General features: G+C 37.9%; 36 protein-coding genes and 2 pseudogenes (1 of these 38 running past the window's edge). 15 read left to right on the plus strand and 23 right to left on the minus strand.

The window, feature by feature from the left end; all coding sequences use genetic code 11:
• Positions 1 to 408: 408 nt before the first annotated feature.
• From AAEU30_RS16035 to AAEU30_RS16055, 5 genes and pseudogenes are all read right to left on the minus strand, one after another.
• Positions 409 to 1,821: a BNR-4 repeat-containing protein gene (locus tag AAEU30_RS16035; RefSeq protein ID WP_421961359.1), complete on the minus strand. Its 1,413-nt coding sequence runs from the start codon at positions 1,819 to 1,821 to the stop codon at positions 409 to 411.
• 181 nt (positions 1,822 to 2,002) lie between these two features.
• A complete protein-coding gene (locus tag AAEU30_RS16040; protein ID WP_421961360.1) occupies positions 2,003 to 3,391 on the minus strand; it encodes a BNR repeat-containing protein in 1,389 nt (462 codons plus the stop codon).
• 160 nt (positions 3,392 to 3,551) lie between these two features.
• A complete protein-coding gene (locus AAEU30_RS16045; protein ID WP_421961361.1) occupies positions 3,552 to 5,027 on the minus strand; it encodes a sulfatase in 1,476 nt (491 codons plus the stop codon).
• A 98-nt stretch (positions 5,028 to 5,125) separates the two neighbouring features.
• Positions 5,126 to 6,538: pseudogene (locus AAEU30_RS16050) on the minus strand (sugar porter family MFS transporter); the annotation flags it as partial.
• A gap of 62 nt (positions 6,539 to 6,600) precedes the next feature.
• Entirely contained in the window at positions 6,601 to 7,641 is a 1,041-nt protein-coding gene (locus tag AAEU30_RS16055) for a LacI family DNA-binding transcriptional regulator (RefSeq protein ID WP_421961362.1), read from the minus strand.
• A 299-nt stretch (positions 7,642 to 7,940) separates the two neighbouring features.
• Here AAEU30_RS16055 and xylB point away from each other — a divergent pair, with 299 nt between their 5' ends.
• The 4 genes from xylB to AAEU30_RS16075 all read left to right on the plus strand — a co-directional run bounded on the left by xylB (position 7,941) and on the right by AAEU30_RS16075 (position 12,844).
• The gene (xylB, locus tag AAEU30_RS16060; protein WP_421961363.1) at positions 7,941 to 9,398 is read left to right on the plus strand and encodes a xylulokinase; all 1,458 of its coding nucleotides are present in this window, start codon (positions 7,941 to 7,943) and stop codon (positions 9,396 to 9,398) included.
• A 24-nt stretch (positions 9,399 to 9,422) separates the two neighbouring features.
• Entirely contained in the window at positions 9,423 to 10,742 is a 1,320-nt protein-coding gene (gene xylA, locus AAEU30_RS16065) for a xylose isomerase (RefSeq protein ID WP_421961364.1), read from the plus strand.
• A gap of 36 nt (positions 10,743 to 10,778) precedes the next feature.
• Positions 10,779 to 11,720 (plus strand): transaldolase, encoded by a 942-nt coding sequence (gene tal, locus AAEU30_RS16070; RefSeq protein WP_421961457.1) that lies wholly within the window; start codon positions 10,779 to 10,781, stop codon positions 11,718 to 11,720.
• A 155-nt stretch (positions 11,721 to 11,875) separates the two neighbouring features.
• Positions 11,876 to 12,844 (plus strand): aldose epimerase family protein, encoded by a 969-nt coding sequence (locus AAEU30_RS16075; protein ID WP_421961365.1) that lies wholly within the window; start codon positions 11,876 to 11,878, stop codon positions 12,842 to 12,844.
• Between the two features lie 132 nt (positions 12,845 to 12,976).
• Here AAEU30_RS16075 and AAEU30_RS16080 read toward each other — a convergent pair whose 3' ends face one another.
• Together AAEU30_RS16080 and AAEU30_RS16085 are read right to left on the minus strand one after the other, a co-directional pair.
• Positions 12,977 to 14,704: a glycoside hydrolase family 9 protein gene (locus AAEU30_RS16080; RefSeq protein ID WP_421961366.1), complete on the minus strand. Its 1,728-nt coding sequence runs from the start codon at positions 14,702 to 14,704 to the stop codon at positions 12,977 to 12,979.
• A gap of 75 nt (positions 14,705 to 14,779) precedes the next feature.
• Positions 14,780 to 17,293 (minus strand): glycoside hydrolase family 3 protein, encoded by a 2,514-nt coding sequence (locus AAEU30_RS16085; protein ID WP_421961367.1) that lies wholly within the window; start codon positions 17,291 to 17,293, stop codon positions 14,780 to 14,782.
• A 216-nt stretch (positions 17,294 to 17,509) separates the two neighbouring features.
• On the opposite strand from AAEU30_RS16085, the gene AAEU30_RS16090 reads away from it, so the two are divergent.
• Entirely contained in the window at positions 17,510 to 18,679 is a 1,170-nt protein-coding gene (locus AAEU30_RS16090; RefSeq protein WP_421961368.1) for an AraC family transcriptional regulator, read from the plus strand.
• Between the two features lie 32 nt (positions 18,680 to 18,711).
• On the opposite strand, the gene AAEU30_RS16095 is transcribed toward AAEU30_RS16090, so the two are convergent.
• Complete coding sequence (locus tag AAEU30_RS16095; RefSeq protein WP_421961369.1) at positions 18,712 to 20,229, minus strand: tryptophan halogenase family protein; 1,518 nt, start codon at positions 20,227 to 20,229, stop codon at positions 18,712 to 18,714.
• A gap of 80 nt (positions 20,230 to 20,309) precedes the next feature.
• Positions 20,310 to 23,315, minus strand: a complete 3,006-nt coding sequence (locus AAEU30_RS16100; protein WP_421961370.1) for a TonB-dependent receptor — start codon at positions 23,313 to 23,315, stop codon at positions 20,310 to 20,312.
• 416 nt (positions 23,316 to 23,731) lie between these two features.
• On the opposite strand from AAEU30_RS16100, the gene AAEU30_RS16105 reads away from it, so the two are divergent.
• Together AAEU30_RS16105 and AAEU30_RS16110 are read left to right on the plus strand one after the other, a co-directional pair.
• Positions 23,732 to 26,344, plus strand: coding sequence for a glycoside hydrolase family 3 C-terminal domain-containing protein (locus AAEU30_RS16105; RefSeq protein WP_421961371.1), 2,613 nt, complete (start codon positions 23,732 to 23,734; stop codon positions 26,342 to 26,344).
• A 28-nt stretch (positions 26,345 to 26,372) separates the two neighbouring features.
• Positions 26,373 to 27,815 carry a sugar porter family MFS transporter gene (locus AAEU30_RS16110; protein ID WP_421961372.1) on the plus strand — a complete coding sequence of 481 codons (1,443 nt, stop codon included), beginning with the start codon at positions 26,373 to 26,375 and terminating at the stop codon, positions 27,813 to 27,815.
• A 243-nt stretch (positions 27,816 to 28,058) separates the two neighbouring features.
• On the opposite strand, the gene AAEU30_RS16115 is transcribed toward AAEU30_RS16110, so the two are convergent.
• On the minus strand, positions 28,059 to 29,522 hold the full coding sequence (locus AAEU30_RS16115; RefSeq protein WP_421961373.1) for a sulfatase: 1,464 nt from the start codon (positions 29,520 to 29,522) through the stop codon (positions 28,059 to 28,061).
• Positions 29,523 to 30,009: 487 nt separating this feature from the next.
• Here AAEU30_RS16115 and AAEU30_RS16120 point away from each other — a divergent pair, with 487 nt between their 5' ends.
• From AAEU30_RS16120 to AAEU30_RS16135, 4 genes are all read left to right on the plus strand, one after another.
• Entirely contained in the window at positions 30,010 to 30,864 is an 855-nt protein-coding gene (locus AAEU30_RS16120; protein WP_421961374.1) for a DUF4861 family protein, read from the plus strand.
• A gap of 10 nt (positions 30,865 to 30,874) precedes the next feature.
• Positions 30,875 to 31,189, plus strand: coding sequence for an L-rhamnose mutarotase (gene rhaM / locus AAEU30_RS16125; RefSeq protein ID WP_421961375.1), 315 nt, complete (start codon positions 30,875 to 30,877; stop codon positions 31,187 to 31,189).
• A 105-nt stretch (positions 31,190 to 31,294) separates the two neighbouring features.
• Positions 31,295 to 32,746: a tetratricopeptide repeat protein gene (locus tag AAEU30_RS16130; protein ID WP_421961376.1), complete on the plus strand. Its 1,452-nt coding sequence runs from the start codon at positions 31,295 to 31,297 to the stop codon at positions 32,744 to 32,746.
• A gap of 146 nt (positions 32,747 to 32,892) precedes the next feature.
• Positions 32,893 to 33,396, plus strand: a complete 504-nt coding sequence (locus AAEU30_RS16135) for a YgjV family protein (RefSeq protein ID WP_421961377.1) — start codon at positions 32,893 to 32,895, stop codon at positions 33,394 to 33,396.
• A 587-nt stretch (positions 33,397 to 33,983) separates the two neighbouring features.
• Here the strand turns inward: AAEU30_RS16135 and AAEU30_RS16140 are convergent.
• The 10 genes from AAEU30_RS16140 to AAEU30_RS16185 all read right to left on the minus strand — a co-directional run bounded on the left by AAEU30_RS16140 (position 33,984) and on the right by AAEU30_RS16185 (position 49,676).
• Positions 33,984 to 37,094 carry a TonB-dependent receptor gene (locus AAEU30_RS16140; RefSeq protein WP_421961378.1) on the minus strand — a complete coding sequence of 1,037 codons (3,111 nt, stop codon included), beginning with the start codon at positions 37,092 to 37,094 and terminating at the stop codon, positions 33,984 to 33,986.
• Between the two features lie 398 nt (positions 37,095 to 37,492).
• Positions 37,493 to 38,065: a gluconate 2-dehydrogenase subunit 3 family protein gene (locus AAEU30_RS16145; RefSeq protein WP_421961379.1), complete on the minus strand. Its 573-nt coding sequence runs from the start codon at positions 38,063 to 38,065 to the stop codon at positions 37,493 to 37,495.
• Positions 38,066 to 38,075: 10 nt separating this feature from the next.
• A complete protein-coding gene (locus AAEU30_RS16150; protein WP_421961380.1) occupies positions 38,076 to 39,782 on the minus strand; it encodes a GMC oxidoreductase in 1,707 nt (568 codons plus the stop codon).
• A gap of 31 nt (positions 39,783 to 39,813) precedes the next feature.
• Entirely contained in the window at positions 39,814 to 40,506 is a 693-nt protein-coding gene (locus tag AAEU30_RS16155; protein ID WP_421961381.1) for a 3-keto-disaccharide hydrolase, read from the minus strand.
• Positions 40,507 to 40,734: 228 nt separating this feature from the next.
• Positions 40,735 to 43,875 (minus strand): BNR-4 repeat-containing protein, encoded by a 3,141-nt coding sequence (locus tag AAEU30_RS16160; RefSeq protein ID WP_421961458.1) that lies wholly within the window; start codon positions 43,873 to 43,875, stop codon positions 40,735 to 40,737.
• A 283-nt stretch (positions 43,876 to 44,158) separates the two neighbouring features.
• The gene (locus AAEU30_RS16165; protein ID WP_421961382.1) at positions 44,159 to 45,892 is read right to left on the minus strand and encodes a sulfatase-like hydrolase/transferase; all 1,734 of its coding nucleotides are present in this window, start codon (positions 45,890 to 45,892) and stop codon (positions 44,159 to 44,161) included.
• Between the two features lie 94 nt (positions 45,893 to 45,986).
• Positions 45,987 to 47,165 carry a hypothetical protein gene (locus AAEU30_RS16170; protein ID WP_421961383.1) on the minus strand — a complete coding sequence of 393 codons (1,179 nt, stop codon included), beginning with the start codon at positions 47,163 to 47,165 and terminating at the stop codon, positions 45,987 to 45,989.
• An 18-nt stretch (positions 47,166 to 47,183) separates the two neighbouring features.
• Positions 47,184 to 48,113, minus strand: a complete 930-nt coding sequence (locus AAEU30_RS16175) for a hypothetical protein (RefSeq protein WP_421961384.1) — start codon at positions 48,111 to 48,113, stop codon at positions 47,184 to 47,186.
• 437 nt (positions 48,114 to 48,550) lie between these two features.
• Positions 48,551 to 49,189 (minus strand): RpiB/LacA/LacB family sugar-phosphate isomerase, encoded by a 639-nt coding sequence (locus AAEU30_RS16180; RefSeq protein ID WP_421961385.1) that lies wholly within the window; start codon positions 49,187 to 49,189, stop codon positions 48,551 to 48,553.
• A 130-nt stretch (positions 49,190 to 49,319) separates the two neighbouring features.
• A complete protein-coding gene (locus AAEU30_RS16185; RefSeq protein ID WP_421961386.1) occupies positions 49,320 to 49,676 on the minus strand; it encodes a hypothetical protein in 357 nt (118 codons plus the stop codon).
• Between the two features lie 384 nt (positions 49,677 to 50,060).
• On the opposite strand from AAEU30_RS16185, the gene AAEU30_RS16190 reads away from it, so the two are divergent.
• Positions 50,061 to 50,261: a hypothetical protein gene (locus AAEU30_RS16190; protein WP_421961387.1), complete on the plus strand. Its 201-nt coding sequence runs from the start codon at positions 50,061 to 50,063 to the stop codon at positions 50,259 to 50,261.
• Positions 50,262 to 50,886: 625 nt separating this feature from the next.
• Here the strand turns inward: AAEU30_RS16190 and AAEU30_RS16195 are convergent.
• On the minus strand, positions 50,887 to 52,293 hold the full coding sequence (locus tag AAEU30_RS16195; RefSeq protein ID WP_421961388.1) for a sensor histidine kinase: 1,407 nt from the start codon (positions 52,291 to 52,293) through the stop codon (positions 50,887 to 50,889).
• Positions 52,293 to 52,967, minus strand: a complete 675-nt coding sequence (locus tag AAEU30_RS16200) for a response regulator transcription factor (RefSeq protein WP_058429029.1) — start codon at positions 52,965 to 52,967, stop codon at positions 52,293 to 52,295. The genes AAEU30_RS16195 and AAEU30_RS16200 overlap by 1 nt, the downstream gene beginning before the upstream one ends.
• Before the next feature lie 172 nt (positions 52,968 to 53,139).
• Here AAEU30_RS16200 and AAEU30_RS16205 point away from each other — a divergent pair, with 172 nt between their 5' ends.
• Genes AAEU30_RS16205 through AAEU30_RS16215 form a run of 3 tightly spaced genes read left to right on the plus strand, consistent with a single transcriptional unit; the run spans position 53,140 to position 57,125 of the window.
• Positions 53,140 to 55,095, plus strand: a complete 1,956-nt coding sequence (locus AAEU30_RS16205) for an LTA synthase family protein (RefSeq protein WP_421961389.1) — start codon at positions 53,140 to 53,142, stop codon at positions 55,093 to 55,095.
• A 2-nt stretch (positions 55,096 to 55,097) separates the two neighbouring features.
• The gene (locus AAEU30_RS16210; protein ID WP_421961390.1) at positions 55,098 to 56,726 is read left to right on the plus strand and encodes a phosphoethanolamine transferase; all 1,629 of its coding nucleotides are present in this window, start codon (positions 55,098 to 55,100) and stop codon (positions 56,724 to 56,726) included.
• Between the two features lie 12 nt (positions 56,727 to 56,738).
• Positions 56,739 to 57,125: a diacylglycerol kinase gene (locus AAEU30_RS16215; protein ID WP_421961391.1), complete on the plus strand. Its 387-nt coding sequence runs from the start codon at positions 56,739 to 56,741 to the stop codon at positions 57,123 to 57,125.
• Positions 57,126 to 57,223: 98 nt separating this feature from the next.
• Here the strand turns inward: AAEU30_RS16215 and AAEU30_RS16220 are convergent.
• Positions 57,224 to 57,671: pseudogene (locus AAEU30_RS16220) on the minus strand (tyrosine-type recombinase/integrase); it runs 148 nt beyond the window's last position.

Here is a 57,671-nt window from a genome sequence, read left to right on the forward strand (position 1 = left end):
TTGAGAATTATTTAAGCTGGTTTAGGTTTATGGAAGATAACACTGAGTATTCAGATCAAACATGGATAAAAGAGGCATTATGATATGTATTTTCAATACCCACACTCAACTACAACACAGCCTTATTTATACAGTATAACTAAGCAAGCAAAATTATGCCAAGTTACTTTTTGTTTTTTAGCACTTGCGCAGTTCATAAGCTATGAAAGTGTAGTTATGTCAGAGCAGGAGGGAATACTGTCTAATAAGTTGAGGGTTTCTCTACCAGGAGAGTATGTAGCACTACAAGGGGATGCAGGAAGCATAGCTCAAGTCTTAAGTAAAACTGTCGAGCTAGCTTTTCCGTAATCCCCTGAATCAGGATTGTATTATCTATTACCCTTAGCGTATCCAGATAATGGATCTCGCTTAATTACCTATTTCAGATTTTAAACGTTGAATAGGACCTTCATCACCTAGTAAGTAAACTTTTCTATTGGCTTCCCCTTTTTGCTTTTCTGCAACAACCATTCTTGCATCTGGGTGTCCATTTTGGATTATTGACGTTAATGCCCAGTTAGCTCCTTTACGGCGAATTAGTTCATCACCTTGCTCGAAGGTTTTACCTGCATCATTGCTATTCCAGTATGAAATAACGCCATCATCACCATCTTTAAATTCAAGAATAAAACTAACTTCATCTGGTGATTTGACTATTAAATCACCGCGTGTATCTTGGTTTTTAATAACAGCATTTGAATCAACTGCACTATGTGAGAGCCATTTTGAACCATTCCAACGAATATGTGTCGTTTGTTTGGGCCCGCCTGTTTTCATGCCTATATCTTTGCCGATATTAGTTGCTAAATGCGGATAGCCATTCGAGTCTAAGTGAACTGTCCCATTAAAAGTCCATTTATCACCAGTATCTAAAGCCAATGTTTTTTGATCAGCAATTTCTCGAGTGATTGGCAAAGGTAATTGCTCACCTTTTACGTTTTTCCATACATCATTTTTAGTATCAAATGTCATGTAGTATGCATTATGTCTTTCTGTTGTGTGCCCTCGACCATTAATACCTGCCTTACCGTCCCAACAAACATGGTAGTCATAGCCTATTATGATTTCACCATCATCACCTTTATCAACCCAAGCGTACCAGCTATCAACAGCTTCAATATCATCTCGTCTTTTATGCTTCAAAAATGAAACTGGTGCTTCGAATGTGCGACCATGATCTGTAGATTTTTGATACACCCAATCGCTACGATGTGCGCCATGTCGATAAAATAGATAAATATCACCATTATCCATTTTTACTGCTTGATTATAAGTACCAAACACAGGAATTGTATCTAGCTCCTCCCAGCTACTAATATCATAAGGCTTTTTAGTAACAGCATGAATATTTCTACCATAATGAGTATTACCTAGTGGGTTTTTTCCATGTTTAGGCATCCCCCCATGGCCACCAAAAAATACATGAATATAGCCCAAATCGTCCATCAAAATAGTTGGTTTACCATGATTATCTATTTTACTTCTTGATGGATCTTTGCCCATGTCACTTATACCTGCTTTATAAGGCCCTTCCCACTCCTTAGTTTCATGATTATATGAAGCGACATAGGGGTCTTCTAGAGGTCCCTGATATGAAACATATGTTACGCCATCATGGTAAATACCTGCAGGATGTTGAACGATAGCCAAAGGATTACCGATTGCATCATTAGCAAAGTAATCTACATATTCAGCATTACTTGATTTTTTATCGCTACATCCAGCAAGAAGAAGTGCTAAACATGTAGAAATAACACTGAGTGGTTTTATTATTTTTTTCATTGTTGTCACCTATGATCTATCGGTTATGAGTCAAAACCATTTAATGGTATCGCTCTAATTGATAGATATTGATTTAACATGACTGAAAATGCAAGTTAATAAGATGGGCAGAGCAAAAATAAATCAGCCATCATATAAGCTTATGATGGCTGTATCGTAGAGGTTATAAATATAGAATTAGTTAATCGATAACTCCACTCAGAGTTAGTACACTAGGTTGAGATATATAACTATGAGCACTATCTCTATTACCAGGCTGTGTAAGCCAAGATAAATAAAACTTTCTACCAAAAGCTGATGAGTCTCCTTTTCCTTCGAAAATATGCTTTTCTAATTGAATCAGACCCTTATTTTGCGACAGTTGGGGGTTAGCAGCTTCAGTCGCAGCGTTAATAACGGGGGGATAAATATCTGCTTCTTCAACTTTAATCGTTTTTAGGCTATCTCCATCTAAAATAAAACGCATGACATCATCATTTCGTCGAACTAATACTGTTAGTTTTTTATTTCCCAGTAGCTCAGGTGAGTAAGGTTTAACCTGAAACCGCCCTAACGATCCATGCCCATCAAAATCCCATCGAAACCCTTTCCAATCACTAATTTTCACGACTTCCCACCCCTTGCCTTGTTTACGTGCAACATATATCTGGGTATCGCCTTTTTCATCATATTTATGATATGAAATGATAGGTGCCTTATTGTGGTCAAACCCGATCTTTACATTCCCATTAATCATTCCACCAAAAGGTGGAACAGGGTCAACAATTTCAGCACTTTTTGCAGTAATAGGTAACGAGATATCTTCACCGTTTGAGTTTTTCCAATTAACTAAATCTTCGCTTTTTGCATAGGATAGGCTGTGGTTTGTTGCAGCATTTGGTGTATTGCGCCAGACCCAAATTAAATGAAACATACCATCAGGGCCTAATGTGGGTCCTTCAAAATAACCACTCATTTTACCTTCGCCATCTAGGAAAGTTTTGGCGTGTAACCGGCTCCATGATTTCGATTGGGTATTATAAATGTTGTAAATTTCACTACCATTACCACTACCACCATCGCGATATTTTACGATAAGCTGATCTTGCTTGTTACGCAGAAAAACAGGGTAAGTCATTCTTTGTTCGAGTGACTTTTCAGCCATAACTGTCACACGTTTTAACGAACGTATATTAAGTGGCTCCGACATACGAAAATACTCAAGTGGATCTGCATGCATATTACCCATTACATGTAAGTAACCTTCAGAGTCAAGTTCCATAGTCACATAATTATGGCTGTCCCAACCTAACCAGCTATCTACTTTGTAATACCTCCACTTACCACCTAACTGCCTATGTGCTAACGTCATTTGACGATTTGCATCATAATAAGCAACAAATTGCTGTTCGCCTCGCGTTAATAAATAAGGTTTAATTCTGTGCCCAGACCATACACGGTCAATCGCTATTGAAGTAACTGTTTGCTCATGTTGACGTGATTGCGATGCAAAACTAACTAGGACAGATAAAAAGGCTAAGCTACATAGAAATATATACTTAGTTTTAAGATTAGTACGCCTTAAGTGCATAATAAGTTTCTCTAAAATTTAAATAGTTCTGTTAAATATCATTATCTATTTAAGCTACAAGATATAAATGTGGTAACAAAACCCTAATATCACCGTGAGATAAGCATCATCGGTTTTTAGTAGTGTGCTACCACATACTGTAAATTAATGTTTTGTCGGTTTACTGCGCTTTAATTTGCAATAACTTCTCAGCAATTAGTTGCTCATTCAATTGGGCATCGTACTTAGGGTTTAATTGCGTAGGTATATCAGCACCAATTTTTTGCTGCCAATTTAGTAGCTTTGCTTTAAGCTCTTTAAGCTTTTCTGGCGCGCTGTTGACTAAATTCACCGTTTCACCTTGGTCTGTATCAAGATCGTACAATTCAAATTCATTATTTTCGTAATATTGAATTAGTTTCCAATTACCGCTTCTAATAGCACTGCCCGGGCGAGTTCTAAATAAGGGATCTTGTCCTTGGTCAGTTAAAGCGTGATGTGCTTGAAGATAAATAGGAAAATGCCAAAACAAATCACGAGATGTAATTGTGTCATTTCCTAGTAGTAGTGAGCCCAGATCCATTCCATCCAATTCTTGTTCTGGTTGCTCAGCATTAGCAAAGCTCAGAAGTGTTGGATAAAAATCAGCATTAATAACTGGCGTCTGATCTATATTAGGAGTTATCACATCAGGCCAACGAACTAATAAAGGAACACGTAATCCCCCATCATAATAAGAGCCCTTACCTGCTCTTAATGGTGATGGAAATGATGACATGCGATAACCACCATTATCAGAAGTGAAAATAACTAGGGTATCATCAGCTAAATTTTCAGCCTCGAGCATCGACAATATACGACCAACATTAGTATCCATCGACTCTACCATCGCCGCATAAGTTGCCTGTTTTATATCTTTAATACCTTTATCCTGATATTTTTTTACAGTATCAGAAACCGCTTGAAATGGGGTATGTACGGTATAATAAGGTAGGTATGCAAAAAATGGTTCATTCTTTTTAGATTTCACCCAATCAATTACCTCTGTAGTCAAACGGTCTGTTAAATACTCTCCTTTTGGACCATCTTCAATATTAGGTAACTTATAAGGGCTAAAATAATGAAAAGTCATGCCTTGGTGACTACCAGCAATATTTGTGTCAAAGCCCTGTTTATCCGGATCTGCTCCCAAATGCCATTTTCCAAAATGACCCGTCGCATAACCCGCTGCTTTTAAAGCTTCAGCCAATGTAATTACTTCTAGGTTTAGCCCACGTTTATTCTTAATTGGGATTAATTTACGTGTCTTCTCATTTCCTCTCGTCGATGGTGAGACCGTATAAACACCATGACGTGGACCATATTGGCCAGACATTAAAACCGCACGACTAGGTGCACAATTTGCTGCTCCCGCATAAGCTTGATCAAAACGTAAGCTTTGCTTTGAGAGTTCATCAATATTGGGGGTTTCAAATAAGTCAGTGGTTTGATTGTAACCTACGTCAGACCAACCTAAATCATCAACTACAATCATTATAATGTTTGGCTTTTTCAACGTAGACATTTGTGGTAAATCAACAGCAGAAGTATTGGCTTTACCACCACAGGCACTCAATAGCATAGCGCATAAAGAAAAGAGTATTGTATGTAATTTCATATTTTTCCTAGCTTATAATTTGCCGGCTATAAGTTTCATTGGGGTCATACGTGGGGCCTAAACTTCAGTCGCCCCACGTCGTTAAATCAAATACAGATTTAACCCTTCATCTCTTCGAGTTCGATGCCTTTTGTTTCATTTAAGTACTTAAAGACAAATACCACAGAAATAAGAGCGCAGATTGCGTAAAAACCATATGCTCCAGCTAAACCAACACCTGTTAGCATAATAGGGAATGACCATGTAATTAAGAAATTGGCAATCCATTGTGCAAAACCTGTGACAGCAAGACCTGAACCACGAATTTGGTTAGGGAACATTTCACCTAACATAACCCACATAACAGGTCCCCAAGACAAATTAAAGAAGAACACATAAGCATTTGCAGCGACTAAAGCGACAATGCCTTGATCGCCTAATTCTAAGTTACCCGATACACCGGTTTCTGCATTTAAAAAAGCGTAGACCATTGTAAAAAGTGTCACCGTCATACCAATAGAACCTACTAATAAGAAAGGTTTCCTGCCAATTTTGTCAATGAAGTACATAGTAATAAATACAGCGATAATACTCACAAGCCCGCTGATAATATTAATGAGCAATGCATCAGATTCATTAAAGCCTGCAGCTTGCCAAAGTACTGCACCGTAATAAAAAACGACGTTTATGCCGACTAATTGTTGAAAAGTAGCCAAGCCAATACCGACCCAAACAATAGGACGCAATCTATTTTTAGATTTATCAATCAAATCTGACAATTTTGGCTGGTGTTTATCTAAGGCCAATGAGGCATCTATTTCATCTCTTTTGACTAAAGCAGATTCTTGACCATATAAATTTGACAAAACACGTTCAGCTAACTCTTTCTTCCCTACCAACATTAAATAACGTGGGCTTTCCGGAATAAACAATAAAGCAATAAGGAATAAACTTGCAGGAAGTAACTCTATCCAAAACATCCAACGCCATGTTTCAAAACCAAGCCAAAATATTTTAGTTGACCCACCAGCACTATCGGCTAAAAAGTAGTTACTAACAAAGGCGCTGAATAAACCGAAAATAATAGCAACTTGCTGTAGTGAGGAGAGTGTCCCACGGTATCTAGCAGGGGCTATTTCACTAATATAAGCTGGGGTCATTACAGACGCAGCCCCTACAGCCAAGCCACCTAATATTCGATAGATAACAAATTCAATGGATGAACCTGCAATCCCAGAGCCCCAGGCACTAATAATAAAAAATATAGCCGCAAAAAGTAAGATACGACGACGACCAAATTTATCCGCCAATCTCCCCGCAGTGAAGGCACCAATAGCACAACCAATAAGCATACTCGATACATTGAAACCTGTACCAGCACTACTAGAGCCAAACGCTGTTTGTAAGCCATCTACAGTGCCATTTATGACACCACTGTCAAAACCAAACAAAAACCCGCCAATCGTTGCAGCAAAGCAAACCATGACAATTAAAAGTACATTCTCTTTATTGTTCATAAGTATCCAAATTGTGTGTGTTGTTGTTCTCTTTACAGATTTTTAATTTAAGAACAGAAGGAGCTGTAGAGTCTCTATTACTTAATTTGTGTTATAGAACTAGACTCTCTCTCAATCAATTCAAAATCTAAAATATGTCTCAAGTCCAAACTTTTCAGATTGCTTAAATCGTTATATTGTCCAGAAGCGAGTAACGAAACTGACAATTCAGCCATTTCATTTATCGGTTGTTTAACCGTTGAAATATGTGGCCATACAACCTTAGCTAGTTGAGTATCATCAAACCCAACTACTGAAAGTTCGTCCGGTATATTAATACCTTGTTGTTGTGCAATTGAGATAACAGCAGCCGCCATATCATCATTTGCAGCAAATATCGCTGTCGGCTTTTCATCTAACGCAAGTAGCTTGACCGCAGCCTCCATTCCCGATTGATAAGTAAAACTCCCCTGCTCTATATATTCTGGAGGAGTTATAATTTTATTTGAGCGCAATGCATCTAAATAACCTTGATACCGTAGCCGACTAACCCCCTGCTTATTATTACCAATAATATGTGCTATTTTTTTGTGGCCTTGGTTTATTAGTCTTTCTGTTACTTCAAATGCTGCTTGATAGTCATCCATGCAAATATATGGAGAGCTATTTAGTTTGGTATCGGGTGTTATTCTCACATACGGTACATTCGCTTTTGTAAGCACCTCGAGTACTTCCTCGTTATCACACATCGGTGGTAATAAGATCATGCCATCTACTTGTGTAACATCTATCAACTGCTTAACTGATTCGATGGTTTTATTAATATCTAAATGCGCTTCATCTACTACTAGGTGGTAGCCTAAAGCACGACATTTTTTTAATGCTGCTAATAAAAACTGGCTAATATATGAGTCACTTGGATTATCGTATAACAAGCCTAGGAAAAATGATTTACTACTAGCTAATCGTCTCGCAGACACGTTTGGTCGGTAATTTAGCTCCTTAACGACAGCCATTACTTTCTCACGCGTTTTGCTGCTTACTTTTTGATCTTGATTGAGCACTCGTGAAACCGTCATCATGGATACACCAGCCCGCTCAGCGACATCTTGGATTCTTGTTCTTTTTGGTTCAGCCATGTTTTAAATTACCTACTCATAATCACTGTATTGATATAGCGTTTCATATTTTTCACTATAGATGCTTAAAAGCTGTAGTTTCTTTACTGCTTTAAAGACATATTATTAAAATTCTTTTACATAGCCAAAATGTTAGCGATAACAATAAAACACAAAATTATTTACAGTGCAACAACACCAGAATATAAAATCATCATAAAACCTATTTATATAAGATAGTTCATAAGAGCTATTGACTTAATATCACCCAATCAACTAATGTTAGCGCTAACAAAAACAAACATGAAAGTTTCTGATTTATGTATCTTGGTATCGATTTAGGCACTTCAGGTGTAAAAGTAATTATTTTAGACGAGCAAGATTGTTTACTTGCTCAGGCGAGCAGCTCGTTAAATGTCTCACGTCCTGCTCCACTTTACTCTGAGCAAAACCCTGCTGATTGGTGGCTTGCCACCTGCACCGCAATTGATGAACTTAAAAATACTTACCCTGCATTACTGCAATCGGTCAAAGCAGTTGGACTGTCAGGACAAATGCATGGCGCTACGTTACTTGATAAAAACAATAATATTATCCGCCCTGCCATTTTATGGAACGACGGACGCAGCGCGGCACAGTGTGTAGAGCTTGAAAAACGAGAGCCTAACTCTCGTAACATTACCGGCAATATCGCAATGCCCGGTTTTACTGCGCCTAAGTTGGTATGGCTAAAAGAGCATGAGCCAGAAAACTTTGCAAAAGTAGCTAAAGTATTATTGCCTAAAGACTACCTACGATTTTTAATGACCGGCGATTTTGCTTCAGATATGTCTGACTCTGCAGGCACACTATGGCTTGATGTAGAAAAAAGAGCTTGGTCAGAAAAAATGCTTGTAGCAACTGACCTAACTGAACAACACATGCCGACGCTGTTTGAAGGAACAGAGATAACTGGCACGTTAACCGCTGAGGTTGCTACAAAGTGGGGGATGGAACAAGTTCCTGTAATTGCTGGTGGTGGTGATAATGCAGCTGGCGCGGCAGGTGTCGGTGTTATAGCACCAAATCAAGCATTTCTATCATTAGGTACGTCAGGCGTTTACTTTGTTGCCAACGAAAAATACTTACCTAATCCAGCAGGCGCTGTTCATACATTTTGTCATTGCATTACAGATACTTGGCATCAAATGTCAGTGGTATTAAGCGCAGCAAGCTGTTTAAGCTGGGTCACTAAATTAACCGGCTTTGAAAACGAAGGTGCACTACTGGAACAAGTCACTAAATGCGACTTTAGCAAGCCGAGCTCTGTGATATTTTTACCTTATTTAACCGGCGAACGTACGCCGCATAATAACCCAGATGCCAAAGGTGTATTTTTTGGGTTAGACAGTGATACAGATGCAGCAACTCTTGGCCGCGCAGTTTTAGAAGGCGTCGCTTTTGCTTTTGCCGACGGACAACAAGTACTGCTTGATGCTGGCGCACAAATTGACGATGTAACTGTTATAGGTGGCGGTGCAAAAAGCCCACTGTGGGGAAAAATCATCGCTAGTGTACTTAACCGCCCACTAATTTACCGAGAAGGCTCAGAAGTTGGCCCTGCATTTGGTGCCGCAAGACTTGCCCGGATAGGAGTAACACAACTCCCTGCACAACAAGTGTGTGTCAATGGCAAAGTAACCCACACCATCGAACCAGATCCTATTATGCAAGACTTTTACGCACAGCAATACACAACATACAAAGCACTTTATCAAAGTATAAAAACACACTTTTAATACAATAAATTTATGGAGCACATTATGAGCGAACAATTTTTTTCAAATGTCGAGAAAATTAAATTTGAGGGTGAAAACTCTAAAAACCCATTTGCATTTCGTTACTACGACGAAAACAAGGTTGTTCTTGGCAAAACAATGAAAGAACATTTACGTTTTGCTGCCTGCTACTGGCATAACTTTTGTTCAACAGGTTTTGATATTTTTGGTGAAGGGACGTTCGACCGTCCATGGATCCAGCCTGTCGGCAACCAGCTTGAACTTGCTGAACAAAAAGTAAAAGTTGCGTTTGAATTCTTCGAAAAACTAGGCGTACCTTACTTTTGTTTTCATGATGTTGATATTGCACCTGAAGGCGCAACACTGCAAGAAAGCCACGATAATGTATCGCACATTGCAAACATTATTGAAAAAGAAATGCAGCGTACTGGTGTAAAACTACTTTGGGGTACGGCTAACTTATTTTCAAACAAACGTTTTTGTGCTGGTGGTGCAACAAATCCAAACCCAAATACGTATGCATACGCAGCAGCACAAGTTAAACACGCTATGGAAATTACCCATCGTTTAGGTGGTGAAAACTACGTACTTTGGGGTGGTCGTGAAGGTTACGATACGCTACTAAATACAGATCTTGCGCAAGAAAGCGAGCAATACGCGCGTTTCTTAAAAATGGTGGTTGAACACAAGAAAAAAATTGGTTTCAAAGGCACGTTATTAATTGAGCCAAAACCACAAGAGCCTACAAAGCACCAATATGATTACGATACAGCAACTGTTGCAGGTTTCTTACACAAGCACGGTTTACAAGACGAAATAAAAGTAAACATTGAGGCAAACCACGCAACTCTTGCGGGTCATAGCTTCCACCACGAAATTGCCGTTGCCTGTGCTGAAGGTATTATGGGTAGTATTGATGCTAACCGTGGCGACATGCAAAATGGCTGGGATACAGATCAATTCCCTAACGATGTAGCTGAATGTACGCTCGTTATGTACGAAATCTTAAAAATGGGTGGATTCACTACAGGCGGTTTTAATTTCGATACTAAACTTCGTCGCCAATCATGTGAGCGCGATGATTTATTTATTGGTCACATTGGCGGTATGGATACCATGGCTAAGGCATTACTTAATGCAGCAGCCATGATTGAAGGCGGTGAGCTTTCTGATTTTGTCGAAAAACGCTACGCAGGTTGGAAAGAAGAGCTAGGCCAAAGCATTCTTAAAGGCGAACAATCATTAGAAAGCCTTGCCGCGCTAGTACACGAGAACAACATCGATCCTAAGCAAGTTTCTGGTCGTCAGGAACTGCTTGAGAATATTGTTAACCGCTACGTATAAGGACATCGCCTCGGTCTCAAAACCGAGGCACACATCATTATGAACTTGTTAGAACAACTCAAAAAAGTAACCACAGTCGTTGCCGACAGTGGTGATGTAGAGTCAATCAAAGCCTTGCAACCAGTTGACGCCACAACGAATCCATCATTAATACTACAAGCGGCAAAATTACCTCAGTATAAACATTTAATAGATGATGCTATTGATAAAGCGGGCAATGATGTTGACGCAATTTGCGACCAACTTATTGTTAATTTTGGCTGTGAAATATTAAAGGTGATCCCTGGTCGTATATCAAGTGAAGTAGATGCACGTTTATCATTTGATACACAAGCGAGTATTGCCAAAGGACGTAAACTAATTTCGCTTTACGAACAAGCTGGTATTTCAAAAGACCGTGTACTTATTAAACTTGCTTCAACATGGGAAGGTATTAAAGCCGCCGAGCAATTAGAAAAAGAAGGTATTAAGTGTAACTTAACACTGCTTTTTTCGATGGCTCAAGCAATCGCTTGTGCACAAGCTAATGTTACCCTTATTTCCCCGTTTGTAGGTCGTATTCTTGATTGGTACAAAGCACGAGAGAACAAGGATTACGCCCCGAGCGAAGACCCTGGTGTGCAATCAGTCACAGGAATTTATCAGTACTACAAAAAGTACGACTATAAAACCGTAGTGATGGGTGCAAGCTTTAGAAACATCGAAGAAATTATTGAACTTGCTGGCTGTGATTTACTGACAATCTCGCCTGCATTGCTTAATAGCTTGCAAAATGAAGAAGGTACGCTTGAAAATAAGCTCGACAGTGCAAAGATTTCCAAAGCGTCACAAAGCGAAATAACTCCGCTGACTCACGAGCAGTTTTTATGGCAACACAACGAAGATGCAATGGCCTGTGAAAAACTCGGTGAAGGTATTCGTAACTTTGCTAAAGATCAGCGTATTTTAGCTAAGTTAGTTGAAGACTTACTAAACTAGTTCCCTCAAGCCTGCTCAGCCACTTTACATGCAGGCTTTTTAAATGACATTTGAGGTAATATAAACTAAAGACAAAGCTTAATAGTTAGATTTTATCCAATTAATGCACTAAGTAATTTTAAGCTCAGTGCATTTTTCAAAAGAGACAAACCTCCATGACGACTACACTTGTCGAATATACCTTAACTAATGAAAGCAATGACAAAATATCTATTATTAACTATGGGGCACGGCTTACCAGATGGATTACCCTAATTGATAATGAAAAACGAAATATCATGCTTGGCTATACTAATCTTTATGACTATTTAAGCGATCCGTTTTACTTAGGCGCTGTTGCAGGTCCTTATGCAAATAGACTAAGTGACGCCCAAATACACATTGATAATAAAATCTATGCACTTAATAAAAACGAAGGAGTAAACCAACTCCACGGCGGCCAAAAAGCATTAAGCGACTTATTTTGGAAGCTCGATTACCATAAAAAAAGTGAGCTCAGTTTAAGTATTACCCTACCCGATGGTTACAACGGTTACCCAGGTAAAACCATATTTAATGTATTGTATAGCTTTACTAGTGACTGTAACAACAAGCGTAATCTAGGAATTAAATTTACGATTACCAGTGATAAAAAAACGATCGCAGGGCCTACATCGCACCCGTATTTTAATTTAAATGGTATAGATAACAGTGTTCAAGGGCATATATTAAAATTGGCCGCTACGCATTATACGCCTATAAATTCGCAAGCAATTCCTACTGGTTTAATAGCCCCTGTGGAAAATACTACTTTTGACTACAAAAATGCGCGCATACTTAATAAAAGCAATAAACTTGATCACAACTTTGTAAGCGAGAAAACACTCAACCTGCAAGTCATAAAGCAACACGCTGAGCTTACCAGCCCTGACAATAAACTTATGCTCAATGTACTTTCTAACTATCCTGCGATTCAGGTATACACGGGTCATCATTTACAAAGTCCGTTTAATCAATTTGATGGTATTTGCTTAGAGCCACAGTTTTGCCCTGACAGTCCGAACAACCCATCTTTTCCATTTACTGCTTTAACTCCAGAAATCCCTTTGCAAATCCATATAAATTACTGTTTAACCACCCTGTGAACTACAGGACGACGCCACTTCGTGTCGATGAGTAGTTCACTGAATGTGCGTATCGTTAATTTAATTAAAGTAATGAACGCTGTAACCTATATCCTTTCTATCACCAGAGTATTGTAAAGTATTAATATTAAATTATTGTTGAGCGATTAACGAGCCAAGCGTATAAACTAAAGGAGCATTCCAATTAATTGCCACTTCGTTCGTTGAGTAACTACACCAGCTATCACTGTATGATCTTGCTGGTTCGCTTGAATCATAATTACACTCATCCTGCTGGCCAGCTTGTGGGCCGCCAACTAGCATGCCTGGTATTGGAGCTTTAATGTCGTCACTTTGAGAAATTCGATGGTGCGGATGTTGTGGTGTTTTATCACCAAAACCGGTTACAAACGAATACCCTGTTGGATTGCGCCCTAAAATGTAATCAACAAACCCTTGCGCGGCCTTTAAGTAGTGTGAGTTATTATTTAACTGAGCGGCTTGCAGCAAAACTATGGCCTTATTTAACGCTGCTGAATTACTTCCCCATACAAAGTCAGTTTTTTCCATAGCTACGCTATAAGAGCTACTTATATGTTGTTTTAAATACATATCAGCTAAATTTTTTTGCTTTATTTTAAGATCTTCATATTCTTGCTTGCTCAATAATTCTTTTGCTTTAAACAGTAAACTGCTCAAGGAAAGATACGATACATTTCTCCATGAAGGAGCTGAGTAATCAATATTTATCTCTGTGTAAAAATTATAAAAAACCTTATCTTTAGTTGTTAAAAATAACTCTGCAGCAGCCCATGCAAACTCATCTTTTAGTTGGCTATCTCCATACTCGCCGCTTTTAACATCAGCGGGTTGCTCATAATATTGGGTTCGATTTTCAAGCGAGTACTTCCACGCCTTAATTGCAGCACCTAAATACTGTTTACTTTTATTAGGGTAATACGGAGCAATTACTCGACTTGCTGCCGATAGCGTAGCGGCAAAATTAAGGCTAGCAGCTGTAGTTTTACCAATCAGGTAGCGCGTTCTTTTATCTTCATGCGGCATTTCATAACCTGGCCATTCTAGCGTTGTGAGTTTGTGGTAAACACCCCCATCTTTGCTTTGCATAGTGATCAGCCATTCAAGGTTCCATAGTGCTTCGTTTATAATATCAGGGACATTATCTGACGATTCTGGGATGTTTAATATTTGCTTTTGATACATCTCAGGATAATGCTCAAATGCGGCAAGCAATGTGTAAGTTGCAATGCCAGAATTCACAACATACTTGCCATAATCGCCCGCATCGTACCAGCCTTTTTGAGATTGCACCTCTTTCGCTTTAAAGTCATCACCTTGCTCTGCTGATGAATGATAAAGCACGTCGTCGTCTTTATGCCCTAAAGGCCGCGCATAAATACCTGCATACTTTTTCTCTATTTCAATACTTGAACGATTTAAGTAATAGTATTTTAACGCCGCTGTATGAACTGAGTCATATACATGATTATTAATTGAGAATACGGCTGAATCTCTAACTCCTTTTACACGTAAAAGGTAATTTCCTGATGTTACAATATCTGAAAAATCAGCGTGTTTAAATGTGTCATTCCCTGAGTTATCCCACATTTTAGCGTGCGATAACTGGCCACTACGTATTACTTTATTGGTATTTACATCCACCAAATCATAAGTAGTTGCGGTTACATTTGGCACTATTGCTATTTTTTCGCTATTAACTAGATAACCAAGCTGATTAACTGCTATTTTTTGATTAGATGACTCTGTGCTCAGTTTACTAAAATCGCCTTTTACTACCGCCGAGCATGCGCTCAAAAAAAGCACAGTGATTAACGTTAATTTAAAAACAACATTTTTCATAATGCCCTTCCCTTATGTGCATAAATTCAAAAGAAAAATACAACAGTGGTGCACTAATTATGCACCCTGCGCCATTTATTCACCGCATTTTATATTTGCTGCTTCTTTTGCTTTGGGCTTAAATTGAACATTAGCAACGCGTACTTTAGCTGCGCCTTCACTTGATAAAACAAATGGCGCACTAGAGCGTTCAAATTCAACTCCCTTATTAGCAAAACACAATAAATCTATCGATATTTTGTGCCATGTACTTAATTTAAATTCTTTAAGAATTGGCGCTATGTCAAACGAACCACACTTGCTTCTACCACAACCCATTTGAACATTTAACGTTTTTTCTGGATAGGCTTCTACACGCACGTCAAATGTTAAGGCACTTTTATTGATTAAGTACTGCGATAAATCCTCTCTGTACCATGTTGAGCTAATTAATGCAGATGCATGATTACTGCCAGTCCAAGTGAATTCTTTTGCGTCTCCTTGAATTTCCTTGTCAGCTTCAATCATGCTTAAGCCTTGAATTTTACCAACCGGAGTTTGGATATCCTTTGTTTCTTGCTCTGTTTGCAATTGATAGTTCCAATCACCTTTTGCCCTCCCCTGCATAATTACATAGGGTGTATTAGTAGGTACTTCAAATACAAAATTATTGTGAGTATTTAACCTACCAAGATTTACATTATCCTTGTAAGTTAAGCCAAATCCATAAGCAAATAATGGGTCGTACGGTTTATCGAATCTATTTAATACAACTTGAGACGCATATTTAGGCCATGAAAAAGAGAGCTTACCTTTAAAGTCATATTCAGTATTTCCTTTTTTATTAGTAAATAACACGTCAGCCACACCGACGCCTTCACTACCTGGCAGCCAAGCGGCAACAAATGAATCAGATGCGTTTATTTCTCTATTAACCCAAAGTGGCCGACCAGACAAAAATACCGACACAACTTTTATGCCTTGTGATTTTAATGTCTCGATTAATTTAGCGTCACGATGAGAGTGAGCCTGATAAGCAATCGATTTCAAGTCACCAATCCACTCTGCATATGGGTTTTCACCAAAAACAACAATTGCAACATCGGGCTTTTCATTAAAACTGCCATCAGGACTTAGCACAGCATTACCACCTGCTTTGTTTACTGCCTGCTCAATACCATCAAAAATTGACGTTCCCCCAGGAAAATCAGACTTTACATTACCTTCGCCGGTCCAATTAATTGTCCAGCCTCCAGTTTGCTTACTCATATTATCAGCGCCATCACCAGCAACTAAAACTTTACTATTGGGGCTAAGCGGTAACAGATTATTATTGTTTTTCAACAGCACTAAAGACTCTCGCACAGCTTGCCTTGCAATCGCTTTGTGTTCAGGATCACCTAATAACTGTTTTTGGTTAGCGTATTTACGTTTTGATGGAAGCCCTTTATTGAATAACCCCGAACGCATTTTTACACGTAAAATACGCCTAACTGCATCGTCAATTCGTTCAATGGGAATAATGCCATTTTCAACTTGCTCTATAGTATTACCTATAAAAGCTTTCCAGTCTTCTACTACCATAAACATGTCAAGCCCAGCATTTACAGCCTGTGGACAGCTATCATTAGTACAGCCAGGTATTTTACTATGCGAATTCCAATCACCTACTATAAAGCCATCAAAACCGAGTCGAGTTTTTAACACATCCGTAAGCAGGTATTTACTGCCATGTAAACGCAGTCCATTCCACATATTATGCGAGGCCATAATACTTTGTACACCCGCTTTTATAGCCGGAAAATAAGCTGCAGCATGATTTTTAATTAAATCTTTTTCAGTTTCTCTATTATCGCCTTGATCAATCCCTTGATAAGTTCCACCATCGCCTACCCAATGCTTAGCGGTAGAATAGATATGGTCGTCATCTAAAAAGTTAGATGTGTTTACTTTCCCTTGCAGTCCTTCAATCATTTCTTTTGAATACAAAGCAACTATCTCTGAATCTTCAGAGTAGCTTTCATAGGTTCGCCCCCATCGATCATCTCTGGCAACTGCCAATGTAGGTGCAAATGTCCAATCTATCCCTGCAAGTAGTACTTCTTTAGCCGTTGCCTCACCAATTTTATAAATTAAATCGGGGTTTCGCGCTGCACCTAAACCAATGTTATGTGGATATAAAGTAGCACCTATAAATTTATTGTTACCATGAACGGCATCAATTCCATAAGTAACAGGAATAGCCAAACTCCCTTCAGAGGTGTCCATAGAAGCTAAATAGAGCTCATCCATAAAAGCAACCCAATCAGACACGCTAGCATTTCTGTCGTTGTGCAAAAAAGTACCTCCACCATTTAACACTGAGCCTAAGTGGTACTGTTTGACATCTTCCGGTGTTACCCATGTAATTTCGGCCTGCACCATTTGACCCACTTTTTGCTCAAGCGGCATTTTATTGATTATGTGTGTAATTTGAGCCTCTATTGCGGCATTATTTTCTATTGCCGGTTCGATTTTTGGCCAGAGTGTTATATCGTTTTTGGCCAATACGTTTAAAGATGCAATACCTAAAACCGAGCCTAAAACAAATGAAGAATAAAAATTTTTCATTAAATTAATAACCTGATAATTTTTTTAGTATGGCATATAGTTTTATTACAAAGATTTCATGAAGTCGTTCAAATAGAAGCTTTAGGCGTTCAAATACAGGTAATATGCTCTATTTGAACACGATAAGTGTTTTAAATGTTAAACTGGCTTACCTACACAACAACGTAAATGACACATTTGTGCCAAATAAAAATTTTCATAAAGGTATATTAAATTATGAAAGCAGTACTTTTTAACACACACGATCTCGCTTTAATTTTTACCGTATTCATATGTTTATCATTTAGCGCTTTTTTAATTACACTGAAAAAAGGGAATAAATTAAGTAACTTCTTACTTGCATGCTTTTTATTAACTCAAGCCGCTATCCCTATGGATAATCTTATAAACTTTGGTGAAGCATTTAGACCTTTTGCATTAAATTTATCGCCAAATTTGTTTTATACATTCGGCTTAGCATTTTGGTTAGAAGTCCCGCTACTTTTACTCTATATAAAATCGTTAGTTAATAAAAATTATGAAGTTAAAAAAGTTGATGTACTGTATTTTATTCCTTTTATACTTTATGCCATCTATTTCTCACTAGATTGGCTTATGCTCGATAACAATATAAAATTAAATGCACTTCAAAATGATAATATTGAAACCACACCTATCGTCGATCGCATAATTTATTTTTCTCGAGAGTGCTTTAGGCTTTCTATCAGTGTTTTGTGCTTTTTAGAACTACAAAAATATCAAAATAATATAAAAAATGAATTTGCAGAATTAGAAAGTGTCGATCTAACGTGGTTAAAAGCCTTAGTTATCGGCTTTTTAGTTGTGCATTTAAACGCTATTTTTGTCTCACTTGGCATTATTATGTCTTATGAGGTTGGGATTATTGTCGATCATGAGCTATTAGGGCTTACCTCTAACTACGCGGTACTTTTACTAATAACGAGCTTAATATTTTTTAGTGCCGGTCATTCAAAAATATTTCAAGGTATTGACGACGCACTCACTACCGAACAGAGTAAAATGCCAGAGGTCTTTGAGCCCGAAAAAATACAAAAAATTGAAAACTACCTGCTGCAAAACAAGCCTTATCTAAACCATTTACTCACACTAGATAACCTAGCGAACCAATTAGGAATGGGATCTAGAAGCCTTTCATCAATAATTAATAGGCACTTTGGTAAAAACTTTTTTGAGTTTATAAATCACTACAGAATTGAAGAGAGTAAGCGGCTACTACTATTAGAAGAAAATAAAACAGTGACCATGTTAGACATTATGGATAAAGCAGGGTTTAACAGCAAAGCGACTTTTAATACATTTTTTAAAAAATTGGTAGGCAGTACCCCCACCCAATACAGAAAAGAACACTGGGAGCATCAAACTTAAACATAGTTTAGTACGCACCTCATTATTAAGCTCTATGCGTTATGCGTATATTTATTTAAAATATACGCTTGATGATCTGGCATAACATCAGCAGTACGGCTTATTACCGACTCTATATTTTCTAATCTTCGTTTAATTTCATCAGGGCTTAATCTATCAACTAATGGGTGGTAGCTTTTAGGTTTAATACCTTGTCCGTGCATAACAGAAAGCCAAGATGTTTCGTTAAATAACTCGTTGTCATGTCTAAAAATACGCCCATTTTCACTAAACATGTCTATTTTTTGTTTTAACGAATCTGGCATTTCTAGGTTTTTACAATAACGCCAAAATTTACTATCATCGCGGTTTGTTAATTTATAATGCAAAATAATAAAATCGCGAATACGATGATACTCTGTTTCAGTTTGCTGATTAAACAAGTCAATATCGCACTGCGTAAAAGCTTTACTTGGGAACAAGGTCATCAGTTTTGCAATAGCCGACTGAATTAAATGTAACCCTGTAGATTCGAGTGGTTCAACAAAGCCTGCCGATAAACCAATAGCAATACAGTTTTTATTCCAACTTTTTTTACGCATACCTGTAACCCACTGTAAGCTATTTATATCATTTAGAGGGCTTGATTCCAGCGTGTTTAATAATAAACTCTGAGCTTTATCGTCATCCATAAACTCGCTTGAATACACAAACCCATTACCGACTCTGTTTTGCAGCGGTATTCGCCAAGTCCAGCCAACACTCTGCGCCGTAGACTGTGTATAAGGGTTTAGTGCTTTTGTAGATAAACAAGGCGCTGCAACCGCTTTATTACAAGGAAGTAAATGGGTCCAATCTTCGTAGCCTGTTTTAAGTGCTTGCTCAATTAGCAGCCCTTTAAAACCTGAGCAATCAATAAATAAATCACCGCTGAGTACAGTGTTATCGTTTAACACTAACGATTCTATCATTCCTGTTACAGGGTTAGTTTTTACTTCATCAACCTGACCTTCAATACGCTTAACACCTTTATTTATAGCGTATTTACTTAAAAATTTAGCATAAAGGGTTGCATCAAAGTGGTAGGCATAATTAATACCTGCTAGCGGTGTATTTTGCTGGGTAGACGGGTGCATAAATTTGTTGGCGTAAGCACCTACCGATGCCAGTGAGTAGTTAGATAAGTTAGAAGTTTTTTTAAATTTTGGGTCATCTTGCATTTTCAACCAAAAATGATGAAAAGGTAGCGCCTCCATATTAGTACCGTAATTTCCAAAAGGATGAAAATAGCGATGCCCTTTCTCCTTCCAATCTATAAACTCAATACCTAGTTTAAACGTTGCATTTGTAGAGCGAATAAACTCAGATTCATCAATATCAAGTATTGTATTGAATAGCTGAATTTGCGGAATAGTAGCCTCACCTACCGACACAGTGCCTATCTCGCTAGATTCAACAAGTTTAATGCTATAATTATCACAGCCAATAACTTTAGCCAACGCCGAGGCACTCATCCAGCCTGCTGACCCACCACCGACTATAACAATAGACTTAATTCTTGAATCACTCATTTTTCATTACCTTATATAACAAAACGCTATGACTGCTTAATAAGTAGTCATAGCGTTTATTTATGTACTAATGGTATTTATTAAAAGTTACCTTTCAAAATAATACTAAATCGACGTTCGCTGGCAAACCAAGAACGTGATATACGATTATTATCGTTGTCTATTTGCATTGAAGTACGCGCCACTTCGTTTGTTAAATTGGTACCTTGTAAGCCAATTTGAAATGAGTCCGTTAGATTATAAAATACAGAACCATCAAGCTGGCCACCCGCCTCGTTATAGATAGGTAATTGAGTTATTACATCTTTACTGGTTAGCAAATATTCAGAGCGCCAGTTATAAGCTAAGCGTGCATTTATGCCAAACTTTTCGTACATAGCTACAATGTTTATGTTGTCTTTAGAAAGCCCTTCAAGAGGCAATCCATCAAATGCAACATCAGCGCCTTCTGTTGAATCAGGCTTATCTGGTGATAACCCTGCATTTGGTGACCCTTCTTCTTCAATATACGTATAGTTAAACTGCATCCCGATACCACTAAAGACACCAGGTAAAAAGTCATAAAACTGCTGGTAAGCCAGCTCAAAACCTTGCACAGAGCCTTCATCACCATTTGTAGCACCGTTTACTTGTACTACCTGAGTAGCACCATTATTAGCAAACTCTCTATCTACTGAGCCATTAATAAAATAATTACTCATATCTTTATAAAAGAATGAACTCGTAAGCGAGCCAACACCTTCAGAAAAATACCATTCTAGCGCTAAATCGTAGTTGTATGACTCCATTGGTTTTAAAAATGGATTTCCCGAGTTAGCTGTATAGCGCGAATAGCGTGCGTCTTGAATTTGTCTTTCATCTGAGCTTTCATCGTAGGTGATCACTAAGTCTTCAGGCGTGATTTTTACAAAGTTTCTTAGGTTTCCTAGAGCAGGTAGTGCTATAGCTTCTGAAAAGCCAATGCGTAAAATTAAATCATCTTTTAAATTTAATTTTATATTTAAGCTAGGCAGTATATTTGTGTATTCGCTGTTTGCAGTTTGCTCTGTAAATCCTGCATTGCCAAAGGCCGCTTGATCCGAGGGTAAAAAATTATCGGGATCGGATGCATCGTTAATATCGCCAACTGTATCTGGGAATGTTAAAAAGCCATCTGTTTCATTTTTTATTTTTACATAGCGAAGGCCCACATTGCCGCTATAAAACATGTCACCTAATTCACCTTCAAAATTACCTTTAATATAAAACGCATTATTCACTTCAGACGTTTCATTAATTTCATTATTTAAAAAATCTCCAACCGCGCCGTCTCTGTTCGACAAACGTTGCCAATTTGGTGATAAAGGCGCAAAGGCAGATTCTGCATTATTGTAGTCTTTTACAAACGACTCTTTAGGAAACAAAAATGCTCCCTCTGAGGCAACATTTAATACCCCGCCTCTGGCGAAGTTATCAAAAGTTACTTCCTCATAGCTATCGCCTAAACTTGCACCTAGCTCGTCGCCTTGTGCATCAAACCATGCACTGCCATTACCTGCCCACGCCTCAGAAAGCCATCCCCAATTAAAAGTAGACTGACGTGTAGTTTGCTCACGCTTAGCATAACGGGCACCAACTTTTACGCTAGTAAAAAAGCCACTATCAAATGTGTATTGTGTATCACCTGCAAAGGCAACTTCTTTACCATCATTATCAGATATGTGATCCATTGCACTGCGCCAAAAATAGTTATGAGGATCGGTAAAAAATCCTGCATCGCCGCTATTTGCAGGGTCAAGTAAAGTAATATCAGGTAACTCTGAGCCGTTTTGTTCAATACCAATTACAGCGCGAGTTGCGCCCATGACAGAAAAATCAAAAATCTCTGATGTAGACTCTACATATTGAGCGTCAAAATTAAACGACCATGTATCGTTAGGGCGATACTTAAGATTAAAGCCGTAATCGTCCACTACGTTATCTTGATCTCTAAAACGTGTGATCATCGCGTGTTGCGCACCAAACTCACCTGGTGGTTGACGCTGCGCATCATTACCACGCCAACCTGCATTTGATGTAATAAAACCTGATTCAAAAAGCCCTTGGTCAGTAATATCAAATTCAGTACCTTCAAGAGCCACTAAATCATTAATAACAGCATCATCGGCCATTTCTATAGCGTGTTCAGTCCACGCTAATGACGAATCAGAGCGAATAAATTGGGCTGTCGCTAAAAGTGTTCTGCTTTCATTTTCAAATTGTAGTGCTCCTGCAAAACCTTCTCTGTCTCTATCATCTTCTTTACGGGTTAAACGAGTAGTGCGAGGTACATATACAGCTTGCCCATCAACACGTTGATTTTGTGGTTCGTAACGCCCTATTTGCGTACCGTCTGACTGCGCTTTTAGTTTAGAGTTTGAATAATTAACTAATACACCGAGCCTGCCATTGTCTAAATCAAATATATCGCTGTATAAACCTGAAAATGATGGGGTCGTTTCATCTGCAAAATCGCTATATGTTCCGTCTAAAGTGAAAGCGATTACTCGACCATCTGCATCAAAGGGTTTACGTGTAACCAGGTTGACAGTACCAGCTATACCGCCTTCAATCATATCTGCCGATTGGTTTTTAAATAATTCAACGGACCCCATCAATTCTGGCGGTACATCTTGAAAACTCAACCCTCGCCCTGAATCTGCAGTAAATGTGTCCCGCCCATTAAATTCGCTGCGGGTATGTGTTAACCCTCGAACAACAACACCGCTACCTTCAACACCATAATGATCTGGATCGTTAGCGGCAGCAAAGCGTTCAATAGACACTCCCGGTAAACGGGTGATTGCCTCAAGTACGCTTCTATCGGGTAATGAACCAATGTCCTTTGCTGATATCGCATCAAGAACAGTCTCACCTTCACGCTTCATGTTCTGTGCATTAATTAAGTTTGAACGTGTTCCCTGAACGATGACTACTTCAATATCTTTGTCTTTTTCTTTTATTTTCTCATCTTCTTGAGCAGCATATAAATTGCTAGATAAAGAAGTTGCAATAATTGCAGATGCAATTATGGACAGTTTAAATGAACTGTTCTGTTTTTTTTTCATTATAATTCTCCCTCATTGAAATTCAAAAAAGTACTGTTTGTATTTTTTAAATTTCAACCCTATTTTGTGTGTGGTTATCATGCAAAGGTAGAATCAGATAAATAATGTATAAAATCGCCTAATTAATCACAAATACATCTATTTGAACGCCAAAATTAGTTATTTTTCTAATATGGCGCTGATTTTAAACGCTAACGTTTTTATAGATAGCCATAAGGAACAATAAGTTAAAACTAAGAGCGCAAGGGAGGTAATATATTAACAATGATTAACTGTTTTTATTTTGATGAGTGTATAAATTTATGCAAATACGTGTATTTATACGTTCAAATTCATATTCATCTTCCACTTAGACGATGTTAATAATTTCATTTGTTAAGTTATTTTTATCACACACAAATAAAGAGTTGATAACAATGATTAATAAAAAAATAATAAATCTTTTTGCACTTACGGCATTTGCTACATTGGTAGGTTGTGCTAATGACGATCAATCGACAGCAGCAATCCCACTCTATTTAAATGAGTCAGCCCCCATTGATGATCGTGTAAATGATTTAATAACACGTCTAACGTTAGAAGAGAAAGTTAGTCAATTATTCGATAAATCACCTGCAATTGAGCGCTTATATATCCCAGAATACAATTGGTGGAATGAAGCTCTACACGGTGTTGCACGTGCGGGTAAAGCAACTGTTTTTCCACAGGCAATAGGCCTTGCAGCTACATTTGATGAAGACTTATTGTTAAGAGTCGGTACCGCAATATCTGATGAAGGTAGGGCTAAACATCATGCTTTTTTAAAAGAAAATAATCGCTCGATGTATACCGGCTTAACATATTGGTCGCCAAATATTAATATATTCAGAGACCCTCGGTGGGGTCGCGGTCAAGAAACCTACGGTGAAGACCCGTACTTAACTACTCGTATTGCAGTTAATTTTATCAATGGTTTACAAGGTAATAACGACAAATACTTAAAATCAGTTGCAACACTTAAACATTATGCAGTACATAGCGGTCCTGAAGTTTCAAGGCATAGCGACGATTACACAGCTTCCAATAAAGACTTAGCTGAAACCTACCTTCCTGCATTCAAAGATGTAATTGCACAAACGGATGTAGCATCTGTGATGTGTGCATACAATAGTGTAAACGGCACGCCAGCTTGCGGTAACAACGAGTTAATCCAAAATAAATTACGTGATGAATTTAACTTTAAAGGTTACATTGTGTCTGACTGTGGCGCTATTGCCGATTTTTATGACGTAAAATCACACAATATTGTCAGTACAGAAGCGCAAGCTGCGGCAATGGCACTTAAAACCGGTACAGATTTAAATTGCGGTGATCATCATGGTAATACCTATAGTTATTTAACTCAGGCCGTAAAAGAAGGTTTAGTTGAAGAAAGTGATATAGATAGAGCTTTAAAACGCCTTATGTATGCGCGCTTTAAATTAGGAATGTTTGATGATGCTAACAATGTGCCTTTTTCTAAAAAACCGATGACGTTAGTTGGATCTGCAGAACATTTAAAACTCACCGAAGAAGCCGCTCAAAAATCATTAGTATTACTTAAAAATAAACAATTGCTGCCTTTAAAAGGTAACGAAAAAATAGCGTTAATTGGCCCGAATGCAAATAACACCGCTATTTTATTAGGAAATTACAACGGCACACCTATCACACCTATTACCCCTAAATACGCATTAGAAAAACGCCTAGGTAAAAATAACCTTACATATTCTGCAGGCTCAAGTATTACCGGTGAGGTTTATACACATTACCAACCTATTGAGGCAAAACATTTTTTTCATCTAGATCATAATAATCAAATGCAGCCAGGGTTAATTGCCCAGTATTACCCAGCGAGTAATTTTGACCGTCAACCAGCTAAACGACAAATAGATAAAAATATCGACTTTAGCTGGGAACGTTCCCCTATCGACAACTCTATTGAGCAAGAATTTGCTGTTAAATGGGACGGAATAATTAAACCGGAGCAAACAGCACAATACTATTTCAAAGCCACCAATATGAGTTTTACACTTAATGGTAAAACCGTTAATGGCGCTATAACACTTAATAAAAATGAAGAATATATATTAACTGCACAAGCTAAGTTCAATCATTTTTGGCATAGCAACGTTATTAACCCAACAGCGAGTTTAGGCTGGTTAAAAAACCCTCAAAACCTTACTCAACAAGCGCTAGATAATGCCAATGAAGCGGATGTTATTGTATTTGTAGGCGGTATTAGTGCCAATCTTGAAGGTGAAGAAATGCCACTGCAAATTGAAGGGTTTTCTCACGGAGATCGAACCAATATTAATTTACCTAAAAGCCAACTTAATTTACTTAAAAAGCTAAAGCAGACCGGTAAACCTATCGTACTTGTAAATATGAGCGGTAGTGCAATGGCATTAAATTGGGAGAACGAAAATATAGATGCCATTGTTCAGGGCTTCTATCCAGGTGAGGCAGCAGGAAGCGCGCTAGCTGGTTTACTTTACGGCGACTTTAGCCCATCAGGTAAATTGCCTATCACCTTTTATAAATCAGTTTCAGATTTACCTGACTTTAAAAATTACTCAATGCAAAACCGTACATACAAATATTATGAAGGTGAGGTACTTTACCCATTTGGTTACGGCTTAAGTTACGCAGACTTTAAATACAAAAACACACGTCATTCAATAAACGCAGACACTGGCGATTTAAACCTAACAACAACAATCGCTAACCAAAGCAGTTTTACAGCTGACGATGTTGTTCAAGTTTATATTTCTATGCCCGACGCGCCTGTTAAAACTCCTAATAAACAATTAGTGGGCTTTAGACACGTTACTCTTAATCACAAAGCGCAAAGCGATGTTAAATTCACAATTTCTAAAAACCAACTCACTTATATCAATGAGCAAGGTAGTGCAGTGGCTTACAAAGGACGTTTAATTGTGACAGTGGGCTCTGGGCAAGGTATCAAAATACCAAAAGATAAATTTACAGTGTCTAACATTGTTTTATAAAGAATAATAAAAATCTAGGAATAAAAAAATGGAAAATACAGCAACAGATCCCACACTCAGTGGTACATCTATTCAATTAAAGAGTATCGAAAATGAGAACTTACTACGTATATTCTTTATCTCCTGTGTAGCTGCTATTGGTGGGTTCTTATTTGGTTTTGATAGTGGTGTAATTAATGGCACAGTTGATGGACTCAAAGGTGCTTTTAACTCAGATAGCGTTGTAACAGGATTTAATGTAGCAAGTATGCTGCTAGGCTGCGCTATTGGCGCATTAATAGCAGGTAAAAGTGCCGATCACATTGGTCGTAAAAAGGTATTACTTGTAACCGCTGTTCTTTTTATTATCAGTGCCTGGGGCTCGGGTATTGCGGAATCCTCGGGGGAATTTATAATTTATCGCTTGATTGGTGGCATGGCGGTAGGTGCGGCCTCTATACTAACGCCCGCCTATATAAGTGAAATAGCCCCATCACGTTTGCGGGGTACGCTTACTTCTATTCAGCAAATTGCTATTATTTTAGGGTTATTTTTCTCTTTTTTAAGTAACTATTCATTAGTAAAAATATCAGGAAACTCTACCGAAGTACTTTGGTCAGGCTTTGATACATGGCGATGGATGTTTTGGATAGAGTTAGCCCCTGCTACTATTTTTTTAGTCACTTTACTTTTTATACCAGAAAGCCCACGCTATTTAGCAATGAAAAATAAACAACTAGCAGGAATGAAAATTCTATCGCAGCTATTTGGTTCTAAAAACGCCAAATCAATGTGGGAAGAAATCAGGCTGTCATTAGGTAATAGTAAAAAATCTAAGATAACTAACTTATTTCAATCACACACATTCAAGCTAAAGCCAGTCGTTTATATTGCAATTGGACTTGCAACATTACAGCAACTAGTCGGTATTAACGTGGTATTTTATTATGGTGCTATATTATGGCAGGCCGTTGGCTTTTCAGAATCGGATGCACTTTTAATAAATATTATTAGTGGTGTAATTAGCTTAGTTGCATGCTTTATTACTCTATCGCTTATTGATAAATTAGGCAGAAAACCATTTTTACTGATTGGGTCAATAGGCATGACCTTCTCGCTCATTGGTCTAGTTGTCGCATTTTCTAATGGCATTATAGACGCACAAGGACAATTACAACTTGGCGATTGGGGCTTTACTGCGCTAGTACAAGCCAACTTATATGTGTTCTTTTTTAACCTTTCATGGGGTCCTGTAATGTGGATTATGCTCGGCGAGATATTTCCAAATAACATGAGAGGATTAGGCTTAGGGGTTGCAGGTCTTGCTCAATGGCTGGCTAACTTTTTAGTTACTATGACCTTTCCGATATTGCTAGCCGGTGGAGGGCTTGCCCTTGCGTATTCGCTCTATGCTTTTTTTGCTTTCATATCAGTACTTTTTGTTATTTACTTAGTAACTGAAACCAAAGGAACGAAATTAGAAAACGTATAACTTTATCGTCCTAAATTGCCTCATTTAGGACGATAACTTGTAAGCTTCTCCCCTATATAATGCCTACCGCATCAGTTAAAATATGTATAGGGCTTGAGGGAGCTATTCAAGCATTTGTTTTAGGTACGCTGTATGTACGCGTATCTAATCAGGTTTATTAATTAACTGCTTTCCCCATACTTGGCTTAAATTAACATCATGAGATAGCATATTATCTTTATTTTGAAACAACCTAAGAAAATTTTATTTTCCTATTAATGCTTTTTTAGTCAGCTCAGAAAAATATGGATTGCCTGTATAATCAGACACAGCAGACCATTTAGCATTCTCTTTGGGGAGAAAGCCAATTAAACGCTCTTTAATTGCTTGATATTCATCTAATGCAGCAACATTATTCCACTCATTTTCATCATTATCATGGTCGTATAGCTCTTCACTACCATCTTCATAACGAATATAACGATAACGGTCTGTTTTTACTGCGTGATTATTTGGCCCATATGTCGTTACAGCTGCGTGTTCCCACTGTGCATCTGGCTTATTCAATAATGGCGATAAATCTTGCCCTTCATTTAATGGATTATCTGGCAAACCACAAATTTTAATCAATGTAGGGTATAGATCCAGTAGACTAACAGGGCGGTTACTCACTTGTTTAGCAGAAGACTTTGGTGGCTTAATTATTAACGGTGTTCTAGTGGCTCTTTCCCATAAAGCCATTTTGGCAAACTTACTTTTTTCACCTAGTTGATAACCATGATCTCCCCACAAGACCACAGCTGTATTTTCAGCGTACTTGCTATTCTCAAGTGCACCCAGGACAGTACCAATACATGAATCAACAAATGAAATACTAGCTAAGTAAGCTTGTACCATGTTTTTCCATTCATCATTTTCTATAGCCCACTCTGTTGTGGGCATCATCGGTAGCTCAGTTACAGCTTTTGCAATTTCAGGCACATCGTTTAAGTCGTCTTTAAAATAAGGAGGCAATTCGATATCTTCTATTGGGTGCATATCAAACCATTTTTGAGGCACATGCCAAGGTACATGAGGGCGAAGAAATCCTCCAACCATAAAAAAGGGCTTATCGTAGTCTTCTTCTAACTGGTTAGCTAGCCATTGTGCAGATTCAAAATCAGGCATTTGCTCATCAGTATCAGGAAACGCCCCCCAATCCGTATTTGTCCTAGGATCATGCCATTTCATCCTTTCTTCTGGGTATGGACCAAACCCCTTTTGCCGACCACCATATTTATCAAAACTGGCATCAGCTACTCGCTTATGAAAAACCTTACCAACTGCAGCAGTATAATAGCCATGTTGACTAAAGTACTCGCTTAAGAATATTGATTGACTCGCTTTAACATTTGCAGACTTAATATCATTGTCTTCGACATGACCATAAATCCCCGTAGTGGATGGCGCCATACCTGTCATAATACTTGCGCGCGACGGGCCACACAGTGGCGCTGGTGCGTGCGCATTAGTAAATACGGTACCCATGTTTGCCAAACGATCAATATTCGGGGTCTTTGTATTAGCATGACCACCCAGTGGTCCTATCCAGTCATTTAAATCATCCACTATGAGCATTAGTACATTAGGATACTCTTTTTTTAACTGCGCCAATAAATCGAAATGATATGTGGCGATGGCAGCAGTCGTTAATCCAGCTCCACCGATAAGAAAATTACGTCTATTCAAAAGTTAGTGCCTTCTGCATTTTAAATTAAGTCAATAAACATAAAGCCTATAACGAGTAATAACCACACATTATATTGCAATAATGGTCATTATGATGCAATATCAATCACGGACATGCAAATAAGTAAATCAAAACATATCAGCAGGAACTATTTTTATGTCGCTAAATTTCAAAAAACAACAAGCTAATAATACTTCGGCGGGCTTAAAAAGAAGGCATAACGTTATCGCTATTGTTATTGTGGTAGTCACTAGTTTCAATGTTGCATACTCAGTCCCGAAAGAATCAACAATAGAGCCTGTCAAAAAGTTCAATGAATTAGTTACGATACATGGCTCAATAGTAAATAAACTGATTAGCTTCTTAGTAAATTAATTTCTACTAATTTCACCAATTATAAAGACACACAATATAGGTAATACGATGAAAAACTCGCATAATTTTAAAACTCCCTCTCTACTAATTATAGCGACAAGTTGCGCTTTCATGTTCGGTTGCGCAGAAACATCAACTTCAGTTGAAGCAACAGCTCACTCATTCAACAATGAGGTAAAAGCATACGCGAAGTATGTACCAAAAAGACAAGACGATTTTGCATGGGAAAATGACAAAGTTGCATTTCGTGTTTATGGTCCCGCAGCTCCTTTAAAAGGTCATGCTAGTGGTGTAGATGCTTGGCTAAAAAAAGTAGATTACTCAATCATTAACAAGTGGTACGAAGAAACATTTAATGGAACTGGTTCCTACCATACTGATACAGGTGAAGGTTATGACCCATATCACGTAGGTATAAGCCGTGGCGTTGGTGGTTCAGCTATCTGGGTTGATGGTAAAGATTATACAGCCCATAACTATAAGAGTTATAAGATCCACACCAATGGCCCTGATAATGTTGTATTCACTTTAGAATATGAATTTCAAACACCACTAGGACTTGTGAACGAATCAAAGACCATCTCATTACCAATGGGCTCTAACTTATATCAAGTAAACTCGGTGTTTAAACTGAATGGTAAGCCTGCTTCACTTCCAATTGCAATCGGCATTACAACTCACGATGAAAAAGCGGCAGTTGCTTATAATGAGAAATCAGGGCGAATTTCAGCTTGGGAAACATTTGATTCAATGGCTTTAGGCACAGGCGTCGTTATAAACCCTAATAAGGTTAAAGACATTCAACATATACCTAAAGAGACAAAAGATGAAAGCCATATTTGGTTATTTACGAACTCTGAAGAAAATGGCTCTCTTGAATATTATGCAGGGTTTGCATGGGAAGCTGCTGGTGAAATAACCACACAAGCACAGTGGCATAGTTACCTAGATAATTTTGATAAATAGGGGCATAAAAATGGAAAAAATAGCATTCACTATGACCTTACTACCTGGCCATGAAGCTGAGTACGAAAAGCGCCATGACGAAATTTGGCCTGAGCTTGTCACAGAATTAAAAAATGCTGGGGTTTGTGACTACTCAATATTTCATGATCCATCGTCTAATAAGCTTTTTGCTGTTTTAAAAAGAGAAGATAACCACACAATGGACGCACTACCTTTAGCGCCTATTGTAAAAAAGTGGTGGTCGTACATGGCTGATATTATGGAAACAAACACCGATAACTCGCCCGTTGTTACCCCTATAAATCAGGTATTTCATTTAGACTAAGAACAATCCAGATAAAGCCCAATGCAAACATGTATGGGCTTTATCGCATATATTACCTGACAATGAAGTTACTTCTCAGCAACCATTCTTAATATTGGAAATTTGATGAAAACAACAATAAAGTGGTTTTTATTCGCTACATTCATAAATACATTGACGGTACAGGCTGCTGACATTCTAAAAACAGACAGTTATTTCACAGCTAAGCAATATGATTTAGCAAAAACCGGCTATATGGAAGCCGCTAAGCTTGGTAACCCGCATGCATATTATCAGCTAGCAAGAATGTACACGAAAGGCCTAGGGGTGGAACAGGATGTTATTAATGCCCTTATTTACTACTCTTTGGCGGCAGAGTATGACTATTTTGATGCACAAAAAGTGATAGATAACACACTTGTGACACTCGCTCCAGAATCGAAAGCTGCTTTTATAAAAGTAATGAATGATTATAAAAGCAAGCTTGGAAAGCAAGCTATTGATGCCAAGTACTTTCCTATTATTCAACAAGATTCATTATCTAAACACATTACTTTTGATGGCAGCGAAAAATTAAAGCGTGCTTTCTACAGTGAAGACTTTATGGAAGACTCAATTGCTAATTTGAATAACTTAGCCATTGAGGAAGGTGGAAATGAAGATGCCACTTATATGCCTACCCCTAAAGAACCTTATCTAATCTTAGATATTGATATTGCTGAAGATGGATCGATTCGCAATTATTACGAAGTTCAAAACATGGGAGGGCCAGCTTCAAGGCTCATTAACGAGTTTATTCTGTTCCCGCAACCAAAACCATCTATAGATAATCAACCAACAAATTTTGTTCACCGAGTATTTCTTGGCGCTGCAGTTTATTCAAAATCAATTTTGATTGATAAAAACGAACCTATGTATGCACAAATATTGCGTACCTCTAAGAGGTTAAAACAAGGAACAAAACTTAACGAACGATATCAATATGCGATGGCATTACTAAACTTTCCTTGGTTAACATCAAACCCAATAGAAGCTGAACAAAAATTATTAGCTCTGGCTAAACTAGGTCACCCTAGTGCGATGTATGAATATGGAATGCTACTGTATAGGGAGCAAAGAAATATCACAGAGGGGATTTATTGGATATCCCAAGCTAGTAAATATGGTCTAATTCGTGCTGAATTTCGCTTAGGCATGATTTTGAACTCCAGTCCTTGGGTGCAACAAGATCAAAGCAAGGCATTATTTTGGTTCTCCTCTGCGATGAATAAAGGTGATGTAAATGCAGCGATTAGAGCTATCGATATTAAGCTTACGGCCCATGATAAATCTTTACTCAATATTGAATCTGCAGTGCAAGATTTAAAAAACATTGAGCATACACACGCCAATAACCCGGAGTACTACTATTTATTAGCGCTATCTTTTCGTGATAGGGAAACAAGAGACTTTAGTCAGTTTGTTAGTAATATGCGTATCGCCATTAATCGAGGGAACTCTTTAAATTGGAACACGAGTGAATGGCAAGAACTACTAGATAAATCAACTGTTGGCACCGTTTATATCACTGACGAGTAACACATTCAAAATTATGACCATCACGGTTACACGCTCTGATGGTTCATTATTTCATCTACAGCAAAAATAAGCTTCTACGAATTAAGTCTATAAAAAGCAACTTAACTGGTGGTGCTCTGCACGAGCAGTATTAAAAAGGAGAGTCAGTGTTTGATATTTATTTTGCCCAAGCTTTAGGGTTTGTTAGCTACATTTTAGCGATGTTGTGTTTTATTCAAAAGGATGATCGCCGCTTTAAAATCATGATGATTGTAATGAATTTAAATCATGCATTACACTTTTACTTATTAAATGCAGTAACTTCCTCATTATGTTGTTTATTCGCTGCCGGGAGGACAGCAACATCAATACAAACAAAAGCAAAATGGATCGCTGGGTTATTCATTATACTCACTGCTTTAATTGGATATTTTACTGTAAACCAATGGACAGACTACATAGCAATAGCTGGGTCGTGTATAGGTACGTATGCTTTATTTTGCCTCAATGGGATCAAGATGCGCTTGGTTGTATTTATAGGCTCATGTTTATGGCTTATAAATAATATTATAGTTGAATCACTAGGTGGAATATTACTAGAAGCTACGGTGATAGTTATCAACCTAACAACAATTTATAAATTACATGAACAAAATATTAAGCCTAATTAAAAATAACGCTTAAATCTAAACTAATGTAACTTTAGAGGTGAAAAGACGGTTCGTTAAGCCTTATATATTAATCACCATATGCCTCCAAGCTCATCTCGCCCGCTCTAATAGTAAGAAATGATCATCATGCCCGCCACTAATGAATCACACCTGCCAGAAGAGCCTATTCGAATTCATAACTTTTCCTCATCCCGTTTCAATTAAACCTTTATTTGAACGGTTTCAAATAAAGGTTTAATTGAAATTTCAACATCTTCATATAACTCTGAACTAAGCTAGATTTGTTGTTAAGTTAGACGAGGAGCGACTTTAGGAGATCTTACTGATGACAGTAGCGGTAAAGGTGTTGATGATAACCTTATTTGAATATAGACATTTAAATTTCCCAGCTTCCACATTTATAGTTTTAGCATAATCGTTGCCCAAGTTTGAGTGGACTTTTAAAATGATTACACAGATTGTACTTTGCACCAAAATTAGTACTAGCGTTAGTTACCGAAGAGCATGCGATTAAATTAAGGTAGAGAAAACAAAAAAGCCTAACAATAAACAATTGCTAGGCTTTTAATTAGTAATTAGTGTTAAGACTAAAAACTATAACTAAAGCTCACTTCATAAATACGGCCAGTGTAATCAACACGTGAAACAGCGCTCTCGTTGTTACCCCAGTATTCATAACGTTGTTCATCAGTTAAGTTATAGCCTCTTAAGTACGCTCTAAAGTTCTTAGTAAACTTATATGAAGTTACAAGATCTAAGCGGCCCGTTGCTTTTTGCACACGAGGTTGTACACCTAGGTAAGAGTTTGTACCTTTTAAGTATGAATCATCTTTCCAGTTATACGCAAGTCTGAAGCTAAAGCCATCATTCTCATAATAACCAATAACATTAAACGACTCAGGTGCTACTGCATATAGCGTGCTATCTTCCGTGCCATCTTGGTCTATATAAGTATAGTTAAACACACCACCAAAGCCATTCCACGGGTATGGTAAGAAGTCAAGTTTCTGTTGAATAGCTAATTCCACACCAGTCAGTTCAATTGTGTCGGTGTCATTATACTTTTCAACAACGCGAACTGAACGGAAATACTCTGTACCATCATCACCTAAGTAAGGTTCAACTTGCGTACAAGTAAAACCGCCTGTAGCCGCATTATCTTCACGAACCACATCGCTACCTAACGCATCAATTACAATATCATCCCCTTCTGGGCATGTGTCTCTATCTTCAAAAAAGCCTGTTAACTCTTTGCGGAAAAGACCAACTGAGATTGCACTACCATCACGGTTGTACCACTCTAGTGATAAGTCATAGTTATCTGCATCGTAAGGCTTAACAAAACTCGCTGGTTTATCAACCTTAACGTTTGTATTCCCACCGGTTACTTCTGTAGTTGGCGTCATTACACGTAAGTTTGGTCGTACAAAACCCTTACTATATGCAGTACGGAAGATAAGATCTTCTTGTAGTTCAAACGATAAATTCATTGAAGGTAACCAATGATCATAATCATCGCTAATTTTAGTCGCTACTAAAATATCACCGGCTTCACGATCTCGCTTGATACCATCAAAATCATTATTAGTATGTACATAACGCATACCAACATTACCACTCCATGGTACATTGCCAATTTCACCATATATATCAGTCATAAAGTATGCTGAAGCTATAGTCTGCTCAACATCAAAATTTGTAGCATATCGCTGTGGGTGTGGCCCATTAAAGCGTTCGTAAAATCCACTGTCACCGGCTTTAATACCGCCTTCTACATCTGCCATACCATCTTGTAAGGCTGTAATATGAGATAAATTATCAATAGTTTGCCAGCCTGAATCAGCTCCAAATGTACCAGGGAAATTACCATTAAAGAATTCTGTTTGACCATCAGAAACAAGTGCATCACTAATTGTGAAACTACCTACCGCATCAGCATTAACACCTACAGCACCAATTTGTTGATCAAAATTTTCCAGCATCTCACGACTGTAGCGTACACCAAACTTCACTGCGCCAAACATAAAACCGTCGCCGAAGCCAAAGTCTACATATCGCTTAGCATCAAACTCACCAGTGGACATTTCACGTACAGGGTTATCAATTCGGCCTGTAATGTAATGGCTTAAGCGACGACCATCGTTTAGTGCATCAGCTGTAGTAAGCGACAATGCATTTAACGCGGTAGGGCTTTGCCAGTCAACATCATAGTTCCAATTATCCCAGCCTTGGGCAGCAACAGAAGCTTGGTTTAAATCACCTTGAGCTGAGTCTAATTGAATATCAATACCTGTTGGTACAGTATCTACATTAACCCCGTTTACTTTTGTTGTCTCTTTATGGTGACCTGTATGTCTAAAATCTAATCCGATATTCTGGAACTTATTCTCTGACTCGGAGTGCGTAAGCATTGCATCAAAAGTCCAATCGCCTACAACATAATCGCCATATAAAAATAGACCCTTGGCTTCTTCAAAGAAAGTTGTTTCACGATTTGTAAACAGATACTCACCATCTGTGATAGCAGTTTTGCTAACCCCATATACAGGGGTACCATCTTCCAAGCTATCATATACAAAAGGTGCAGTGTTCATATCAGGCTCTATCATGTAGAACCTATCACTATTTTGCGGTTTGTTTTGATTATAACCTGCACTAAATTGTGCATCTTGCTTTGTACCACTATCTAAGTCACGCTTAGTGTATAGTAAGTGAGCACCAACAGTCATATCGCTGGTTGGTCTCCACTCTATATTACCCGTAAAGGAAATACGGTCACCGTCACTGTACTCAGTTACATTTCGTATTGAAGAAGGACTACGGATTGCTGCGCCCTCGGGAATACCGTATTTGGCACGATATGCATCGATGGTTTCTGAGTTTACACGTAAGTTCGCATCCGTTGCAGCATCGTTTTGACCAATTAGCGGAGCATAGTTTGTAAAGTTAGCAGTATCTCGACGGAAAGTTTGACCTGATCCAGCGACTTTAAAGGCTACTGCAAGTTCATTTTCAATAAGATGTTTACTCATTGAAAACTTTATAGATTCATCCCAATTTTGAGTTAAATCTTCATAGCGACCACCCATGCTGATGTTATATTTACCATCAGGTTTTGCGAGCGCTCGTTGTAATTGTTTATCAACGATACCGGCAATGCCACCTGCTTGCATATCCGCAGTAGGTGATTTAACAACTGTCACACCGTCGAAAACACTTGCTTCAAATGCTGCGAATGGGTTACTTGAACCAACATCGCTATAACTTCTACTAGGCGTAGCAAAGCTTTGACCTGCTGAGGTCGTTTTCACAAAACCGCCACCTAAACCACGTAAGCTGATCTCTGATTGTCTACCTTCTCCAGAACGTTCAATTTGAACACCTGGCACTGCTTGTAGTGCTTCACCTAAATCTAGCGCAGGTAGTGCATCAATATCTGAGGCAGAAATAGCATCTACAATTGACGGGGCATCTCTTTTTGTATTAAGAGCATTTTCCAATGAGCTACGAATACCTTGTACTTCAATAATCTCAAATTCAGATTCTCTTTCTTGAGCTTTTGAAGACTCTTGATTCGTATCGATTGCTTGTTTAACTTCTTGAGCTAAAATTGAAGGCGCAAATACAGTCAAAGCTAACCCTAACGAACCACCAATTAGCGTCGTTGAGGTCAATTTTTTTCTCTCTTTATTCATCATTGTATTCCCCATAAATTGTGTGTGTGTTGATTACTATTTATTTTATATGAGCTTGCTTTACACATTCCTAAATTAACAACTAAGCCTTGCTAATTAACAATACGGTAACACAACAAAAATCATTTTAAAATCAAAAATAATCACTTTCGGTCTTTTTATGACAAAAACCTTAAATAACATACAGATAAGAAAGTGATCATTTAATATACATTGAAATATTTGAGCTTTAAAGCATAATTAACAGGGTTCTTTGAATTTGCAAAGTAAATAAAACGAATCTAAATGACCCGATTTGATTGATACTGATCAAATTAGGTCGTATTAAGAAATATTTCACTCATATAAAAAAAGCCATCTTAGTGATGGCTTTGCTCAGAGTTATTAAATATTGTGATAATTTAGCTTACTCTTCCACGAGCATTATATAAATCTAACTGCTCTTTGCTGATATCCCCTTTATAAGTCCCTGGTACCAACATAAAATTAGGATTAGCTTCTTCTGCCGTATAAAATATATGAAATATCATCTCTTTCAACTTTCTATAGCTTATAGATAGTTCCGTCGAGCGTTGAGAAAACGCTCGTCTATCGAGTTCAATAAGCAAACTCTCCCTGTCTGACTTTGAAGCATTTTGGTAATCAACGTTAAAAGTTGATAATGCTAATTGATCTATCTGTTTAACAATAGACCTATATCTTTGCTTAGTTTCACTACCGGCCCAGCTAAGCATTAGCCCATCCAGTACATTAATAACATGTGCATCTGTAGCACCAGGCATCTCTGTTCTAGGTATCATAATTTCGGCAACATCTGTCAAAATAGTAATTTCTTTCGCCGTAAAAAATTGACCGTTTTGAGTAAAGACAGATAGCGCGGTAGCTGTATTAAAAACAGATGCCCATATAGGTGTGGTGACAAAGTAAACTGATGCACCAATAAACAAGCGGCGACTGATATTAATATTAGACATTGAAACCTCCTTACAAATGGCCCCGCGAGATTAACTTAGCTGAATAATCAACAGCTCGAGCGGTTATAGCCATATAAGTCAATGAAGGGTTTTGAGTTGCACAAGATGACATACAAGCTCCATCTGTAACAAACAGGTTCTTAACATCGTGACTTTGTGCCCACTTATTTAAAACTGAGCTTTTAGGGTCTTCTCCCATACAAGCCCCACCCATTTCATGCACACGATCGCCAACCGCAATTGGCTTAGTTTCTGGAAACTCATTAACTTTTATATCTACGCAGCCACCAGCTATCAACATCTCTTTAATGTCTTTCGCTGCTTGCTTTATCATCTTACGCTCGTTGTCTCTTATCCGAGCATCAATATGCAATATAGGAATACCCCATTGATCTTTATTTGTAGTGTGCAAACGCGCATGATTTTCAAATTTTGGCAGCATTTCACCATACATTATTGCTCTAAAACGCCAAGGGCCTGGTTGATTACTAGCATCTTTTACTTTAGCCCCAATACCTTCTTTTTTTGCGCTCGTGCCTGTATTGCTTCTATGTTGAGCTGTACCTTGAAAACCAAACCCTCTTATAAAGTCAGCATCATCTGTCTGCTCGTGTCGATAGTTTGGTATGTAAGTAGCAATCGGCCTGCGGCCTATCGAGTATTTATCATCAAAACCCGGTACTTTTGCATCAGCAATAACACCAGAAAAATGATCCATAATGTAATGACCTACGGCACCGCTAGAGTTAGCGATACCATTTGGGAATGTCTTAGATTTAGAGTTCAGAAGTATTTGTACTGAACCTAATGCTGAGGCGCACAAAAAGACAACCTTTGAACGATACTGACGCTTTTCTTTAGTATGAGCATCGATCACTGTAACACCGGTCGCTTTGCCTGACTTATCATCATAATCAACAGTTTCAACAATTGAATCTGTCACAATTGTCAAATTACCTGTCTTTTTTGCTGCGGGTAATGTTGCAGATAGTGAACTAAAATATCCGCCAAATGTACAACCTCGATTGCAATATGACCGTGCTTGACACTGACCGCGCCCGAGCTCACTTTGCTCTTTAGTTGGCTCAGTAAGATTCGCAGAACGACCAATAATTAAATGCCTATCTTTATATGTCTTTTTTAAATTCTCAGCTATAAATTTCTCGGCACAACTCATCTCCCACGGCTTTTGAAACACACCATCCGGTAATGTATCTAAACCATCTTTATTCGCTGACACACCAATAAAAGATTCCACATAGTCATACCAAGGAGCCAAGTCATCGTAGCCTATCGGCCAAGGGACGCCATTACCATCTTTGGCATTGGCTTGAAAGTCTTTAACACCCCACCGAAGTGATTGTCTTCCCCAAGTTAATGAGCGACCACCTAACTGATAACTTCTTATCCATTTAAATGGGCTCTCTTTTGGATATGATATCGGGTGCTCTTTATCATCAATAAAAAACTGTTTTGTGGCATTTTTAAAATAACCTTTACGCTCAACGATGGCATATCGGCCTTCTTCTTTTAAATATTCAGGAACTTTATTTCGGTTCTCTATTTGCCAAGGTGGTTGCATATCTGTGTATTCAGAGCCTTGGTGATCGATATGCCGGCCTCTTTCTATTACCAGAGTTTTAAAGCCTTTTTCACAAAATTCTTTGGCAGCCCAACCACCGGTAATACCTGACCCCACCACGATTACGTCATACATCTAACATACTCCTTGCTTGAATTTTTTTATTCTAATTTAGCTTTTCAATGAAGATATTTTTGAACCTAACCACATTCTCGCTATGACCAGATTCTTTATATAACTTGCTGCCATGGTGTTGAAGACCTATCACTCCCCGTTTATCTTTAGTATCTTCAACATATGTTGTTAATACTCCATTTAGATAGATTTTTATAGAGGGTCCATCGCACACAATCCGCAAGTTATTCCACTCACCCGGCTTATAAACACTACCTTGCTGTGCAGACCAAGGGGGTAAATAGCTTTTTATAAAGTCATCATCTCGGTTAGATCGTTTAGGGTGTAAAGGGTAAAGCCATTTTCTTCGGCCTTGATCAAATAACCCGCCGCTCCAACGTCGCTCACTGGGGTCAATTTCGGCTTGATAACCAACAACCCTTTGACCATCGGCATCCTGCTCAATTTGTCCTCTAAAAATAATACCCGAATTATTATATTCTTTGACCTGCGGCATCTTAATATCAGCAGACAAAATGAAGTTGTCATAACGCTGTTTTGTAGTAAAAAACCAATTTTTTGGTGAAATTAAATGTAATTCACCATTGACGAACTTTGCTTGTCCATACGAATAAACGTTCTCAAACTGACTAAGTTTTGGATCGAGTAAGTTAATGCGTTGGCTTGCTTCACTAAGCCCAATAAACAATACAGACGTAATAGCTAAAATTAATCTTAAACGCATCAATATAACCTCCTCATACCTTGCACATAAATGATTTAAAACGACCTAATTTGACCAAATCTAACTATAACAATCAAAATAAGCAACATAAATTTAAAACAATTGTATGAACTAGAGCAAAAGGGTAGGCACATAGTTTTACTTAAAGGTGGGGTTACATCTTTAACAGGAATAAGTTTACCTCTATAATTCAACACTATAGAGGCAAAGTTAATTTACGTACTTTCATTATTGAAACAATATATTTAGCTCAGTTATATCAGGCCATTTTCCAATCGCTTTTAACTTTACAAATCTTCCCTGCTTATTAAATGAAGTCGAACTAGGCTGTTCGTTATCGTGTCTGTCTTTGTGTTTTGCTACTTTATGAAACCGACCATCAATCGATTCAGATATATAAACTTGATACTTAATTGCTTTACCCATTGATGTCCAAAGCTGAGTTCCGGTAATTGTTTTAGATTCACCCAAATCAACAATCAAAGACTCAGTGCCTCTGTGCTTAGCACGCCAACTTGAATTATCTGAAATATCGCCATCTAACACGTTAGTCGCGGGGTAATGTGTTGACTCAGAGGATACGAACACAATAGTCGGTTTTACTATTATCTGTTTTTCAGTACTTGATGACTGTCCTATGCTATCAACGGCCACAGCCTTAAGTGTGTGCTTTCCCGCAGGTAAACCTAAAAGCTCCGTTTCATAATCCTCAGCTCCCCAAGTAAATGGAGGTTGCCATATATCACGCACTAATACTCCATTAAGGTATAATTCAACACGCTCTATATCTATATTATCCGCTACTGACTCACTATTTACAGACAATGAAAGAGATTCATAACCAACACCCAATCTAACGTCTGATTCAATAAAGCTGATACTAGGCATAGGCAATTCCTCGACAATTAAAGTCATGCTTGCTTGCCCTTCCAAGCCTTGATCATCAACAGCTACTGCAGTAATGATATGGTTACCAACACCTAAAGGGCTTGGATTTGGCTGATGTTGATCTAACCACCCCATAGCACCAAGCTCATAAGGTGCAAAAGAATGACCAAAATTCCAAGCAGGCTTTGTATCTGTGCGAACAAATTTATCATTCACATAAAGTGTAACCGATTGAATCGTACGTTCATCATCTGGTGATACAGCATTAATTGTCATGCCCAGCTTTTCATAACCGTCAAAGACAGTGACTACCTCATGAGGAAACGTGACAATAGGTGGCATTGCTTCACCTTCAACCATTAAAGTCATCGTAGCAATCCCCTCATCACCTTTTGTATCAACAGCAACAGCTGTAAAAGTATGAATACCAACTTCCAATGGAGAAGGGTTCAGCCCATGAGAATCTAACCACCCCATAGCACCTGTTTCATGTGGGCTTAATTGGTGACCAAAATTAAAAGGGGCAGACGTATCCTCACGAACTAGCTCACCATTGATATACAAACTTACCGAATCTATGCTGCGCCCTGCAACTGGACTGACAGCCTGTAACGTAAAAGTAAGCTGCTCATAACCCTCTTTAACTGACAAATCTGATTGAGGAAAACTGACTCTAGGTCCTTTTGAATTCACTACTAATTGCATCGTAGAGGTACTGCTTTGCCCTTCACTATCAGTAGCAACCGCCTTAAATATATGTGTCCCAACTGATAAACCTAGTAATTCGTCTGGTTTGTTCTTATGTCCCCACACAAATGGGGCAGCAATATCAGAGCGGATAAATACATCATCGACATATAAATCCACTTTACTGATTACGCGCTCAACTAAAGGACTTTCAGCGGTTACTGTAAACGATAGGTCGTTATAACCTTCTTCTACATTCATCGTTGATGATGGAAACTCAACTATTGGAGAATGTGATTCTGCTTCAATATCTAAATCTATAACCTGTAAGTACAGCGGTAATGCATTACCAACACCACGTTCCATTAAGTAGTAGTAAACTTTTCCGTCTTTGATATGTATAGTGCCGTGATCAAAAGTGAGGCCATCAGTTGCTTCATAAACACGAGTAAAGTCGTTAGTCCCCCCTTCAGCTTTTTCAACATACGGACGACCATCTTTTAAGCCGATGATATAAATATTATTTCCAGCAGTATAAATTTCACTGGCTCCTACAAAGTCCGTTGTTGTAATAAACTCTGTTGCTCCAGCAGGCTTGTATGAATGTAAGTATATCTCTTCATAGTCAGGTCGACTTTTGTCAGTTGAACGTACTTTACTAATAAAGTGAACATCTCCTTTTTTTGTCACCGTCCAATCAAAGCTACCGACTATATAAACTGAATTAGCTTCCTGATGGCTTATGTAGTCACCCGGTTCTAAAACTTTAATTTCATCAGAATTTACTAAGGGCCAAGTCATAACTTCCCCTTTATGGTTTTTCCACTCACCTACTCCATCTGCATGATCAGAGTAAGCATAGAAAACTCCATTCTGATATTTGTATCGATCATTGTTATCACTACTTCGTTGCTGAAAACCTACCCGTAGTTTTCCATTTACATACTTCATGTTGCCATATAGGCCCCAATTATAATCGTTGCCAAAACTTTTTTGATTATTATTATTAAACTTAGTGAAACTTGACCATTTTTCAGTCTGCGCATCATAACGATTAAATACATAGGCTCCGTTATTGTTTCCTCCTAAACGCATGTAAAGTAACAACGTACCATCTGTATTAGTGAAGAACTTTGGATATGTTAAACGTGCAAAGTTACCTTTATCAGCTAAATTCCCTGTCATAGTTAAATGTTTATAATCGTCAGGACCTTGACTAACACTGCTGGTATCTTTTACAAATTTATCCAATGTAAACTGCTCGTCAGGTAAATCAGCTACACCTATTTCACTGAAGGAATAGCGAAAGAAGTCATCCTTAAATTTACCACCATGATTATTATCGTCATAAGCATGCATGTCATAAACCATGTGAATAGTGCCATTAATAGGACTTACAGCTAACCCAATCGTATTATGCGACTCTCCAACCAGAGGATCCCCCCTAAAACCCGTATGTCGATGAGGGAATTCAATCGTTGCTATAGTACCTGTTAAGGTATTGTAGCGACTTAACATTACATTGCGCTCATCTTTACCACCTTTGTACCACGTCATAAATACATAGTTTTTATATGCTTTTACAGCGTCTCCGTGAGCAGAAATATTGCGACCAAAAAAGTAGTCGTATGCTGACCCGCTATCTGGGCTCGTAACATTACCAAAGTCCAAACCTTGCCCATCAAAGTGTAGGCCAATATCTGAAATTTTTACTTGTTGCTCTAATTCCACTCCTGCATGAACGTTTGTGCTCAAAACAGAACTTAAAAAAAGTATCGAAGTAATGTTAGGCATACATTTAATTGTGTGTGTTTTCATAGTTATCTCTATTTATAATCGTCGTTATAACGAACCCTAAGTAATTAGATTGTGTGTGAAGTTGTCTTTAATCTCTTAAAATTTTAAGTGTGCAGAACCCACCCGTTAATTTTTGGTTAACCGAAATATAACAAAAAAACAATAATGATCAATATATTTCAAATTCAATCATTTCATTGCAGGGTTTAGGGCTTACAAATTATCGAGAAAATCTTTGTAAGCCCTGAAGAAAACGATGAGGCGATAGGATAGGCGAGCTTTAAATATTAGATGAGTAAATAACCACCTCACTTTCTTTGTAACCAACACGATGAGCGACGACCTTCAATGATACCCCCTTTGAGACAGGTATTGGCTGCTTGTACAACTGCCAATTTTGACTTTCATCCAATTGATAAGAAATCACAGCACCAGGTGTTGAGCTACTGATATACAACATTTCATTTTTAATCTTAAAATTAGGCTTCTTCGTCACTGGCTTTGAGCTACTACCAGACCACAACTCTTTAATTAACTGTGATTCTGGAATCCTAGGATCATCATTAATTTCATTTAACCAACGGTCCATTTCAGCGCTTAGATCGGTAACAACCTTTTTATAGCGAGGGTCATCAATAATATTATTAACTTCATGGGGATCATTAATTAAATCGAATAGTTCTTCTGGGTCTTTTTTACCTCTAAACCATAAAGCTTGTGCCGGTGTAAGTTGATCTGCATCTCGTAAGCGCAACAGCTCCTGCATAGTCGGTATTTTCTCTCGATATGCCACGGGTAAATAGTAACCTTGTTCTGGTCGGTAATTTCTAATGTATTTGAAACGTTTATTTCTTACGGCACGAATAACATCGGTAAACCCATCAAACCTATCTGCTGCTGCATGGATATACTCTCGTTTTGCCGTTTGTTGTTTTCCTAAAAAGTTTCTCCCTTGCATATGTGCGGGCTTATCTATTCCCGCTAAATTCAATAGTGTTGGAGCAAAATCAACAAAACTGACAAGTTGGTCATCTTTTGTGCCTGCATGTTCACCATTAGGGTAACGAATAATAAAAGGCACCTTGAGGCCACTGTCGTAAACTAATCGCTTTTGTCGTGGTAAAGGGCCACCATGATCAGAATAAAACATAATAATTGTATTATCGTACAAACCATCATCTTTCAATTGCTCTAATACAGCAGCAATTTGTTTATCAGTTTCAGCTAAATTATTATACATTTTCCAAAAATCACGTCTGACGAGAGGTGTATCAGGTAAATAAGGTGGGATAGGAAAATCAATATTTTTAGGTATATGAATAGCAGTATTCGCCTCTGACGACTTTACTGCATGATGTTGTGGCAGTTTAGCAATCTTGTCTCTATTGTCAGAAAAGTAATGCCTAGATTCTATTTTTCTGAACCCATATGGCTCAAATAAGCCTGACTCATGTGTAGTTGTAAAATTAACGACAGCATAAAATGGTTGTCCAATCTTTCGGTTGCGCCAATGCGCATAAGGTCCACTTTCATCCCACGCCCCTTTAGGCGCTTTAAACTGATAATCGGTTTTTAAATTATTTGTTGTGTAATACCCTTCTTCTCGAAGGTACTGACTGAGCATTTTCGCACCTACCGGCGGAATAGCTTCATATTTTGGTAGGCCTGTTTCTTGGGTATTTGACGTGGTACGCATATTGTTAGCGCCAAATGAAGAAGGGTACATCCCCATAGCAATCGCAGCACGGCTTGGTGCACATACACCAGAGGTTGAATACACATTTGTATATGTAACACCTTCATTTGCGAGTTCAGTGATCGTTGGCGTCTTGATTGTTTTATCCCCATACGGCTCAATGATAGGGCTCATATCTTCAAGCACTAGCCATAAAATATTGGGCTTGTCAGACACATCATATTTTACAGTACGACCTTCTATCGCATGCAACCCACTAACGTAAAACAATAAAACCCACACCAAAAGCTGTCTATAACTTAATTTTTTACAATTCACTTGCTACCTCTTTATATGATTTTTTATACGGTCAGCAATCAATGATTACGAGCAAACTAGTTACCCATGATTCAATGCTGCACTAGACAACTCATCAATCATTTTTGCTAAGCACTAACGCACGCCACCTGCCTCTAGCAAATGCGGTACCGCCATTTTCAGGAATTTTTCCATTTGTAACGGCTTTAGATGAAACTCGTATAATGTCGCCTTTAGTTAATTCAACGCCCTGCATATCAAAGTATATTTCTTGGTAATCAGTGCTTGTTTCTGGATTCGTAAATCGGCCAATTTCTTTATTATTTATTGAAACAATATAAGTCGACTCGCCGTCAATTTCTGCCAATGTAACCAGCTTCAAGGTATAACTTCCCGCCTCTTTGGCCTGCACAATATACTCTGCGTGCGCAAATTTATTTCTGTACCCAGTTTTCACTGCATTTATTGCAAGAGCATTCTCGGCTTGATGTTGGTAGTAAGGAATTTCGCCTGTATTTTCAATCGTGAAGTTATCTATGGCGTGTAAAATCCTGGTGTAATCCATTATCTTAAGTAATTGTGTTTTTTCTTGTAATGGCTTGGGATTACTTAGTGTTTCTGACTTAGCCTTGCCCGCAGGTATGTAGCTTTTGTCTTTCGTTAAAAGTAACTTATCAAGTTCAAAGCCATCTTCACGCATGGATACCATAATGGTATGAACACCTTTATGGGGTATATCAACAAAAATAGTATTAGGTGTGCCACAATGGTTGGTGTTTACCCGTTGCGCAGAAGACCATGTCCAGGCATGTTTACCCTCGCATAGTTGCAAACGCTTCGCTGATTCTGGCCACTGTCCATTTATACCTAAATGAACGCCATTATCTTCACTACCTGTGCTGTAAGCTCTTGCCCAAACGTAATACCTTCCCGGCGTTGCAAAGTAAGTGGGATAACTCAGGACAGCCATTGTGCCGGCATTATTTGTGAAATTCTCATTTATAACTAGCGTTTCGTGATGATTGCTACGAGTATCGGGGAGTATTTCTATATAAGCTCCATTGCTCGCGTCATGATAATGAGCTTGATCTGCATCGGCGAGGTTATGTTCTGGTGTGTTTTTTGAAAACACCAGCCATCGTCTTTTATCATCCAAGTGTTGTGTTGAAAAGTTTTCTGCTTCTATCACTACAAAACCCGCGTTTTCGTGATAAACCTGCCCAGCACTAGCATGGGTAGTCGAAGCTATGAAACTGGCTATAACAATCGGTAAATAACTAAGCACTAATTTCATGTTTAAGGCCTCAATTTCTTAGCTTCTAACTGCATTTAACAGTAATACTTCTTTTATTTCTTTTGGCGTTGCGTGTTTATTACCGCCATTGTCAGCACCTGTTATCCACCAATAAATCATTCCTGCATCGGAGCAATCAAATTTATTAGCCTGAAAAGGAACAACACCGTCCTTCTCAGCATAAGCCATCATTTCCCAAATAAATGCTATGCCACTATCCGTATGGTTTTTGGCCCAATCCCAATTATCTATAGGCCCTTGAAGGCCAACGTTTTGGTCTCCTATTTGATGCTCTTTAACACCAAAGTCTAAAATCTGCTGCCAAGTAAAATAGTCACCACTGTTATCATTTGCAGGGTGGTGTGAAACAACATGAACATGCTGCACCTTGCTTTTATCTGCGGCTTCCAGTGCATAACCAATCAGGTCTGGTTCCCCCGCTTCAATTATCCAAAGCGGATTCTCATCTGACGATGCATTAACGGCATCCACTAAATCTTGAGTTGCCCCTGCTTGATCAACCCTACAATTATAAAAATCACGTAAATTATTAAATGGGCCAAATAAATCGATGCCTCTGGCACTTAATTCGTCGAGTTTATTTTGTCGGCGCATTTCATTTTCAGCGTCGATTTGATAGCGAGCTTTATTTCTAAAAGGGTCTAAATCACAAGAATGAGATAAATGGACGAGCCGGTTAGATAAACCGGTGTCTTGTAAAAGGGCCAACATAACAGGTGTAGCGCCAATATCATCAGGATCTGGTGAGTTACCATCTATGACTATGGCCAAACGGCCTTTAGGAGGGTTTAGCGCAGCAAACTTTTCCTTTACTGCTTCTTTTGAAAAACCTTCATGTGCTTTACCTACCGATAGTGTTGTGCTTTCACTACAACCTACGCTTAAAAATGTACTTAATATCATGATCGGTAATAAAAATTTTCTCATTGTTTTTTCTCTATCTTGATAAAAATCAGCCCATTGAAATGGCTATTTTCTATTGAGGGACTTTTAACAGCCATGCCCCTTTACAAACTATTAAGGTCAGAAAACAGTTTCAATGATTGAAATTGAATAAACATGAGTGTAAATGAAATTTAAAAAATTAACAAACTGTCAATTTCTATGTAAATTTTCATACTTGTTTATCAGGAGAGTATTACTATTGTGCCAAGAAGCTCAGGCGTAAATGGAATGGTTGGCTTCTAAAGATACCTTTATGTTTTGAGCACGGGTAGATGATAATTGGGAATTAGTAAACAATTTAATAAGTAAACTAATCGCCTACGAAGCTCCACCAGCTGAAGCTGATAGTAATGTTATCAATAAAAAAACCCTCAAGTTGGGGTTAACTCAAGGGCTATTATGTAAATGTTTGTCGTTTACTAAGCTAATAGAGACTTAACATAATCAATAATTTCTTGATCTTGACCATTTTCAAATAAACACGCTTGGAAACGCTCACCTGATACCGCGGTTTTAATTAATTCTTGATCAACATTTCTCAATGAATCAACATAGCTGCGACTCGCTAAAGCAGATTTCACTTGAGTTAGAATTGATGCATTCTTAACTTGAGGTTCTTTACGTTCTACAGGGTAACCCGCTCCGCGCTCACCAGTAAGTGCTTTTTCAAAGATATAGCGCGCGTTTAATTCAGCGCCCCAACCAAATCCTTTAGCAAACGGCAGTGCTAACGCGTTACCGTTGTTTACTTGGTTAAACAAAAAGGCGTCAGATGGATCAATACAATAGCCACAGAATACACCGTCATGAGCATTCAAAGACATCATTGCACCTTGACCCGTACCACATCCTGCGAATACAAAATCAACGGCTTTAGCGTTAATTAAAATCCCCGCCATAATACCTAGATGTACGTATGTTAAATGGTGATCATTTTCGCTATTCATACCCACGTTAAAGACACTGTGCTCTAACGGTAAAGCAACACTTTCAAGCTCGTTTAAGATAATTGGGTTTTTAGCCGCTTGACTATTTTCAAACATTAACGCTATTTTCATGACTGATTTTACACCTTTGTGAGTGAATATGATTTAAGTGTATCATTAGTTTCTGAAGAAATTAACATATAAAGGGCGAAGAATAGCCCATTAACGCGTTAACCTCGTTTAAACCCCTTATGATTTAAAGCTATTGAAGCAAATATAATGAGGATCTGTAAAAAAACTTGATGCTTGTATTTGCTAAAGAAAATTTAGCTTTTATGTCATTCAAAATATGCTTCTTGAAGAGCCTTTTATCTAAATAAATGAATGATGTATGCAAATTAAAATTAAACACAACACGACCTCTGGGAAAGTTGTAGTAGTCTGTATTATGCTGGTTTAAAGCAAATTGCTCATAGATTAGGTTTTCTTCCCATTCGACTTGGTGTTGCAAATAGCTATCTACAAAACCCAGCCTATCCCGCGTTACTTCTATGGCATTTTGAGTTTTATAAACTAATGTGTTTTCAACAAACCAAAAGATACCGACTTTGTTATTCATGGAGGGCTCCTAAATTTATATCTCCCTCACGACTCGGACAAATACGGTTTAGAACCCTTCTAAGAAACTTTTAACGTATATAAAGAAATGGAATTTATATATATGTTAGCTAGTTTATGTATAGTTTTATAAAAAATTTATACATATTAAAACTGGCTCGGAAAACCCTCTCGAACTTTTAAAAACATGTCAACTTAACTCCTGACACATCCTCTAAAGGTACCAGCTTGATTTGATACTATGATAGCAATTAACAATAAAAAACCTTCATAAATGCGATTATTGTGACAATTAAATAACGCTGTAATGCTTTGCTGTCACGTAATGGAGCCATAAAAGCTAAACCAATAGATTGCTATATTAATAGCAATGAGAGAGGCAAATATGTTATCACTTTATACCGCTTATGATTTACAAGTGGATCTAAAAGTGTTTATCAAATCGGTTCGGAAAAAAGATAAACTCGGTGTTCAAAAGCTGGCTGCTCTCTCTGGGGTAGCTTACGCGACGATCCGCAAGTTTGAGTCATCTGGCAACATCTCATTGCGCCAGTTTCTCATGCTTTATGAGAAGTCGGTGATTTAAAAAAATGAAAGAGCTGACAGAGTCGTCTGAGCCTGAGTTTAAATCAGTGGAGGATGTGCTTCGAAATGCTTAAATCAGCCCTAACCGTAAAACGAGCACTTAGCACAGGTGAAAAGATACTTATCGGCAAATTGGTTGAAAATAGTAAGCAAAGCTTTTTTCAATTTGATGAGGATTATTTAAGCGCTCACCCAACCTCTCTGGCTCCGTTCAATTTAAAGGCTGATACAAGCCTCCAAGAAGTCCCTAGAGAAACAAGGCATTTTTGAAACGGTTCCCTTTTTTACCATCAATTGACCCCCTTACATTTAATAACCACCTATAAATCACCATAATTGGTGATTGTATAAGCATCACGACAAAACTACCCATTGGCGAGTTCCCTATTAACTCAGAGGTCGGCTTTGAACGATTGAACTCAGGGCGTGTAGCTGACGGTCGAACAAACTCGTTTTTGGACAAAAACGAGTTAGAGGCTCTGTACCATGTATAGAGATAACAACATCCTGCTAAACCGCAGAAATGGAGTTGATTGTTTGATAGCTGCTAGTAAAATTAAGTATTTAGGAGTCTCATTACATAATTGCACTCCCCAGCCTTTATTTCTATGTAGGTGCTAAATAAGCTAATCCGTGTTTAAGGCTAAAGAGAATGTGATTTTTTTGTCACTAACTTCTGCACTTAATTGCGCATCAATTGCTTTACTAAGCGTTTTAGCGATTGATAACCCCAATCCAAAGTTGTCATTCGATGTTCTTGAAGTGTCTTTTTGCCATAAAGGGTCAAATAATTGGTCGATATCGTTATCATTTAAAGGTTCAATAAGGGAGTTACTAACTGATAGTATTAAACGTTTTTCTTTTGCAGCCTTCGTGGAGACTAAAATTTTTGAATCTAGTGGACTGTATTGTTTCGCGTTGTTAACTAAATTACTAATAATTGATTCGAGGGCAAACAAGTTGCTCATAATTGCTGGTGCATTCTCATTCAACTCCAAATTTACACGCGATAAATTATGGTTTTCCAGTACTCTAATAATAACTTGATTTAAATCACAAGCATCTTGTTTTATTAACTTACCATCACTGTATTTATGTAATAGCAATAAGTTCGAAACGATATTTTTAAGCCGTAAACTTATTTTCAACGCTTCTGGCTTAAAATCCTCATTGAGTTCTATCTCATTTGGAAACCTGATAGCAACTTCTGCCATATTTATAAGTTCGGCAATGGGCGTTTTTATTTCATGGGCAATATCGGATGTAAGTCGCTTTTCCCTTAGGTAAAGTTGTCTATTCTCTTTAATAAAGGCGTTCAAACTTTCAACAATAGGCAAGAGCTCTTTAACTGGCTCTTGTATAAATATCTGTGAACCTTCACTGGTAATACTTAACTGACTGATATCTTGGTTGAGTTTAATTAATGGCGCAAGTGATGTATCTATCGCCTTGCGGACAAATAATCGAATAAATACAATAACTGTAATTGTGGTCACTATAAAAATAACGTCAATCAACCAAAGTACAAAATCAACTTCCTCAGAAGACGATGCATAAGCTAAAGTCAGTGGCTCATCATTTGTTTTTTTATATGTATCTTCTGATGTATTGTCTTTTCCTTGTGGTATAAAACGACTATAAAACACTCGACCATCTCGGCCATCAGGTAATTGTAAAGGGCGTATTTTTGATTCGCCAATCTCCAAGTCTTCAAATGGTAAGTTTTTAACCTCAAATAAATCTAAACTTTTGGAGCGAGTGAAAGTCCCTTCTTTGCTCCATATTTGAAAGTACTCAGGCTCTATTTCCCCTGCGAACTCGGGCATAAACTCACTAGAAAAACTAAACGAAAAACCTTCATCAGTTTTATGTACTAAGGTCATTAACATACCTGCTTTGGATTGCAGGCTGCGATCAAACTCATTGTCTATCCAACTATCAACAGCAATGTCGGTTGCTAACAAAATGCATAAAACAAAGCCTGTTATAGTTACCGAGAGTGTAACAACTAATTTACTGCGAATAGATTTCATTATTGTCCTTGTACAATATAACCAAAACCACGCTTGGTCTGAATTGGCAGCTCCCCTCCTGCAACTCTTACTTTTTTGCGAGCAGATGATAAATGAGCTTCAATCGAGTTCTTTGATATCAAATCATATTGCCCTGCAAGGTAGGTACTTAGCTTCTCAGCACTAAACACTTTATTTTGATTGCTAAATAAACATTCGACAATTTTGTACTCGTTGGGTGTTAAGTCAATAACATTGTCAGCCACTTTTAGCAGTTTTAACTGTAAATTCAGTGCTAAATTATCAATAGTTATGATATCACTCATCATCTTCAATCCACCACGGCGCATTAAATTTAATAGTCGAGCGTGGAGCTCATCAAATGAAAAGGGTTTAGTAAGGTAATCATCCGCTCCAGTTAAAAGCCCTAAAACACGGTCTTCAGGTTCTTGCTTAGCTGACAAAATTAAGACTTTAGAATCAAGCTGTTTGGTTCTTATGGTTTGCAATAAAGTAATACCATCGATACTCGGTAACATAATATCAAGTATTATAAGCTCATACTCACCCGTCATCGCCATACTCAGCCCTTGTGCACCATCACCGGTGTCATCAACCGCAAAGCCTAGATTTGCTAAGCCAATTCGTAAACTACGCCTTAGTGACGCTGAATCTTCAATTATTAATAACTTCATGTGTTACTCATTCACCTGAAATGCATCTTCATCATTAGGTTACGCCATATAGCTTAAGTTTTACTTAAGACTTGCTTAAGTTTCCATAGTTTAGCCAATATTAAGTTTAGACTCAGGATTTCTTAAGTTTCGGTTTTTAGTATTGCTGCAATTATTAAGATCGAGCACAACTATGACAGCAAATACTTCCGTTTTAAAACCCTTGTTGCGTTTTACTATTATATTGATATCAATCTTTATAACTTTCCGCATTGCTTTATTGTTTTGGCAACATTCAAGATTAAATGATGGTGATATCTGGCCGGTCATATCAGGAGCAATCAGAATAGACTTAAGTAGCATTGGATACTTAGCAACTATTGGGGTTTTTATACTGATACTGCATGTAGTTGCACGCCCTAAAACAGAGCTGTTCCAGCGTATTTTTACACTTTACGGTAGCGTCGTTGTAACTGTAGTTGTTATTGTTGAAGCATCAACACCTGCATTCATCAATCAATATGATGTAAGGCCTAACCGATTATATATTGAATACCTTGATTACCCACAAGAAGTCTTCTCAATGTTAGTGCATGGCCACCTTTTAGCAATGCTAAGTACATTGCTTTTGGCTACGTTAACAAGCGTTTATAGCTATCGCCTTTTATGTAGAGCATTCACACAACCACAGTCACTGAAAAAAGCATCCAATTTATCCATTCTAATGGCTGCTTTAATAATCTGCTTATTTGCTGCCAGAGGTACATTGAGTCACCGGCCGCTTAACCCTGCATTAGTCTATTTTTCTCAAGATTCACTAGTAAACTCACTTGTTCTTAACTCCACTTACAGTGTTGCGTTTGCGCTGAAAAACATAGGTAACGAAAAAAGTGCCAGTAATTTGTATGGCACAATGTCTCGTCAAAAAATTATAGATACGGTCAAAAAGGCTTCTTATCGAAAACAGTTTGTCGCTGGAAATATTCCAACCTTGGCGCACAACAAGCCTTTTGTGTCTGGTGTTAAAAAAAACTTAGTTATAATACTTGAGGAAAGTTTAGGTGCCCGATTTGTTGGAGAACTTGGTGGGTTAGATATTACGCCTGAACTTGATAAGCTATATCAACAAGGGTGGGGGTTTGACAACCTTTATGCTACGGGCACGCGCTCTGTAAGAGGTATTGAAGCAATTACCACAGGTTTTACACCATCACCATCTCGCTCAGTAGTTAAACTATCTAAATCACAGCATAACTTTTTTTCACTAGCGGATGTATTGAGCCAAGAAGGTTACAAAACACAGTTTATCTACGGCGGTGAAAGCCATTTTGACAATATGAAAAGCTTTTTCCTAGGAAACGGGTTTAACGATATTGTTGATATTAACCATATTGACAATCCCCAGTTTATCTCCTCTTGGGGGGTCAGTGATGAGGACTTATTTAATCAAGCAGATAAAGAACTGACTAAATTAAGTAATTCGACAGAGCCATTTTTTAGTCTTGTATTTACTTCTAGTAACCACGATCCGTTTGATATACCACAAGGCAAAGTATCGCTACCTACAGGGCATGATCCTGAAAACTATAAACGCGACCTTGCAATTAAGTATGCCGATTACGCACTAGGGAAATTTATAAATAAAGCAAAAACACAGTCTTACTGGGAAAACACCGTATTTTTGGTTGTGGCAGACCATGATGTGCGTGTTTTTGGCTCTGAACCTGTCCCTTTGAAGTCTTTTCATATACCGGCTGTTATTTTAAACAGCGATATGAAAAGCAAACGTGATCCAAGACTCGTTAGTCAAATTGATCTACCTGTTACTTTGTTGTCACTTTTAGGAATTGACCAAGCAACCCCTATGCTGGGCTTTGATCTCACTAAAGATTATCCAGTTGAACGTGCAATGATGCAGTACTACGATAATTTTGCATACCTAGAAAATGATCGCGCTGTCATCCTAATGCCAAATCAACAAACCAGCTATTGGCGCTATAACAAACAAACCAAAATACAAGAAAAAAATGAACAGCAAAACGTTGATCAAACGTTGGCTGAAAAAGCACTCTCTCATGTGTTATTTAGCAACTTAGCTTACACTGAGCAGCTTTATCGTTTAGCTGATAAAAGTAGTGATAAGGAATAACTATGAAAATTGCTTTTAAAAGATTTTGTATTTCGTCTTGGCAAGCAAGTTACAGCCAATTTGTTTGCTTAGTTTCAATGTATATCGTTATCACATTTAATGGCTTGTTTTTATACAATACTTTTATGGCTGCAACACAGTCAGGGCATGTAAATTGGCTTTTTATCGCGTCTGTCCCTTTATTGCTTTTCTCATTGACTGTTTTAGTTTTAAGTTGGTTGTCCTTAATTACTTTTGTTAAACCTATACTTCTATTTAGTGTTTTAGTTTGCTCATTGTTGTTTTATTCAACACTTAATTATGGCGTTATTTTTGACAAGAGTATGTTACAAAATATTGTTGAAACAAATTCAGGTGAAGCATTTTCATACTTAAACTTTCAGCTTGTGTTATTTACTTTTTTATTGGGGGTTGTACCTACTTACTTATTTTCCAAGTTCACAATTATTGGGAGTTTTAGAGTACGTTTAAAAAGTTTTATGAAGCTAAATCTATCAGCTTTGCTCTGTTGTGCCTTAATCGCTGTACCCTTTTATAAAGAGTACGCTTCTGTTGGCCGCAACAACCGACAGCTAACAAGTTATATCACCCCGTTTGCATTCTATACAGCAAGTTATAAATACCTGAGAGATAATTACTTTTATCCACCATTACCTTTCAAGGTACTCGATAATTTGCCCACTTTAAAAAATAAAACGAGCACCTCGCTAACTGTAATGGTTGTCGGGGAAACAGCTCGGGCGGCTAACTTTTCACTACAAGGCTATAGTCGAACAACGAATGCGTATACTCCCAAGTTAGGCGTAAAGTATTTTAGTGATGTTTCAGCATGTGGAACGGCGACGGCTATTTCAGTCCCCTGTATGTTTTCACGACTGAACCGCAAAGAATATGATTCTCGGCTTGCTAGTAGTCAAGAAAATGCTCTAGACATTATTCAGCGTAGTGGTGTTGAAGTAACATGGATTGATAATAACAGCAGCTGTAAAGGAGTGTGTGCTCGCATTAAATCAGACAACATTGAGCCAAATAAAGAACATCAGTTATGTGATGGTCATTACTGTTTTGATGAAATATTAGTTACGAAACTAGCAGACAAGATAGCTACTAGTAACGCTAAACATAAATTGGTTGTTCTGCATATGATAGGCTCACATGGACCAACTTATTATCGTCGTTACCCTGAACACGAAAGTTTGTTTAAACCTGATTGCTCTCGAAGCGATATTCAGAACTGTAGTACAACTGAACTAACAAACACATATGATAATACTATCGCATACACAGACAAGGTGTTGAGCCAGTTGATAAAAGTATTACAAACAAGTAACGAAACGAAGAAGTCACTCCTATATGTGTCAGATCATGGTGAGTCACTTGGTGAGAAAGGTTTATACCTTCACGGGTTTCCATATGCATTAGCACCAAGCGAGCAAACCCATATTCCAATGATTTTTTGGAGTAATAAACTCGCTGACTCTAAATTTAATCATTGTATTGAGTTACAACGCTCAAAAGTATTTTCACACGACAATATTTTTGACACTTTACTTGGCTTAACTCAAGTAAGCAGCAGTCAATACCAACCTGAATACGATATTTTTAACGGCTGTAAGGCCCTAAGTCTATAAAGAGAGTTTCCAATGCAATTTGATAGTGCAAATAAGCCATCAGGTATTAATCGAGTAGTTTTAGCTTTAAAAAATTCACAGCGTGCATTTAAATGGCTTGCTAAAAATGAAGCTGCTTTTAAACAAGAGCTTTTTTTACTCGCTTTATCGGTAACTATTATTTCGATTTGGCAGATAGGTATTTACGAAAAGGTCATGCTACTAATCTCTGTTTTATTTGTGATATTCGCAGAGGTTGTTAATACAGCAATAGAAGCAACAATTGACAGAGTTGGCTTAGAGATTCATCCATTGTCAGGTCTCGCTAAAGATTTAGGCTCCGCAGCAGTATTAATTGCGCTATTGATATGTTCATTCGTCTGGATTGCTGTATTTATAAGCTATATTGGTTATTTGTAAAATTTATCCAATCTCAATGATCGCTTATCGCTCATTTGAGACCGTCGCCTAAACTCATTCTGGGGCAAAGGCAGCTTGGGGTTGCTGCCTATACTAAATTAACAATCCGTTTCTCTGGGTATCTTAATTGCATCTTCAATTTCAATTCCGAGATATCTAATGGTGTTATCAATTTTTGTATGGCCAAGCAGTAACTGAACAGCCCTTATATTTTTGGTTCGAGCATAAACCAATGTCGCTTTGGTTCTTCGCATTGAGTGAGTTCCATATGATCAGAATCAAGCCCTAACTGCTCAGCCCAACTCCTGATAATAGACCTGTAATATGAATAGCTTATTGGTTGATTAGAGCGACGTAAACTCCGGAACAAATAATCTTTAGGTTGCAATTTAACTTCTTGAACCCAACGGCTAATACTTTGTTGTGTTCTCGGCGTTATCTCAAATTGAACTTCGATCCCTGTTTTCTTTTGTGTCCATTGCACCCTCTCAAAAACTTGATCTTGAGTAGCGACATCTCGAACTTTTAAAGACAGTAAATCACATG

Origin of the sequence: Pseudoalteromonas mucoides (genome assembly GCF_049257175.1) — a bacterium.
In the GTDB taxonomy this organism is placed as follows: Bacteria; Pseudomonadota; Gammaproteobacteria; order Enterobacterales; family Alteromonadaceae; genus Pseudoalteromonas.

Bases quoted from the DNA above. Each gene is read 5' to 3' on its own strand.
- AAEU30_RS16035 (WP_421961359.1), bottom strand. From the start codon at position 1,821: ATGAAAAAAATAATAAAACCACTCAGTGTTATTTCTACATGTTTAGCA.
- AAEU30_RS16040 (WP_421961360.1), bottom strand. From the start codon at position 3,391: ATGCACTTAAGGCGTACTAATCTTAAAACTAAGTATATATTTCTATGT.
- AAEU30_RS16045 (WP_421961361.1), bottom strand. From the start codon at position 5,027: ATGAAATTACATACAATACTCTTTTCTTTATGCGCTATGCTATTGAGT.
- AAEU30_RS16055 (WP_421961362.1), bottom strand. From the start codon at position 7,641: ATGGCTGAACCAAAAAGAACAAGAATCCAAGATGTCGCTGAGCGGGCT.
- xylB (WP_421961363.1), top strand. From the start codon at position 7,941: ATGTATCTTGGTATCGATTTAGGCACTTCAGGTGTAAAAGTAATTATT.
- xylA (WP_421961364.1), top strand. From the start codon at position 9,423: ATGAGCGAACAATTTTTTTCAAATGTCGAGAAAATTAAATTTGAGGGT.
- AAEU30_RS16075 (WP_421961365.1), top strand. From the start codon at position 11,876: ATGACGACTACACTTGTCGAATATACCTTAACTAATGAAAGCAATGAC.
- AAEU30_RS16080 (WP_421961366.1), bottom strand. From the start codon at position 14,704: ATGAAAAATGTTGTTTTTAAATTAACGTTAATCACTGTGCTTTTTTTG.
- AAEU30_RS16085 (WP_421961367.1), bottom strand. From the start codon at position 17,293: ATGAAAAATTTTTATTCTTCATTTGTTTTAGGCTCGGTTTTAGGTATT.
- AAEU30_RS16090 (WP_421961368.1), top strand. From the start codon at position 17,510: ATGAAAGCAGTACTTTTTAACACACACGATCTCGCTTTAATTTTTACC.
- AAEU30_RS16095 (WP_421961369.1), bottom strand. From the start codon at position 20,229: ATGAGTGATTCAAGAATTAAGTCTATTGTTATAGTCGGTGGTGGGTCA.
- AAEU30_RS16100 (WP_421961370.1), bottom strand. From the start codon at position 23,315: ATGAAAAAAAAACAGAACAGTTCATTTAAACTGTCCATAATTGCATCT.
- AAEU30_RS16105 (WP_421961371.1), top strand. From the start codon at position 23,732: ATGATTAATAAAAAAATAATAAATCTTTTTGCACTTACGGCATTTGCT.
- AAEU30_RS16110 (WP_421961372.1), top strand. From the start codon at position 26,373: ATGGAAAATACAGCAACAGATCCCACACTCAGTGGTACATCTATTCAA.
- AAEU30_RS16120 (WP_421961374.1), top strand. From the start codon at position 30,010: ATGTTCGGTTGCGCAGAAACATCAACTTCAGTTGAAGCAACAGCTCAC.
- rhaM (WP_421961375.1), top strand. From the start codon at position 30,875: ATGGAAAAAATAGCATTCACTATGACCTTACTACCTGGCCATGAAGCT.
- AAEU30_RS16130 (WP_421961376.1), top strand. From the start codon at position 31,295: ATGAAAACAACAATAAAGTGGTTTTTATTCGCTACATTCATAAATACA.
- AAEU30_RS16140 (WP_421961378.1), bottom strand. From the start codon at position 37,094: ATGATGAATAAAGAGAGAAAAAAATTGACCTCAACGACGCTAATTGGT.
- AAEU30_RS16145 (WP_421961379.1), bottom strand. From the start codon at position 38,065: ATGTCTAATATTAATATCAGTCGCCGCTTGTTTATTGGTGCATCAGTT.
- AAEU30_RS16150 (WP_421961380.1), bottom strand. From the start codon at position 39,782: ATGTATGACGTAATCGTGGTGGGGTCAGGTATTACCGGTGGTTGGGCT.
- AAEU30_RS16155 (WP_421961381.1), bottom strand. From the start codon at position 40,506: ATGCGTTTAAGATTAATTTTAGCTATTACGTCTGTATTGTTTATTGGG.
- AAEU30_RS16160 (WP_421961458.1), bottom strand. From the start codon at position 43,875: ATGCCTAACATTACTTCGATACTTTTTTTAAGTTCTGTTTTGAGCACA.
- AAEU30_RS16170 (WP_421961383.1), bottom strand. From the start codon at position 47,165: ATGAAATTAGTGCTTAGTTATTTACCGATTGTTATAGCCAGTTTCATA.
- AAEU30_RS16175 (WP_421961384.1), bottom strand. From the start codon at position 48,113: ATGAGAAAATTTTTATTACCGATCATGATATTAAGTACATTTTTAAGC.
- AAEU30_RS16180 (WP_421961385.1), bottom strand. From the start codon at position 49,189: ATGAAAATAGCGTTAATGTTTGAAAATAGTCAAGCGGCTAAAAACCCA.
- AAEU30_RS16185 (WP_421961386.1), bottom strand. From the start codon at position 49,676: ATGAATAACAAAGTCGGTATCTTTTGGTTTGTTGAAAACACATTAGTT.
- AAEU30_RS16190 (WP_421961387.1), top strand. From the start codon at position 50,061: ATGTTATCACTTTATACCGCTTATGATTTACAAGTGGATCTAAAAGTG.
- AAEU30_RS16195 (WP_421961388.1), bottom strand. From the start codon at position 52,293: ATGAAATCTATTCGCAGTAAATTAGTTGTTACACTCTCGGTAACTATA.
- AAEU30_RS16200 (WP_058429029.1), bottom strand. From the start codon at position 52,967: ATGAAGTTATTAATAATTGAAGATTCAGCGTCACTAAGGCGTAGTTTA.
- AAEU30_RS16205 (WP_421961389.1), top strand. From the start codon at position 53,140: ATGACAGCAAATACTTCCGTTTTAAAACCCTTGTTGCGTTTTACTATT.
- AAEU30_RS16210 (WP_421961390.1), top strand. From the start codon at position 55,098: ATGAAAATTGCTTTTAAAAGATTTTGTATTTCGTCTTGGCAAGCAAGT.
- AAEU30_RS16215 (WP_421961391.1), top strand. From the start codon at position 56,739: ATGCAATTTGATAGTGCAAATAAGCCATCAGGTATTAATCGAGTAGTT.